The organism is Streptomyces sp. NPDC055254 (assembly GCF_053606025.1).
In genome coordinates, this window is record NZ_JBSGQV010000003.1 from 57,672 (window position 1) to 115,342 (window position 57,671).

A 57,671-nucleotide genomic window follows, 5' to 3' on the forward strand; every position below is an offset into this window, starting at 1 on the left:
TGGCCCGCAGCGCTGCCGGGCTGGCCAGAGCCCGCGCGGCGGCCCGGCTCGCCGGCCGGCCCAGCGCCGCGCGCGAGACCTCGCGCAGCAGGACGGCCGCACGGAAGGCGGCGGTCGCCACGGCGCCGTGCCGGCGGCCGTAGAGCCGGACGCGGTTGAGCGTCAGCAGTGTCCACAACCGCGGTGACACCTGCGAGTCACCTCCGAGGTGGGTGGCCGAGGCCGCCGGCTCCAGCCGGGTGGCGAAGCCCCGGTCCCGGGCCCGCAGGCAGTACTCGGTCTCCTCCGAGTACAGGAAGAACGACTCGTCCCACGGGCCGCACGCCTCCAGGCACTCCCGGGACAGGGCCATCAGCGCGCCGGTCGCCCAGTCCGCGACGGTCCTGCGCCCGTACGCGGCGGGGTCGGTGACCAGCTCGCTCCAGCGCGGGAAGCGCCCGGCCCGGCGGTTGCCCAGCACGGCCTCGCCCAGCGCCCGGGTCACGCGCGATTCGCGGCGCAGCGAGAACAGCGGCGTCTCGCCGTCCTCCTCGTACAGCAGCGGTACGCCGATGCCGACCCGGCCGCCGCCGGGGGTCGGGTCGCCGAGCCCGGCCACCAGCCGCGCGGCGCAGCCCCGCCGCATCCGGACGTCCGGATTGCAGACCAGGACCGCACGGTAGCCGCCCTCCCCGCCGGCCGCGGCCCGCAGGGCGGCGTTCACCCCGGCCGCGTACCCGGCGTTGCGGCCCGTGCGGACGACCGTCGCGTCCGGGGCCAGGGAGCGGAGCAGTTCCACGGTGCCGTCGCGGGAGTCGTTGTCGGCGACGACCAGGCGCCAGTCGAGCCCGGCCATGCTCTCGGGCAGGGAGGCGAGGAAGGCGGGGAGCACTCCGGCACTGTTCCAGGTGACGACGAGGACGGCTACGGGACCGGCTGCACCCGGCCGGGCGGGCGGGGCGGGGCGAGGGGAAGGCATGGGGACTCCACGATGAGGGGCTTCGGCGCCGCGCGCCGGATGAAGCCGAGGTAGCTGCCTCCGGCGGCGATCGTCAGGAAGAACATCCCGGCGAACATCGGGAAGCTGAGGGCGTCGAAGGTGGCGCTGCTGACCAGGGCGACCAGGGCCGAGGCGAAGAAGGCCTGCCCGAGCTCCCGGTCGGATTCGGTGCGGGCGAGCCGCCGGACGGCGCCGCCCTGATGGATACCGGTGAGGAAGAGGAGCAGGAGCACGGCCAGGCCGAGGAGGCCCGTCTCCGCCAGCGTCAGCATGTACTGGTTGTCGGTGAAGAAGTAGAGGTCGGGTGTGAAGGTGCCGAAGCCCCGCCCGAACAGCGGGCGTTCGTCGAGGTAGGGGAGGATCGCGCTGTACTTGACGGTACGGGCCTGGGTACTGCTGTCGGAATTCGACAGGAACGACCCGAACAGGGTGGTGATGGTGCCGATCAGGCCGGGGACGATCACCTTGAAGCAGGCCACCGCACCCACCAGCAGGCCGATCGCGGTCCACCGCCGCTGCGGCTTCCAGCGCGGCAGCAACACCAGGACCACGATCAGCGCCCCGATGATCGAGGTCCGCGACACCGTCAGCGGCAGGGCGCCGCCCATCAGCACCACCGGCCCCCAGCGGCGCCAGCGGCTCAGGTGCCCCCGTACGGGGTCGAAGGCCTGCTGCACGGCGAAGGGCAGCAGCAGGGCGAGCATGCCGCCGAACTCCAGCGGCTGCGCCGTGGTGGAGCGCGGCCGGGTGAAGGAGCCCCGGTCCAGGGTGGTGATCTGGGCGACGGCGGACCGGAGCCCCGGGATGCTGATCCGGTCGGCGATGTTGGTCGCGGTGAAGAAGTCGTAATAGCCGATGGCGGCCACCACCGCCCCCATCACGACGGCCCGGCGCAGCAGTACGTCCAGTCGGGCCCGGTCCTGGATGCCGGCCGAGACCAGCACCACCAGGGAGACCCAGACGAGCAGCCCGATCAGGCCCCGGTCCGCTCCCAGGACCTCCTTGTGCGAGGCGGCGCGGGTCGCGTTCGCCAGGTACGAGGCCAGCACCGCGAGGGCCAGCAGGCACATGACCACCCGGGGCAGCCGGGTGCCCGGAGCCGGCCGGATGCCGCCGGTCAGCCAGGTCGCCAGGTACCAGAACAGGCCGAGGAGCGCGAACACGTTGGCGGGGGTGCCCACCCCGCCGAGCCCGGGCAGCGTCAGGTTCGAGGGGATGAAGAAGGCCAGGGCCAGGTAGCCGCTGAGCAGCGCGGTGGCGTCCGGCGTGCGGCCGCGCGGCCGCCGGCGGGCGCGCGTAAGGCGGGGGAGGCCGTCGCGCGCGGCGGTCGCCTCCCGCCCGCGGCGCCGGGCCACCACCAGGCTCTCCGTCACGAAGGAGAGGAGGAACCCGGCGGCGGTGCCGAGGATGACGACGGCCAGCACCTGCTGGTACCGGCTCTTGAGCTGGGGAACCGGGGTCTGCGGCAGCACGACGGGGGCGGTCTGCACCATGTAGGCGGGCTGGACCTTCGCCGCCGCCTGGAGCGCGTCGAGCTGCTCCCCGGCGAAGTCGGTGAGCGTGGTCGTCTCGCGGAGCACCTTCGCCCGGTCGGTGCCCGTGACGGTGAGGGTGAGCATGGGGCCGGAGGTGTTCGCGGCGAACCCGACCGTGTAGGGGTCGCTCACCCCGAGGCCGTGCAGGTCACGCGCGGCGTCCGTCCCCGACAGCGTCCTGATCAGCACGTCCGCGGTGACGACCAGCGAACCGCCGGCGTTGGAGATCGGATTGCCGAAGGCGGGGGCCAGCTCGGCCACCGCCGTGGAGTCGAGCAGCGCCACCGAGCTCTGCGACTGGTAGGCCACCGGTACCGACCGGTACAGGTGCAGGCCCACGAGCAGCCCGATCAGGGTCAGCGGCGCCATCACGTACCAGCGGCGGCGCAGCACCGCGATGATCTCCGCGAGGGTCACGAACACCCCCGCGAGGTACCGGAGTTGATGGCGATCCGACCCGCGAACCGGGAGAATCGGCGACAACGGAAGGAAGTCCCTTGTCGCCTGGTGAGTTGGTCCGCGCGCTGCGTAGGCGCTGGTACGTCCTGGTGGTGGCCGCGGTGCTCGCGGCCGCGGGGGCGCAGCAGGTGCTGCGTCCCTCGCAGACGTACCTGAGTTCCGCGATCGTGGTGCTCAAGCCACCGGTGACCGGCAGCCAGCCGAACCAGCTGGCCAATCTGCAGCCGCCGCTCGCCGCCGTCTCCTACGCCGCGGTGCAGCAGCTGGACTCGCCCGCCGGAGCGGCCGAGCTCAGGGCCGCCGGAGTGGGTGGCACCTACCGGCTCATCCCGCGCAACAGCGGTACCAGCGTCACCCCCCGCTATCTGATCCCCTCCTTGCAGGTCCAGGCGGAGCAGGCCGATCCGCAGGCGGCCGACGCCGCCGTGCGCAAGGTCATCGAGGTCTACGGCGAGCACGTGACGGACATGCAGACGCAGCAGGGGATCCCGGAGGCGGCGCGGATGAGCGTGACCCTCCTCGTCCCGCCGACCGCCGTCGCGCAGAGCGGCACGAAGAGCCGGGGACTGGCCGGGGTGGCCCTGCTGGCCGCCGTCACCGGGGTGAGCGCGGCGCTGTGGACCGACCGGGCGTCGGCCCGCCGGGCCCTGCGCCGGCGCCGTGACGCCGACCCCGCCGACGAGGGCGCCGGCGCGGACCGACCCGCCGAGGACCGGGTCCCGATGGCCGCGGCGGCCCGCTGAGGAAGCGGGCCGCCGGGCCGGCGCCGGATCGTGCGGCCGGCGCGGGGGGCACCCCCGCGCCGGGACCGCCGGCGCCGATACGTCCTCCATCAGATCCCTCGGCGCTTCCAGGACCGCCACCAGAGCCACTCGCGGCCCCGGTCGGCGACGGCCGAGAGCACCAGCGGTTGGAGGTACGGCATCACGCGCGCGCCCACCCGCCGGCGCCGGCGCAGCGCCCGGTACTCGGCGAGGCCGGTGTAGCCGGGCAGGCACTCCGCGGCGAACGCCTCCAACTCCTCGACCGGCACCGCCTCGGTGCGCCCCCGGTCGTAGGCCCGGTAGGCACGCCGCAGCGCGTACCGGGCCAGCCGGGTGCGGGCCGCGAGCGACAGCCCGGCGGCCCCGGGCAGCAGGTCGGCGCACTTGTCGAGCACCGAATCGAAGGCGGCGAGGCGCTGGCGCAGGTCGTCGAGCTGCCCGCCGAAGTCCGTGGTCGACATGTTGTCGCCGTGGACCCGGTAGAAGGCCTGGTCGGCGCCCCGTACGTAGCCCACGTCGGCGTGGGCCGCGAGCCGCATCCACATCTCGATGTCGCCCGCGTGCGGGAGGAGCGGATCGTAGCCGCCGACCTTGCGCTGGAGACTGGTGCGGACGACCACCTCCGGCGAGGTGATGCAGCCCGTACCCTCCCGGAAGCGGCGCTCCAGCCACCACCGCCCGGGGTAGACCACCGATCCCGTGGACCGGGTACGGGCCGCCGGCAGCGGTCCGCCGTGCCGGAACCGCAGCGGCCGGCCGTAGGCGAAGCCGGCCTCGGGATGCGCGTCGAGCAGCGCGGCGGCGCGCACCAGCGCCCCGGGGACCAGCCGGTCGTCCGCCGAGAGCAGGGCGACGTAGTCCCCGTCCGCCCACTCCAGCAGTCCCTCGTTGTAGGTGGCGATGTGGCCCTGGTTCCGCTCGTGGACCCGCACCTCGATCCGCGGGTCGGCGGCCGCGAGGGCGCGCGCGACCGTCGCGGAGTCGTCCGGCGAGGCGTCGTCGATGACAAGGACCCGGACGTCGACACCCTCCTGTTCGTCCAGCACGCTCTTGACGCAATCGGCCAGGAAATGGCCGTACTTGTAGCAGGGGATCACCACGCTGACGGTGCTCACGGGCCGGACACCTCCGTGGAACCGTCCGTCTGCACGGCGGCCGGCGGGTTGGTGGTGAAGATCGGCCCGACCCAGTAGTTCACCGAGCCGAAGGTGCGCGACGGGAAGGCCGTGGCCGGTCCGTACGTGTAGAGGCCGTTGGCCCCGCCGCTGCCGTCGGCCGGGGCGACCAGCGGATAGGAGCGGTGCGCGGCGGTGAAGTACCCGCCGTCCACGGAGTAGTTGCCGTTCGGCGCGTGGTAGGAGGCCACGTAGGAGGTCCCCGCGGTGACGGGCACCGGGGTCGCGAAGGTCAGCTGCTGCCAACCGGACAGGGTTTCGCTGCCGAAGGTCCCGGTGGCCAGCAGGGTGCCGCTCGCGGTCCACAGGCTGCCGGTGTGGGTGCCGGTGTTGTGCGGACCCTTGTAGAAGGCGACCCCGGTGACATAGCCGTTGACCGCGGACTGGAACCGGGTGCCCAGCTCCACCGAGTTGGTGTCCCCGGCCACGGTGGCGGTAGCCGGTACGGCGCTGCCGTTCCACAACGTGCAGGGGCAGTGGACCGCGGGCGGCGCCGCACTGGTGGTGAAGTTCCAGGTGACGGGTGCGGCCATGGCGTTGCCCCACAGGTCGGCGGCCTGGACGGACGCCGTGTAGGTGGCGTTCAGCGCCAACTCGCCGGCCGGGGTGAAGGTGGCGCTGTTCGCGGCGCTCAGCACCTTGGTGCCCGGGACGGTCGCGCCCCCGGCGTCCTTCACCGTGAACACCAGCGTGTCCACGTCGATGCTGCCGTCGAAGGTGGCGTTGACCGCCGCGGTGATCGGCGTGCCCGTCGCCGAGGACTGCGGCGACGTCGAGGTGACGGCGGGCGGCGTCGTGCTCGCCGCGGCGGTGTCCAGGACCGCGTCGACCCAGTAGTTGCTGCCCGAGGAGGCCGTGGCCGGGAACCCTCCCGTACCGCTGTAGCGGTAGACGCCGTTGCCGCCGTCGGTGCCGGTGCGCAGCGCGGTGAGCGGCGCCAGACCGGCGGCGGAGCCGGCGAAGGTGGTGTCGAAGGAGTAGCCGCCGTTCGGGGCGAAGTAGGAGGCGATGTAGGTGGTGTTCGCCTTGACCGGGACCGGGGAGGGGAAGTTCAGCTGCTGCCAGCCGGACGCCGTTTCGTTGGCGAAGGTGCCGGTGGCCAGGCGCTGGCCGGTGCTGCTCCACAGGCTGCCGGTGTGGGTGCCGGTGTTGGCGGGGGACTTGTAGAACCGGACGCCCGTGATGGAGCCGGGCACCGAGGAGCGGATCTTCACCCCGAGCTCGACGGCGCTGCCGTCACCGGCGTTGACCGTGCCCGGCACGGTCGCGGCGGGCCACACGGTGCAGGGGCACTGCTGGGGCCCCACCGTGAGCGGCACCGCGGTGGTGGCGCCGATGTTGACGCTGTCGTCCACCGCGCGCACCTTGATCTGCGCGGCGCCGGGGACGGTCGGGGTCCACTGGAAGCTCCAGGAGTTCAGTCCGGTGGTGGCCTTCCAGGTGGTCCCGCCGTCGGTGGAGACCTCCACCCGGGCCACCACGCCCCCGCCGGTGTCGCTCGCCGTACCCGTGAGGGTCACGGGCCGCAGCGCCGGCACGGTCGCGCCGGCCGCCGGGCTGGTCACGGTGACGCCGGGCCCCACGGCGTCCGTGGAGGCGCTCGCCCGCACCAGGTCGCCCTGGAGGGACCCCGGCTGGACGCCCATGTCGGCGAAGACGTTCACCGTGGCCTGCTGCATGCGCCGGTCGGCGGTGACCACCGCGTCGTCCGGGTCGTGCACGGGCATGTCGGTCAGACCCCAGGACCACTGCACCGTGCCCGCGCCGAAGACCAGGGCGCCCGAGGTCTGGTCCCGGAAGGCGACCAGGCTGTGGGTCGCGGTCCCGTTGCCGTAGGTGTTGCCGTAGTCCTTCAGGAGCTTGCCGTCCTCGATGTCCACCGTCGTCGACGACATCCGGATCTGGCCGGCCGGACGGCTGCCGTTCTCCACGTCGCTGTCCCACTCGTAGCCGAGCGTGCCGGTGGGGAAGGTGGCGGTCTGGGACGGGGTGAGGTCCGCGACCGATGTGTGGCGCCACAGCCGCTGCTTGGCGAAGGAGCCCGGCACGGTGATCGCGTCGGCGCGGTAGCCGTTCACGCTGAACATCGAGCCGGTCAACTGGTTCTGAGGCTGGAAGGGCCGCCCGTTGGTGCCGCCGGCCGGGTCCATGAAGGTGCCCGTCCAGATCCCGCTCGGGTCCGGGACGCCGTTGGGCTGCGGGAAGGCGAGCTTGGTCTCCTTGTAGCAGACCAGCGTCCGGTCGGCGGTGTTCGTGCCGTCGATGCTCGGGGCCAGGCGGGTCTTCCAGAAGATCTCGTTGCCGGCGAAGTAGGTCTGGTTCACCCCGGCCCGGCGCGCGTTCAGGGCGTTCGTGAACTGCTCCTGGGTCCAGTACTCGTCGTGCCCGGACGACAGGAAGACCTTGTGGTTCAGCAGTTGCGCGCCGCGCCGGGTCGTGTCGAGGCCGGACATGTAGCTCACGTCGTAGCCGTTGCGCTCCAGCCACGCGATCATCTGGAACTCGGAGCCGTAGATCCCGTTCTCCCCGCCGATGTCCATCGGCCGGTTGTAGCTGACCTCGTACGCCCGCCCGTCCGGGGCGGGACCGGCGCCGTCGTACATGTCCTGGCCGCCGTAGTTGTTGTACGCCTGCCAGGTCTGATCACTGGTCTGCACGAGGATGTCGGAGTGGCTGGAGTCGTCGCGGACCACGAACGGGTAGGGCATCACGCCGTTGCCGTCCGCCTGGTCGAAGTTGACGATGTACAGACCAGAGACGGCCCCCGCCGGCACGGTCCACGTCGCGGTGACGGGCCAGTTGCCGCAGTCGACCAACCCCGTGGAGGGTTTCGTGACGCAGGCGGCCGGGCTCCCACCCGCAGCCGTGTTCGCCGGGTACGTCTGGGCCGCCTGCGCCGCCGTCGACAGCAGCCGGGCGCCGTCGCCGTCGTAGTGGCCCAACCGGTACACCGAGACGCGGTACGGCGTCGGTGACTGGATCTTGAACTGCACCGTGTCGCCGGCGCGCACGCTCGTCTGGGCGGGGAACCCCTTGATGTCGCCGTACGCGCTCGGCGCGAACCACTCGGGCATCGGGGTGCCCGGCTTGGAGTTCTCGCACACGATCGCGTTGCCGCCGGGACCGCAGGGGTCCGCGACCGCCCCGGCCACCGCCGCCGGCGGCAGGACCATCGCCAGGAGGGTCGCCACCAGCGTGAAGAGCCCGTACCGCGGGGACCTTCTCCGTCTGTTCATCTGTACCTCTTTCCGCGTCAGCGCAGGGCGTCGCTGAGCGTGTCCACGACCCGCTGCTGTTGGGCGGCGGTGATCTGGGGGAAGAGCGGAAGGGACAGCATCCGGTCCGCGGCCCGCTCGGCGTGCGGGAAGGAGCCCCGGCCGTGGCCGAGGTGGGCGAAGGCACGGGTGAGGTGCACCGGGGACGGATAGTGGACGCCCGCGCCCACCCCCTCCGCGTTGAGCTTGCCGACGACGGCGTCGCGGTCGGCCCCGGCGACCCGTACGACGTACAGGTGCCACACGTGGACGTTGCCCGGAGCCGTGACGGGCAGGGTCACGCGCCCGGCGGCCACCAGGTCGGCCAGCAGCGCGTCGTACCGGGCGGCGGCGGCCCGCCGGGCCGCGTTCCCCTCGGCCAGCCGGGCCAGCTTCGCGCGCAGGACCACGGCCTGCAAGCCGTCGAGCCGGCTGTTGAACCCGGCCACGTCGTGGCGGTACTTGGCGACGCCGCCGTGGTTGGCCAGCGCGCGCACCAGGGCCGCCGTCTCACCGTCGTCAGTCACCACGGCGCCCGCGTCGCCGTACGCCCCGAGGTTCTTGCCGGGGTAGAAGCTGGTCGCGGCGATCCCGCCGCTGCCGGGGGAGCGGCCGTCGCGGGTCGCGCCCTGGCTCTGCGCGGCGTCCTCGACGACCGCCACGTGCTCCGGCAGGTGCGCCGCCAGCTCCGCGGTGTCGGCGCACTGCCCGTACAGATGGACCGGGACCACCGCGCGGGTGGCCTTGCCGACCGCCTCCAGCGCGGCCCGCGGGTCCATCAGGAGCGTGTCGGGCAGGCAGTCGACCAGGACCGGCCGGGCGCCGATCCGGGCGATGGCGCCCGCGGTGGCGATGAAGGTGCCGGCGGGCAGCACCACCTCGTCGCCGACGCCGACCCCGCGCGCCCGCAGGGCCAGTTCGAGGGCGTCGGTGCCGTTGGCGACGCCCACGCAGTGCGCGACCCCGGCGAAGTCGGCGTACTCGCGCTCGAACGCCCGCACCTCCTCACCGCCGATGAAGGCGGTGTCGGCCAGCACCCGGTCGAAGCCGTCCCGTAACTCCTGCGCGACCTCGGCGTGCGCCGCCTTCAGGTCGACGAGCGGTATCCGGTTCATGTGACTGGGCTCTCCCTCCGTGTCTGCGGCCGCCGGCCGGTGCGGCCGGTTCCGGTCCCCTCGCTGCCGTCGCGCCCGCACGGCTCGGCCGCCGGGCCGTGAAGTTCGCCCAGCGCGGGTTCCCCCGCCGCGCGCAGGCGTCGGGCGGGGCTCCCCGCCCACACCTCGCCGTCCGGGACGTCGGCGAGGACCGTGCTCCCCATGCCGGTCAGCGACCAGGCGCCGAGCCGGACGTACTCGCGGACCAGCGCGCCCGCGCCCACGTACGCGCCGCGCCCCACCCGCACCCCGCCGCCGAGGCGCACCCCGGAGGCGAGCGTCGCGAAGTCGCCGACCTCGTCGTCGTGGGTGAGGACGGTGTGCGGCATCACCGCCACGTGCGCGCCGACCCGCACGGCGGCGGTCAGCGCGCAGTGCGCGAGGACCACCGTGCCCGGCCCGAGCACCGAGGACGCCGACACCGCCGCCGTGGGATGGACCACCGTCGCGTACCGGTCCGGGGGCAGCCCCAGACGGCGTACCAGACGGGCCCGGACCGCGTAGTCGCGCGGGCTGCCGACGCAGACCACCACCACCGCGCCCGTGAGTTCGCGCGCCCGCGCCGCGGCGCCCAGCACCGGCACCCCGTCGACCTCCCGGCCGTGCAGGGCCGGGTCGTCGTCGAGGTGCCCGGCCAGCCGCCATCGGGGCGCGCGCCCCGCGGCCGCGTCGGCGGCCACCGCGTCGCGTACCGCCTGGGCCGTCTCGCGGGCGAACCCGCCCGCGCCGACGATCACCAGGTCCCGGCCGCCCGGCAGTGGCTCCCCGCCCCCGCCGGTCCCGCTCATCCGCCGGCCCGGGAGCGGAGCACCGCCACCACCCGGTCCTGCTGGTCCTGCGTCATGGTGTGGAACAGCGGCAGGATCAGCGAGTCGCGGCTGATCCGCTCGGTCACCGGCAGCGGGGCCGCGCCGTGCCCCGCGTAGGCGGGCTCCAGGTGCGAGGCCATGATGCCGCGCCGGGCCGAGATCCCGGCCTCGGACAGCGCGGCCAGCAGCTCGTCGCGGCCGATCGGGAAGTCCTCGGCCAGCAGCACCCAGTACGACTGGAAGTTGCCCCGGCCGTAGTCGGGGTCCCGGACCGGGCGCAGGCCCGGCACCGTGCCCAGCAGCCGCGCGTACCGGGCCGCGAGCTCCCGCCGGCGGGCCACGATCGCGTCCAGCCGGCCCAGCTGCACCAGGCCGACCGCCGCCTGGATGTCGGTCATCCGGTAGTTGAAGCCCACCTCCAGGTAGCTCTCGACGATGGGCACGGCGCTCGCGTGCCGCTGCGCGGCGGACACGTTCATCCCGTGCTCGCGCAGCCGGCGCAGCCGCTCCGCCCACCGGGCGTCGTCCGTGGTCAGCATGCCCCCCTCGCCGGTGGTGATCACCTTGCGCGGGTGGAAGGACCAGGCGGCCAGCAGCGCCCCGCGGCCGACGGACTCGCCGCCCACGGTCGCGCCGATCCCGCAGGCGGCGTCCTCCACGAGGGGCAGGTCCCAGTCGGCGCACGCCGCGCGCAGCGCGTGCACGTCGGCGGGCACGCCGCCCTGGTGGACGGCGAGCACCGCCTTCGTACGGGGCGTGCGCACCGCGTCCACGGTGGCCGGGGTCAGATTGCCGGTCGCCTCCTCGACATCCGCGAACACCGGCTCGGCGCCGACGTAGCGCACCGCGTTGGCCGTGGCGATGAAGGACAGGGAGGGGACGACCACCTCGTCGCCCGGGCCGAGGCCGAGGGCGATCAGCGCCAGGTGCAGCGCGGTGGTGCAGGAGCTGACCGCGATGCCGTGCGCGGCGCCGACCCGTTCCGCGAAGGCCCGCTCGAACTCGGCGACCCGGGGCCCCTGGGCCACCCAGCCGGAGAGCACCGCCTCGGCGGCCGCCCGCGCCTCCTCCTCCCCCAGCCACGGCACCATGACGGGGACGCGCTCGGGCGCGGGCGCCACCGGGGCGCTCCGTGCCCGGGACGCGGCCCCCGTCGCGGGTGCGCTCATCGCCGCGCCCCCTTGTTTCCGACGGCGGCGGCGGCGGCTGCCGCCGTTGCGGCGGCGTCGGCGGCACGCTCGGCCCGCCACCAGTCCACCAGGTCCCGCAGGCCGTCGCGCAGGCCGATCTCCGCGGTGAAGCCGAGGCGGGCCGCGGCCGCGGAGGTGTCCGCGAGGCGCCGGGTCACCCCGTTCACGGCGCGGGCCGGCCCGTGCTCCGGCGCGAGGTCCGCGTCCATCGCCTCCAGCAGGCCGAGCGCCAGGTCCAGCAGGCTCGTCTCGGTCCCGCTCGCGACGTTGAACACCTCGTCGGTCAGGTCCGATTCGGCGGCCAGCACATTGGCCCGCGCGATGTCCCGGACGTGGACGAAGTCCATGGTCTGGGTGCCGTCGCCGAGGATCAGCGGCGGCTCGCCCGCGGCGATCCGCTCCATCCAGCGGATCAGCACCTCGGTGTACAGCCCGTGGATGTCCATCCGGGGCCCGTACACGTTGAAGTAGCGCAGGGCGACGTAGTCCAGCCCGTACATGGCGTGGAAGCTGCGCAGCATCCCCTCGTTGAAGGCCTTCGCCGCGCCGTAGAAGGTGTCGTTGCCGTACGGGTGGTGGCGCTCGGTGGTCGGGAAGGACTCGGCCAGCCCGTAGACCGACGCCGAGGACGAGGCGATCACCTTGCCCACACCCGCGGCGGCCGCCGCCTCCAGCACGTTGAACGTGCCGTCCACCATCACCTCGTTCGCCAGCCGCGGCTCCTCCGCGCACTGGGTGATCCGGATGGCGGCGAGGTGGAACACGAGGTCGGAGCCCTCCGTCGCCTTGCGGACCGCGGCGGCGTCGCGGATGTCGCCCTCGACGACCTCCACCACCCCGCTCGCCAGGGCGCGGGCCAGGTTGGCGGTCCGTCCCCGTACGAAGTTGTCGAGCACCACGATCTCGCGTGCCCCGTTGTCCACCAGCTGGTCCACCAGGTGCGAGCCGATGGTGCCCGCTCCGCCGGTGACCAGAATCCTCTTGCCTCGTACGCTGCTCAACGCCCTGCCCCCACTGGATCGGTCATGGTGTGCGGTGTCGTGCGGCCGGTCAACGGCCGGTGCGCAGTCCGACGACCGCGCCGCGGAACTCCAGGCTTCGGGAGGCCGCTTCGAGGATGTCCAGGACCTTCAGACCGGCCCGGCCGTCGGTCAGCGCGGGCCGTCCCGTCGTGATCGCGGCGGCGAACTCCTCGACCATGCCGCGCAGTGCCTCCTTCTCGCCGAGCGCGGGAGCCACCATGTCGCCGGTCCGGTAGGAGACGAGCATGTCGCGGCGCTCGTCGGCGCCTATCTCCTGCGGGGCGGTCAGGTCCACGCCCCGGTCGAACACCGCCACGCGCTGGGTGGGATTGAGGTCGTCCCAGACGAGGGTGCGCTTGGAGCCGCCGACCATGGTGGTGCGCACCTTCGTCGGAGAGAGCCAGTTGACGTGGACGTGTGCGATGGCGCCGGTGTTGAGCTGGAGCGTCAGATAGGCCACGCAGGACTGCCCGGTCCCGATCGGGTCGGCTCCGTGCGCGGCGACGGCGACCGGGTGGACGTGGTCCGGGAGGATGAAGTCGAGGACGGACAGGTCGTGGGGGGCCAGGTCCCACAGGACGTCCACGTCCTTCTGGACCAGCCCCAGATTGATCCGTACCGAGTCGACGAACTGGATGTCGCCGAGTTCACCGTCGCGCACCAGCTCCCGGATGCGGCCCACGGCCGGGGTGTAGCAGTACGTGTGGTCGCACATCAGCGTGAGTCCGCGCTGCTCGGCCTCGGTCACGAGCCGCAGCCCGTCCTCGTACGTGGCGGCGAGGGGCTTCTCCACCAGGACGTGCTTCCCGGCGCGCAGGGCGGCCAGCGCGACGTCCAGGTGCGTACCGGCCGGGGTGGCCACGGCGACGGCGTCGACGGCCGGGTCGGCGAGGACCGCCGCGTAGTCCGAGGTCGCCTGGACCGTGGAGTACCCGCCCAGCACCTGCCGGGCCCGGTCCACGTCCAGGTCGCAGAGCCAGCGCAGCCGGAAGCTGGGGCTGGACTGGAAGTTGCGGACGAGATTGGGGCCCCAGTAGCCCGCGCCGACGACGGCGATGCCTAAGGGTTCCCCGGACCCGCGGCCAGCGGCGCCGGCGTCCTGCGCAGTGTGCTTCACAGCGTTCCCCTTCTTCCGCGCACGCCGGCCGGCGTGTCGACAACTGAGGGCCGGAACGCGTGCCGGGAAGGGAAACGCCGTCGACGGACACGCCGGACGCCCGCGCGCCCACACGTGTCCCGCTCAACGGCGATGGCCCCCCACGACCGATGTGCTGCGTACTCCGCGTACTTCCGCCCCCCGGCCGCACCGCACGCCCCTCGCGCGGTCCGGCCACGGCCAGGCCGCGTGTTTCCCCCAAGCGGCCGGGCCCATGACGCCCTACCGGTTCCGGTTCGTTCCCGGCATCGCCGAAAGCACGCCGAATCCGGTCGGCGACGCTCAATCTAGACCACCGAGCCTGCGCCGGGGGAGAGTTGGGGGAATCGCCCGGGCCCGGTGTCCGACCCCGCATACTGCCCGGGTGACCAGCATCGTGATACCGGCCCACAACGAGGGCCGGGTCATCGGCCGACTGCTCGACGCGCTCCTGGCCGACGTCCCGCACGCGCCCGACGGGACCGGCACCGAGATCGTCGTCGTGTGCAACGGCTGTACGGACGACACGGCCCGGGTGGCCGCCGACCGGGGGGCCCGTGTCCGGGTGGTCGAGATCCCGACCCCCTCCAAGCACACGGCACTTCGGGTCGGCGACGAGCACGCGCGCGGCTTCCCCCGCCTCTACGTGGACGCCGACGTCGTCCTCGGGGCGGCCGACGTGCGCGCCCTGGCCGGCGCGCTCACCGCCGCCCCGGAGCTGCTCGCCGCCGCCCCGGGCCGCGACATCCCGCTGGCCGGCTCCGCGTGGCCGGTGCGGGCGTACTACGGGGTGTGGCAGCGGCTGCCCGCCGTGCGCGAGGGGTTGTTCGGCCGGGGGGTCATCGCGGTCTCCGAGGCCGGGCACGCGCGGATCGCCGCGCTGCCCCCGCTGATGGCCGACGACCTCGTGGCCTCGCTGGCCTTCGCGCCGGGAGAACGGCGCGTGGTCGAGGAGGCCCGCGTCGTCGTCCGGCCGCCGCGCACCTGGTCCGACCTCGTCCGGCGGCGGATCCGCGCGGCGACCTCCTCCGCCGAGGTCGAGCGCTTCCAGGAGCGGCGGGAGCAGGAACGCCGGGGGTCGGAGCAGGAGCGGCGAGGGCGGCAGCCGCGGGAAGGCGTACCGGAACCGGCCGCGCCCTCCGCCCGCACCAGCACCGCGGACCTGCGCGCCGTGCTGCGAACCCGGCCCGGCCTGCTCCCCGGCGTCGTGGTGTTCGTCGTGACGGCCCTCGCCGCCCGCCGGGGGGCGCGCAAGGCCGTCCGGGCCGGGGACTTCTCCACCTGGCTGCGGGACGAGAGCAGCCGGCGGGACTGAGCGCCGGGCGGCAGCGATTCCCGCCGTACGCACCACCGTTGGCCCGTACGCCGACTATGTTCTCACCCGTACGTTCGAGTGGGACCTCGCAGACCGCCGGCACCGGGAGCGCCTGAGCATGTACCTCGCGGACCGCTCCGCCCCCGGCGGAGCGAAGACCGCCCCGGACCGGGCGCCCGGACGCGCCCGCGCGGTCGCCCCCGCCGTCCTCGCCCTGGGCGCGGTCAGCCTGATCACCGACGTCTCCTCCGAGATGGTCACCGCCGTCCTGCCCCTTTACCTGATCGCCGGGCTGGGCCTGAGCCCGCTCGGCTTCGGGGCCCTCGACGGCCTGTACAACGGGGTCAGCGCCCTGGTGCAGCTGACCGGCGGCCACCTGGCCGACCGGGTCCGCAACCACAAGCTGATCGCCGGCCTCGGCTACGGCCTGTCCGCCCTGTGCAAGCCGCTGCTGCTGTTCGCCCACAGCCTGGGGCCGGTGAGCGTGGTCCTCGCGCTGGAACGCACCGGCAAGGGCCTGCGCACCGCCCCGCGTGACGCGCTGATCTCCCTGTCCGCACCCCCGGAGTCACAGGGCCGCGCCTTCGGCGTGCACCGGGCCATGGACACCACCGGCGCGCTGCTCGGGCCGCTTGCCGCCTTCCTGATCCTGAGCGTGGCGGCCGACGGCTACGACGCCGTCTTCGGTGTGAGCGCGTGCGTGGCGGTGCTCGGTGTCGTGGTGCTCGTGCTGTTCGTGCCGGGCTCCCCGCCGTCCGGCGCTTTCGACCCGTCCGGCCCGTCCGACCCGTCCGACCCGTCCGACCCGTCCGGCCCGTCCGTGCCCGGCCCCGCGCGGCGCCGCCCGGGGGCACGGGGCGGCGGCGGGTGCGCTGGTCGCGGACGGGGGCCCGGCGCGCGCGAGGCCCTGGCCCTGCTGCGGCTGCCCCGGCTGCGCGCGCTGGCGGCCTGCGCCGCCCTGCTGGGCCTCACCACCGTCAGCGACGCCTTCGTCTACCTGCTGCTCCAGGACCGGGCCGGCGTCGGCGAGCGGTGGTTCGCGCTCCTGCCGCTGGGCACCGCCGCCGTGTTCCTGCTGCTGGCCGTCCCCGCCGGGGCCCTGGCCGACCGCATCGGGCGGCGCACGGTGTTCCTCACCGGACACGCCCTCCTGCTGGCCGGGTACGGGCTGCTGCTGTGGTCCCCCGACTGGCCGGCCCTGCCCTACCTCGTCCTCGCCCTGCACGGCATGTTCTACGCCGCCACCGACGGCGTGCTGCCGGCCGCGGTCGCCGCCACCGTCCCCGGCCACCTGCGGGCCACCGGCCTGGCCGTGGTCGGCACCGGCCAGGCACTGGCCCGGTTCGGTTGCTCCCTGGCCTTCGGCGCGGCCTGGACCCTGTGGGGCGCGGGCCCGGCCCTCGCGGCGGCGGCGGGCGGCCTGCTCTGCTGCGCGGTCGTGGCCGGCTTCGCCCTGCGCCCGGCGCCCCCGACCCCAGCCCCCGACCCGCCCGCGGACCGTAGCGCCGCGGACCGACGCCCGTGAGGAACCCGATGACCCCATCGCGCCGCCTGCTCGTATTCGCCGCGGCGGTACTGCTCCTCGCGGCCCTGGGGACCGTCCTCGTACTGCGCGCCGCCTCCCGCGCCGAGCAGCCGCGCGCCGGCGCCCCGGTGATCGTCCCGGGCCCGGTCACCCTGGCCCGGCCGGACACGCTGGCCTTCCTCAACGGCGGCCGCGGCCCCGGGCGGGGCGCCCTCGTGACGGTCCCGGTCCAGGAGCCGCAGGCCGGGCGCGCCGCCTCCGCGCTCGACTGCCGGCGCTTCCACGCGGCGGCCGGAACCGGGGTGTGCCTGCGCTCCGCGCCGGGCGCGCTCGCCCAGGACAACACGGCCGTCGTCGTCGACGCCGACCTGCGCACCCGGCGCAGCTTCCCGCTGGCGGGGACGCCCAGCCGGGCCCGGGTCTCGCCCAGTGGCCGGTTCGCCGCCTGGACCGTCTTCGTCTCCGGAGAGTCCTACGGCGCCGCGTTCTTCTCCACCCGCACCGCGATCGTGGACACCCGTACCTGGGCGCTCGAACCGGACCTGGAGAAGTTCAGCGTCCTGCTGGACGGCCGGTCGTACAGCTCGCCCGACGTGAACTTCTGGGGCGTCACCTTCGCCCGGGACGACGACACCTTCTACGCCACGCTCGCCACCGCCGGCCAGACCCACCTGGTCAAGGGCTCGGTCTCCGGGCGGACCGTCACCACCCTGGCGAAGAACGTCGAGTGTCCGTCGTTGTCCCCGGACGAGACCCGGGTCGCGTACAAGAAGCGGGTCCGGCCCGGCGCGTCGCTGTGGCGCGAGCACGTCCTGGACCTGGCGACGCTGCGCGAGCACCCGCTGGCCGAGAAGCGCAGCGTGGACGACCAGGCCGCCTGGCTCGACGACCGCACCCTCGCCTACGCCCTGCCGGCCGAGGACGCCGCGGACGGCACGGACCTGTGGACCGTCCCCGCCGACGGCACCGGCGCTCCGCGCCTGCTGGTCCGCGACGCGTCCTCCCCGGCCCGGCTCGGCTGACGGCCGGCCCCGCCGTCCGAGGGCCGACGTACTCTTGATCGAACGACCGGCTCGCCGGACTCGTCCCACGGCGTCGAAGGGAACACCCCATGCACGGGGGCAGTTTGTTAGCCATCAGCGACCTGCACATCGGCTACCGGGAGAACCGCGAGTTCACCGAGGCGCTGCGGCCCCGGTCGGACGAGGACTGGCTCATCGTCGCCGGCGACATCACCGAGAACTACGCCGACTTCGAGTGGGCGGTCCAACACCTCGCCGGACGCTTCGCCAAGGTCGTCTGGGCACCGGGCAACCACGAGTTGTGGACGCACCCCTCCGACCCGGTCGACCTGCGCGGCGCGGCCCGGTACGAGCGCCTGGTGCGGCTGTGCCAGGAGCACGGCGTGGCCACCCCGGAGTGCCCTTACCCGGTGTGGCAGGGGCAGGGCGGACCGGTCACGGTCGCCCCGCTGTTCCTGCTGTACGACTACTCCTTCATGGCGCCGGGAGCCACCACGGTCGAGGAGTCGCTGCGCATCGCCTACGACGCCGGCGTGGTGTGCAGCGACGAGATGCTCCTGCACCCCGATCCCTACCCGGACCGGGCGGCCTGGTGCCACGCCCGGGTGGAGCTGACCCGGGCCCGCCTCCGGGCCGTTGCGGCCGACCGGCGGACCGTACTGGTCAACCACTTCCCGCTGCTGCGCGAGCACACCCGCATCCTGCGCTACCCCGAGTTCGCGCAGTGGTGCGGCACCGAGCTGACGGCCGACTGGCACCGGGAGTTCCGGGCCGCCGCGGTGGTCTACGGGCACCTGCACATCCCCCGGGTGACCTGGCACGACGGGGTGCGCTTCGTGGAGGCCTCGGTCGGCTACCCCCGGGAGTGGCGCGGCAGGCCCACCCGGCCGGGCCTGCGGCAGATCCTGCCCGTGCCCGACGCGGAGGAGGGGCCCCGGTGATAGCGGAGCTGGTGCCGGCCGCGGTGGCCACCGCGTGGCGCCCCGACGACTGCGAGCCGGTGTCCCTGTTCCCCGAGGAGGCCGCCGCCGTCGCGAACGCGGTCGACAAGCGGCGCCGGGAGTTCTCCACCGTGCGGCTGTGCGCGCGACTGGCGCTGAGCCGGCTCGGGGCACCGCAGGCGCCCCTGGTCCCGGGGCACCGCGGAGCGCCGAGCTGGCCGGAAGGGGTCGCCGGGAGCATGACCCACTGCGAGGGGTACCGGGCGGCGGCGCTGGCCAGGACGGCCGACGTGTGGTCGCTCGGCATCGACGCCGAGCCGGCGGGACCGCTGCCGGAGGGCGTCCTCGACGCGGTGTCGCTGCCCGGGGAACGCCGCCACCTGGCCGCTCTCGCCGCCCGTGAACCGGGGGTGCCCTGGGACCGGTTGCTGTTCAGTGCCAAGGAGAGCGTCTTCAAGACCTGGTACCCGTTGGCCCGGCGCGAACTGGGCTTCGACGAGGCGGAACTGCACTTCGTACCCGACGGTCCGGGCCGGGCGGGGACGTTCACCGCGCGGCTGCTGGTCCCGGGGCCGGTCGTCGGGGGGAGCCGGCTGGAGCGCCTCGCCGGCAGGTGGGCGGCGCGCGACGGGTTGGTGCTCACCGCGATCGTCCTACTGCGGCACGGGAGTTGAGCGCGGCCCGGGGACGACCCGGACCGTACTTCGGTTGGCCCGAATCAAGCCATATAGCGTTTCGGCCACGTCGAAAACTTGACTGAGGACTTGGCTCATGTGTCACTGGTGAGCGTGGTATTCGCGATCATGGTCGTGTGCCGGCCCGGACGCGGGAGGCATCCGGGGGCACCGGCGTCGGTGGACCACCTTCGGCTTCGGAATGATCGCTTGCAAGGCCTTTAGTGATCTTGTAATGGGGGAAGCGATGCGGTTTCGGATGCTGGGTCCGCTGGAGGTCGTCGACGGCGACCGGTCGGTGGGGCTGGGAGGAACGAGGCAGCGCGCGACCCTCGGATTCCTGCTGCTCCACGCCAACCGCGTGGTGGCCAGCAGCCAGTTGATCGAAGCGCTCTGGCCGGCGGGGAGGGCGCCGCAGTCGGCGCGGAAAATCCTCCAGAACTCGGTGTGGCGCCTGCGCAGGGCCCTGAACCTGAGCGAGAGCGCCACGGGGTCGGTGGCGCTCCTGAGCCAGGCCCCCGGGTACATGCTGCGGGTGGACCCCGACCGGACCGATCTCCACCATTTCAAACGCATGGTGGAACAGGGGCGCGCGAAACTGGCCGCCGGATTCCCGGAGGCGGCCACCCTTCCCCTGCACGACGCGCTCAGTCTGTGGCGCGGTCCGGTATTGGCGGACCTGGTCGAGGCGGGAATCGACTGGCCCGAGCTGATATCCGTCCAGAATGCGCGACTGGACGCCTTGGAGGACTATTTCGAGGCGGAATTGGCGTGCGGACACCACCACCGGGTGCTCGTGGAACTGGAAAGGACCGTGACCACCGAGCCGCTGCGGGAGCGGCTGCTGGGTCAGCTCATGCTCGCGCTCTACCGCTCCGGCCGGCAGACGGACGCGCTGGAGGTCTACTACGGCGCGCGGACGGTGATGGTGGAACGGCTCGGCCTCGAACCGGGTCACCAGCTGCAGGCCCTGCAGCACGCGATCCTGATGCACGATCCCGAGCTCGTCCCGGACGGCATGCGCCGGCAACTGGAGCAGCGCATGACGGGCACCCCCGCCGCGGCGCCGGAGCCCGCTCCGCCGCCCGCCACCGCCGCCCCGGCCCCGGCCCCGGACCCCATATCGGTACCCCCGTCCACACCCGCGCCCGCCGGGTCGCGAGCGGCCGAGGGGAAGCGCCCGGACGGATCGACGGGCGAGGCGCCGCCGACGCCGCCCCGGACCCTGGTCGCGGAGCGCAAGGAGGTCAGCGTCCTCATCGTCCGCGTCCAAGTCGCGCAGGAACCGCACGCGTTCGACGCCGAGGAGATCGACGCGCTGGTCGAGCGGGCGGCGGTGACCGTCCGCGAGGAGGTCGAGTGCCTGGGCGGCACGGTCGTGGCGGCGATCGGCTCGATCCGGCTCGTGCTGTTCGGTGTGCCCCGCGCGGGGCAGGACGACGCGGAGCGGGCCGTCCACGCGGCCCTCACCGTCCGCGACAGGCTGGCAGCGCCGACGGGACCGGGCGACACGGCCCCGGCGTCGAGCGGGGAAGTCAGCGTCCAGGTCGCGGTCGCCACGGGAGAGGCCCTCGTCCGGTACCAGCCCGACGCCGGCGGCATCCCGCCGTCGGTCAACGGAGCGCTGCTCGACGAATGCCACGCCCTGCTGTCCCGCACGCCCGCCGGTGAGGTCCACGTCTGCGACAACACCCGCCGGCTGACCGAGTTCGCGTTCACCCACCACCGCGACGCCCCCTCCGCCGGATGGCGGGTCGGGGGGTTCCGCCAGGAGTACGTGGCGCTGCACGCCGTCCCGGTCATCGACCGCGAGTACGACCTGGACGTGCTGCGGGGCCTGCTGCGGCGCACCCGGTACCTGTCGGCGCCGCACCTGGTCACCGTGCTCGGGGAACCGGGCGTCGGCAAGACCCGCTTCGTCATGGAGTTCGAGCGCCGGGTCGCTGCCGACCCGGAAGCGGTCCGCTTCCTGGTGTCGCGCGTACGGCCCGCCGGCGACCGGCACCCGCTGGAGGCCCTGCACGACCTGCTGCTGTCCTGCTGCGGGGTCCAGCCGGCCGACCGGCCGCAGACGCGCACGGCCAAACTGGCCGCCACCGCGCACCGCCTGTTCGCGTCCGAGGAGGACCGCGGGTGGCTGCTGTCGTGCCTGGGCCCGCTCGCCGATCCGGACTCCGCCCCGGCGGCCACGGGCGATGTGCTGGCGGCGGCACGGCAGTTGCTGGCGGAGACGGCGGCGCGGGGCCCGCTGGTCGTGGTCTTCGAGGACCTGCACTGGGCGGACGAGACGCTGACGGACTTCGTCGAGGACCTCACGAGGTCGGTGGGACCGCTGCCGCTGTTCGTGATCACCACCGCGCGGCCCGAGCTGCTCAAGCGGCGACTGGAGTGGGGCGCCGGCAACCGGCACGCCCTCACCCTCACCCTTGAGCCGATCTCCGACGCCGCCGTCGACCGGCTGCTCGAATTCCTGACGTCCACGACGGACAGCGTGCTGAAGAACTCCGCCGGCGGCCTGCTGCGGGCCATGGTCGACGGCGCCGGTGCGCAGCCGGCGGTCCGGCGCGGCCAGTTGCGCAGGATCCTGGCCTCCGGATCGGCCTCCCTGCGGGACGAGAGGTGCTCCGGCGTCAACGGCGGCTAGCGCTGTGACCGGCAAGCCACGGCACTGGGAACGTCCTCCCGCAGCGCTGCGCCGGACCTCCTCATCTCGGTGTCATCGGGTCACGCGGATCGGCAGCACCCGCGGCGAGACGATCTGCCACGGGTTCTCGTACTCCGTCGTGCCGTCCGGGTCCACCCGGATGTCCCGGTAGCGGTCCATCATGATGTTCAGGGCGATCCTGGCCTCCATCCGGGCCAGCGGCGCGCCGAGGCAGAAGTGGATGCCGTGCCCGAAGACCAACTGGCCCTGGTTGTTGCGGTGGATGTCGAACCGGTCGGGATCGGGGAAGCGGGCCGCGTCGCGGTTGCCGGCTCCGATCCACGGGGTCACGAGCTCCCCGGCCTTCACGGCGTGGCCGCCGATCTCGGTGTCGGTCGTGGTGATCCGCGCCAGGCGGGGGAACGGCGGGCGCAGGCGCAGGATCTCCTCGATGGCGCCGGGCAGCAGGTCGCGGTCGGCGCGCACCGCGGCGCCGATCTCCGGGTGCTCCTCGAAGAGCAGCACGGCGTTGCCGATGAGCGCCAGAGTGGTGGCGTGGCCGGCGAACATCGTCAGGCCGATGACGCCCACGATCTCGCCGTCGGCCAGCGGCTTCCCGTCGATCTCGGCCTGGGCGAGCCGGGTGATCACGTCATCGGCCGGCTCCAGGCGCCGGCGCCGTACGTGCTCCAGGAAGTACGCGTTCATCTCGCGCACGGCCGGGACGACTTCGCTCTCCATGAGGTCCGGCGGAACGGTGGCGGCGTCCACGGTGCCCAGGGCCTCGCCCCACACCTTGAACAGCGGCTCGTCCTCGATGGGCAGCCCGAGCATGTCCGCGATCACCGTGATCGGCAGGGGGTAGGCGAGCGTGTCGATCAGGTCGAAGGCGTCCGCGTCGCCGGCGGAGTCGAGCAGCGTGTTGGTGATCTTCTCGATCCGCGGCGCCAGCCCGGCCACGGCCCGCGCGGTGAACACGGAGCTGATCACGGAGCGCAGCTGCCGGTGGCGGGGCGGGTCCGTCGTGACCAGGTTGCCCATGTCGAAGAAGTCGAGGTCGGGCTGCGGAGGGTTGAAGGCCCCGGCGGTGTCGGAGGAGAAGGTGGTCGTGTCCGCCATGATCCGCGCGATGTCGGCGTAGCCGAAGACCTGCCAGCCCTGTTCTTCGTCCCGGTACACCGGCTGGGTGTCGAGCTTGGTACGGAACCAGGCGAACAGCGACTCCGCCGGATCCTTTGCGAGGGTGTCCGAAGTAATGGTCATCTTCCCGAGCCTATAGTCGGCGGACGTGTGCGTCCGGAGCGTTGGATGGGCAATTCCGAGGCAATTCCGCGGCAATTCAGAAGCGCTTCCGCAGGGATTCCCAGGCCGTTCCGGAGGGGTGCGGCCTTGATACCGGCAGCGGACCGCGGTCCGCTGCCGGTGTTCTCAAAGAGCTTCGGACGACCGCCCGGAGACCGGCGGAAGAGCGCCGGTCAGAGGGACCGGAGCGAGCGGTAGTTCCGGTGGTTCGCCCGGGGGACCGACAGGCCGGCCGCACTCGCCGCGACGGCCGGCGCGGGGGTGTTCAGGGTGGGGGATCCGGCGACGCGCAGACCGGACTCGATGGCCCCGTCCATGTAGCCGCTCCAGCCGTCGGCGATGTCACCGCCGGCGAACTTGACCCGGCCGAACGGGCGGTTGATGTCGCGGTGCAGGCGCGTGAGCTGGAACGGCTGGCGGAATACGCCGACGCCCAACGCGAACTCGTCGGTGTGCCAGTCGGTGGCGGTGTAGTCCACCAGCTCGGCGTCCGGGATGATCTGCTTCACGGCGGCCTCGACCTGCGCCCGGTTGTTGACGTCGAAGGTGTCCTTCACGCTGAAGGCCACGGTGTGCTGGCCCTCGTTGAGCCGGCCCATGATGCAGATCGGGTAGCCCTCGGGGGCCTCCGCGATGAAGCGGTCGGCCGGCCGGCGCAGGTTGAGCCAGAGCTTCTTCTCGTGCGGCACGCCGAAGCCCTGGCCGGTTGCCAGCCGGTGGGACTCGGGCAGCGGCGGGTCGAACTGGATCGTCTTCCACACGTTCACCGGCACGGCCATGATGACCTCGCCGGCCTGGTACTCCGCCCCGCTCCGGGTGGTGACGCGGACCCGGCCGCGGTTCTGGACCACGGACGCGACCGGCGAGTTGAGCTTCAGGGTCGGCGCGGCGTCATTGAGGATGGCCCCGACCAGGGAGATCGTGCCCGTCTGGGGGCGGTAGGTGTTCAGGCCGTGGAACTCCTCGAAGGTCCCGCCCGCGAGGGCCCACCACTGGGCGAGGTGGCTGAACGCCCCGCGCCGGCTGGACCCGCCGAACAGCGAGGTGGTGCTCGTGAGGCGGATCTCGTCCTCGGGCGCGTAGTTCAGCTGGTCGAGCCGGTCGCGCAGGGAGTACTGGTCCATCTGGCGGACCAGGGCCTCCTGGTGGAACGGCTCGTAGGGCCGGTCGAAGGCCTGTGTCGCACCGTCGAAGAACGGGGTGAACAGCTGCCCCTGGCGCTCGTAGGCCTCGGTCGGGTCGTACTCCTGGAACCCGGTCAGGGTCGGCAGGATGGTGCGCTCGACGCCGGTGTCGGCGATGATCGGGATCCGGTAGCGGTTCAGTTCCCGCCAGACGTGGGGCTGGCGGCGGTCGACCCAGGTGCCGCCGCGCTCGATCTGCTGACCCTGGAAGGTGTCCGTCCAGGTGCGTCCGCCGATGCGGTTGCGCGCCTCCAGCAGGAGGACCCGCTTGCCCTGCGCCCGCAGCTCGCGGGCGGCGGTGACACCGGCCAGGCCGGCGCCGACGACGATGACGTCGTACTCGCGGCGTGTCTCGGCGGCCGCGGGGCCCGCGACGGCCAGGCCCGCGGCGGCGGCGAGCGTGGCGGTTCCCGCCGCCTTCAGGAGCGTGCGACGCGGTAGGTGCGTCGCGGTCCCGTTCGTTCCGGAAGCCGCGTTCGCGGTCGCTGATATCGGGCCGCGATCGATCGTACTTCTCACGATTCTCCTTGGTGTGTCGCCGGCGCGAAATGCCGCGCACTTCCTTGGCCCGACGGAATGTCGAGAGACCAATGACTTTCACCGCGTCCGACCGTGGGTCGCGGTGCGGTCCGGAAAGCGCGGCCTCAACGTAGCCGAGCAACGGCGATTTCCAGTCACACCCGGGTAATTCCAGTCCCTGCGGGTCATCGGACCGGTAATCGCGCCGCGTGAGAGGTGGGGAGGGAGCAGTGAGATGTTTGTTCCGGCAGCCGGGGCAGAACGACGCCGCGCCGCTCCGGGGCCGGTACGGAGGCCTCGGAACGGCGCGGCGGACGCACCCGCGGGGTACGGCCGGAAGCCGTACCCCGCGGTGGACGGGCGGTGAGAGCCGGTCAGGTCACGCGTTGGGCTTGCGGAACTGCTCGATCAGAGCGGCGTAGCTGCTGCCGGCGTGGCCGTCGGCCACCGCGCGGTCGGTCAGGGCCTTGAAGAAGCGCGGCAGCTCGGAGTTGATGCCGAGCGTCTCGCTCTCCTCGGCGAGGTGCTCCAGCGCCTCCTGGTGGACCGTGATGGTGGCGTCGTCGGCCGGGTACTCGCCCGCGTCGATCTGGGGGGCGTAGGCGGTGACGTACTCGGTGACCACGTTGATCATCGTGTTGGCCAGCGGGGCGAAGGTCGTGGCCTTCACCTTCGCGGTGCCGAGCAGGGCGGCGCCCTGCAGGAAGCCGTTCAGGATGCCCCACATGATGCCGAGCAGCGACATGTCGTAGAGCGCGGACAGGCCGTGGTCGGCGTCGAGGTACGTGGTGCCCGCGGCGCCGAGGCTGCCCAGGGTGGCCTGGTGGGCCTCGAAGGCCTCCTTCGGGCCGCTGTAGAGCAGAACGGCGGCGTCGGTGGCGATGTCCGGCGGGATGGCCATGATCGCGCCGTCGAGGTAGACGACCTCGTGCTGCGCCGCCCACGCGGCGGTCTCGCGGGCCTGGGTGGAGGTGCCGGTCGTCAGGTTGACCAGGACCTTGCCCTTGAGGGCCCCGGCCAGCGGGTCGAGCAGTCCGCGCACGGCGGTGTAGTCCGAGACGCAGACGACGACCAGCGGGCTCGCCGCGATGGCGTCCTCGACCGAGCCGGCGAGGGTGGCGCCCTGGGCGACGACCGGCTCGGCCTTGGCGGCCGTGCGATTCCACACGGTGGTGGGGTGACCGTCCTTGGTGAAAGCAGAAGCCAGGGCCTGGCCCATCAGTCCGAGACCGATGACCGTCACCGGCGCCTGGGCCGCATTGGTGTTCGTCACTACGTACTCCCGTTCAGTTCACTGTGAAATCTGGCGTCGCGGCGATGGCCGATCTGCTTACCGGCACGATCGCATCGACCGAATGGGCGTCGACAGTGGCAGCAGTGCCCCATGTCGAAAAATTCCTGCCATAGACTCGCGCCATGAGTCCTGGGTCTGTCGCGATAGCGATCATCAACGACACGGATATGCAGGTGTGCGAGGTCTACGAGACGGCCATCGCCTACGCGGTGTTCGGCCATCCCCAGCCGGATCTGGTCGACCCCTGGTACGACCTGTTGCTGTGTTCCGTTTCCGGGTCCCCCGCAGGTGGAGCGCGGGGATTCTCCGTACGCGCCGAGCACGGCCTGGACGAACTCGTCACGGCGGACACCGTGATCGTCCCTTCCGTTCCCGACCCGGTCGTCTCCCGCGGCGAGGCGCTCCCCGCCGCGTTCGTCGACGCCCTGCGCCAGGCGGCCCGCAACGGCGCGCGCATGGTGTCCCTGTGCACAGGGGCCTTCGCGCTCGCCGAAGCCGGCCTCCTCGACGGCCGCCGCGCCACCGCGCACTGGACGAACACGGCGGACCTGGCGAAGCGTTACCCCCGGGTGGAGGTCGACGACTCGGTGCTGTACATCGACGAGGGCGATGTCCTCACCAGCGCCGGCATGTCCGCCGGGATGGATCTGTGCCTGCACCTCGTACGACGTGATCTGGGTGCCCACGTGGCCAACCAACTGGCCCGCAGGATGGTGGTGTCCGGCCACCGGCCCGGCGGCCAGTCCCAGTTCGTCGACCTGTCCGTCCCCGTCACCGATGACGACGGGCTCGGACCCGTGCTGGACTGGGCCGCCCAGCACCTCGACGAGCCGCTGACGGTCGACCGGATGGCGAGGTACGCGGGGCTGAGCACGCGGACCTTCTTCCGCCGGCTGCAGGCCGTCACCGGCATGACCCCGCTGAAGTGGTTGCTCCACCAGCGCCTGGTCCGGGCCCAGTCCCTGCTGGAGACCACCGACCTGCCGATCGAGCGGATCAGCGAGCACAGCGGTCTGGGTACGGCGGCCAACCTGCGCCGCCACTTCACCCTGCACGTGGGCGTCACACCCACCGATTACCGGCAGGCCTTCGGAGCGGCCGCCCCGGCGCGGCGCCGGAGCGGCTGACACGGTCCTCAGCCCTCGGCGCCGTAGGGACCGCTGGCGCCGTAGGGGTTGTCGATGACGTAGCGCCAGTTGCCGTCCTCGCCGCGGTGCAGGACGTCGATGGCGGTGCCCTCCAGGTGCTCGGGCTCGCCGTCCGGGGACGTGGTCTCCATGGACCACTCCACGACCAGCATCGCGGTGTCGCCGTTGACGATCGACTGGAGGACCGTCGCCTCGACCGTCGGACCGTACGACATGAAGTCCTTGACCTTGTCGCGCCGGGCCTGACCGGACAGCGGCACGCCCGGGTCCCACACGCCGACGGCGTCCTCGGTGTACATGGCGTTGACCGCGTCCACGTCGCCGGAGTTGAAGGCCTCGCCGAACAGTTCCTGGTGCTTTTCGATGTCGCCGGCCAGATAGCGGGCGTTGGTTTCGCTGGCCATGGTGAGCGCTCCGTTTCGTCGTCCGTCGTTGGGCATCGGGCCGTATGTCGATACGTCCCACGGTACTGACCGTCCGTCACCGGACGGCAATCCCGGAGTAATAGCAGCCGGTCAGCGTGGTAGATCCGGCGGTTACCGGGCTGAGATCGGTGTCGGACTCCCCTTCGGGAAACCGGTCGGAATTCAGCCGGAGCCCGGCTCCGCTTCTGGCCATTCGGTCTCGGCCACGTCCAGCGTCCGCGCGGACAGGAACACGAAGCGGTCGACGCCCGCGCCGGTGGCGAGCCGGGTGAAGTCCGCCAGCAACTGGGCCGCGTCCGCACCCTGTTCGTCCACCACGTAGACGGCTTCCACGCCCTCGACGGCGGGCGCCCAGGTCTCCCTGTCGTGCCAGTCGAAGTGCTGGGCGCCGGACCGGGAGGCGATCCGCGGCGTCCGGCCGCGCTCGGCGAGCCGGCGCGCCACGCGGCGTCCGGTCTTGCCCGTGCCTCCCAGCACCAGCACGGGTGCTCCGCTCACAGCGACCCGTCCTGCGCGGCCGGAGCCGCTGCCGGGACCGGAGCCGACGCCGCCAGCACGGCCGCCTGGACCTCCGGAGCCGCGAGCGCGGACGGCGGGTCGACCAGGAAGACCACCCGGGCGTAGGCGGTCAGCAGCGAGTGGTCCCGCGTCGCCGCCTGCAGCAGGCTGTCGATGTACGCCTGCTCCTCCAGCAGTTCCTCGGTGCGCTCGCCCTCGACGCCGGGGAAGGCGAGGTCCGCGCCGGTGGTCATGGACCACACGTTGTCCACGGCCCGCTCCGCGAGATCCGTGAAGTACGCCCCGGCGCTCGGCGCACCGGGCCGGGACACGTGGTCGCGCAGCACGGTCGCCCCCAGCGCGGCGACGGTCATGCCCTGCCCGTAGACCGGGTTGAAGCTGCACACCGCGTCGCCGAGGACGAGCAGCCCGGCGGGGAAGGAGGCCATCCGCTCGTAGCGGCGGCGCAGGTTGGCCGGGAAGCGGTACGCGATCGGGTCGGCCAGCGGCTCGTGCTCCCGCACCGTGTCGTAGATGTCCGGCGCGGACAGCGACTTGAGGAAGTCCAGGAACCCCTCGGAGTCGTTGGGCGGGTACGCGCCGAGGATGCCGTACGCCGTCACCACGGCGCGGTCCCCCTCGATCTTGGCGCAGATGGCGCCGCGCGGTGTGGTCGGCGAGGCCACCACGTCGATGGAGATCTCGTCCACCATCTGGTCGGGCGACAGCCGGAAGTACTGCGTGGCGTAGCCCACGCTGATCTTCTGCTGGTCCTCCCCGACCTCGGGGTAGCCGAGCTCCTTGAGCCACGCCGGGGTGCGCGAGCGCCGCCCCGTCGCGTCCACGACCAGGTCCGCCGCGAGCGTGCGCTCGGCGCCGTCGTGCGCCACGGTCACTCCGGTGACCGCGGCGTTGTCGTCCGAGGTCAGCAGGCCGGCTATGTCGTGCCGGTCCAGGAACGTCACGTTCCGGACCGCGCGCACCCGGCGCCGTACGGCCTGCTCCAGGTGCGGTCGGCTCATCGACAGCAGCAGCATGTCCGAATGGGGCTTCGGCATGAGCTGCCCGTCCATCAGCCAGCGGACGTTGCCGGTGACGTCGCCCGCCACGGCTCCGGTGGCGACCAGCTCGTCGGTGATGCCGGGGAGCAGCTCCTCGATGATGTGCCGGCCCCGCGCCAGCAGGGCGTGCACGTGCTGCCCCTGCGGGACGCCCCGCCGCGGGCAGTCGTGCGCGCCCGAGCAGTCGTGGTCCCCGAGGTCGTCGCGGTCCACCACCACCACGTCGGTGTAGGAGTCCGCGAGGACACGGGCCGCCAGCAGCCCGGCCATGCTCGCCCCCAGCACGATCGCGCGGTTTCGATCAGCATTCGCCACGGTAGTCGTCTCTCCTTGTGTCGATCGGGCCGACTGACGCGGCCCTGTGCGGCTCATCCGCCGGTCTTCGGGAAGTAGCCGCCCGTTACGAAGAAATCCACGTAGTTCTCGAACAGCTCGCGGTCGATCTGCGGGCAGGTGATGCCGGTGCCGGCCAGCGCGAGCTCGGTCTCCGTCACGTCCATCGGCGGATAGGTCGCCCGGCCGTCGCCGGCCATGATGGCCTCGAAGGCGTCGAGCAGCGGGGTGAGCGCGTTGTCGCGGTCGGCCCGCACCAGCTCCCGCCACGCGTCCCACGGGAGCTCGGGCAGCTCGTACCCGTACGCCCTCAGGTGGCCGACGAAGTCGGCGAAGGCCTGGGTCTGCTCGTTGTAGAGGTGGAAGGTGCGGTTCGCGGTCTCCTCCCTCGACGAGAGGTTCACGATCGCCCCGCTGACGTAGTCCACCGGGACCATGTGGAACACCCCGGCGAGCCGGTCCGGCACGGCGCCGGCCTGGAGCAGGCCCTTGAGGCTCAGCCAGACGAAGTCCCGCGTCTGGCAGGCGCCCGTCCCGCGGTCGCCGCAGACCACGTCGACGCGGTACATCGAGACGGGGATGCCCCGCTCCCGGGCGAGTTCGATGGTCTGCTCGGCCACCCACTTGCTCTGCAGGTAGCCGTTCCACAGGGAGGCGGCCGGCCCCGTCGGCTCGTTCGCCTTGACCGGTACGGGCTCCCCGTCGCCGGCGGGTTCGGGGAAGACACCGGTCGTCGACACGTAGTGCACCGGAACGGTCCGGTGCCGGGCCGCCAGCCGCAGCACCTCCCGCGTACCGCCCACGTTGGCCTGCCGCAGCTCGGTGTACGGGCGCAGCCAGCTCACCGTCGCACCGGCGTGGTAGACCACGTCGACCCGGCGGGCCAGATCGTCGAACCGCTCCTCGGCCAGCCCCAGCAGCGGCGCGGCGAGGTCGCCGACGACCACCGAGACCCGGTCCAGGTCGACCTCGTCGATGACCCGGTACCAGGCGAGGTTCTCCCGCAGCCGGCGCGCGGCGTCGGCCTCGTCGGCCCCGCGCACCAGGCAGTGCACCCGCGCCGTGGTCGACCGCATCACGTCGCGCAGCAGGAACGCGCCGAGGAATCCGCTGGCGCCGGTCAGCAGCACCTCGCGGGGGTTCGTGGCCACGAGGCTGACGGTGTCGGCCGCCCGCACGTCGTCGGGGAGGTGGACCTCCGCGGGGAAGTCCACCGCGACGGGGCCCGCGGGCCCGTCCCCGGGCGCCGCGGCCAGGAGCAGGGCGCACAGGTGCTCGGCCAGCGCGGCCGGCGTGGGGTGCTCGAAGACCACCGAAGCCGACAGCCGCGCGCCCGTCGAGACGCCCAGCCGGTTGCGCAGTTCGACGGATATCAGCGAGTCGAAACCCAGTTCGGAGAAGAGCCGGTCCGCCTCGATCGCGCTCGCGTCCGCGTGGCCGAGGACCAGCGCGACCTCGGCGCGGACGAAGTCGAGGACCACCTCCCGCTGCCGCTCCCCGGACAGTCCCGCCAGGCGCTGGTCCAGGGAGACGGCCTCGGCGACGGTGTCCTGCGCCGAGTGGCGCCGCGTCGTGCGCGCCAGCGCGCCGAACACGAGCGGCACCTGCCCGCCCCGGGCCCGCAGCGCGGACACGTCGAGGGGGGAGGCCACGACGGCCGCCCGGTCGAGGCGCAGCGCGCTGTCCATCAGCCCCGGACCCGCCTCCTCGGCCACCGGCAACATGCCGGTGCGGGCGATGCGCTTGAGGTCCGCCTCGCCGAGGCCGCCGCCCATGCCGCCGGCGGCGGTCCACAGGCCCCAGGCCAGCGAGGTCGCGGGCAGCCCCCGCGCGACGCGGTGCTCGGCGAGCGCGTCGAGGAAGGTGTTGGCCGCGGCGTAGTTGGCCTGACCGGGGCCGCCCACGACACCCGCGATGGAGGAGAACAGGACGAAGGCCGACAGGTCGTGGTCGCGGGTGAGTTCGTGCAGGTTCCACGCCGCGTCCACCTTGGGACGCAGTACGGCCGCGAGCCGGTCGGGGCCCAGGACCGTGATCAGCCCGTCGTCGAGCACACCGGCGGTGTGCACGACCCCGGTGAGCGGGTGCTCCGCGGGGATGGTGGCCAGCAGTGCGGCGAGGGCGTCGCGGTCGGCGACGTCGCAGGCGGTGACCGTCACCTTGGCGCCGAGTTCGGCGAGCTCGCCCGCGAGCTCCTCCGCGCCGGGAGCCGCCGGTCCGCTGCGGCTGACGAGCAGCAGCTGGGAGACGCCGTGCGTGCGCACGAGATGGCGGGCGAACAGCGCGCCGAGGGCGCCCGTACCGCCAGTGACCAGCACGGTGCCGCCGCGTCGCCAGGGACCGGTCGCCGGCTCCGGTTCCGTCTCCGGGGGCGCGAGCCGGGCCAGTCGGGGGACGAACACCGCCCCGGCGCGGATGGCGGCCTGCGGTTCGCCGGACGCGAGGACGGCGGGCAGCGCCGCCGCCGACGCCGGGTCGTCGTCCAGGTCGACCAGCACGATCCGGCCGGGCATCTCCGACTGCGCCGAGCGCAGCAGCCCCCATACCGGGGCGGCGACGAGATCGGACACACCGGCGTCCCGGTCGGCCCCCCGGCCGGTGGACACGGCGCCCCGCGTCACGACGACCAGCGGGGTGTCGGCGGACCGCTCGTCCGAGGGCCAGGTCCGGGCCAGTTCCAGCGCCCGCCGCGCGGCCTCGTGCGCCCGGGCCGCCACGTCACCGCCCGGTGCGTACGCGAACGGGGCGAGCAGGGCGTCGAAGGCGGCGGGCGACTCCAGGGCCGCCCCGACATCGGCGAACCGCGCACCGGGCAGGAGGCCGTCGCCGTCGGCGTCGCTCTCCAGCACCGCCCACGCGCCGCCCTCGCTCGTCCGCGCCGCCACCGTGATCGGATTCCAGGCGACCTGGAACAGGGAGTCCTGTGGACGCGACCGCGCCGAGGCGATCTCCTCCTGCGCGACCGGCCGGGTGACGGCCGCGGCGATGGACGCGACCGGCCGGCCGGACAGGTCGGCCAGGCGCACCGTCAGCGCGCCGTCGGGCTCCGGGGTGATCCGCACCCGGACCGCGGACGCCCCCACCGCGTGCAGCCGGAACCCGCGCCAGTGCGCGACGACCCCCGACCGACCGGAGGCGAGCACGGTGCCCTGCACGGCGGCGTCCAGCAGCGCCGGATGCAGCCCGAACCCGTCGACCGGAGTGCCCTCCGGCAGCCGTACCTCGGCGAACAGCTCGCCTTCCCGGCGCCAGACCGAGGACAGGCCCTCGAACGCGGGACCGGCGGAGAAACCGGCCGCCGCACGGCGCGCGTAGACCGGTTCCAGCGCCTCCGCGCCCGCGGGCGGCCACGCCCCGAACTCGAACGCAGCCTCGCGCCCGCCCGGGCTCAGCGCGCCGGACGCGCTCACGGTCCACGCGGGGTGCTCCTCATCGGCCCCCGTGTGCACGGTGAACCCGCGCCGACCCGTCTCGTCCGGGGCGCCGACCACGATCTGGACCTGCAGCCGTCCCCGCTCGGGCAGCACCACCGGCCGGCGCACCACCAGCTCGTCCACGACGGCGCACCCGAGCTCGTCGCCCGCCCGGACCAGCATGTCCAGCAGCGCCGACCCCGGCAGTACCGGCGCACCGAAGAGGGCGTGCCCGGCGAGCCACGGCTGGGACCGCGGCGACAGCCGGCCCGTGAAGACCATCTCGTCCCGCCCGGCCACCTCGACCGCCGACTCCAGCAGCGGATGGTCGGCCGCCGAGGCGCCGCGGCCCGGCGTCCCGGCCGGGGCCGCGGCGGACTCCACCCAGTACCGCTCCCGCTGGAACGCGTACGTCGGCAGGCTCACCGGCCGGGGCCGCGCCGGGGCGAAGAACGACCGCCAGTCGACGGGGACCCCGGCGCTCCACAGCCGGCCCAGGGCGGTGACCGCGGCCAGGGGTTCGGGCATCCCCGTCCGGACGGCGGCAACCGCCAGAACGGGCCCCCGGTCGGCGACGCAGTCCTCGACCATCGCCGACAGCACCCCGGCGGGGCCGAGCTCCAGCGTGGTGGTCACGTGCTGCGCGGCGAGGGTACGGACCGCGTCGAGGAAGCGGACCGGCCGGCGCACCTGGTCGATCCAGTACTCCGGGGAGCGCAACTGCTCCTCGGTGGCGACCGATCCGGTGACCGTGGACACGATCGGGACGGTCGGCGCGCTCAGCGTGACACCGCGCACGACCCGGCCGAACTCCTCCAGCATCGGCTCCATCAGGGGCGAGTGGAACGCGTGGCTGACCGACAGCCGCTTGGTCGCACGCCCCCACCCGCGCACGGTGGCGGTGATGTCGGCGACCGCCTCCTCGTCCCCGGACACCACGGTCGAGGAGGGGCCGTTGACCGCGGCGATGCCGACGGCACCCGTACGGGCGTCGACCAGCGGCTGGACCTCCTCTGCCGTGGCGTGCAGCGCCACCATCGCCCCGCCCGCCGGCAGGGCCTGCATCAGCCTGCCCCGGGCGGTGACCACGGCAGCCGCGTCGGCGAGCGTCAGGACGCCCGCCACGTGCGCGGCGGCCAGCTCGCCGATCGAGTGGCCGGCGAGGAAGTCGGGCCGCACGCCCCACGACTCGGCCAGCCGGAACAGCGCCACCTCGACCGCGAACAGCGCGGGCTGCGCGTATCCCGTCTCGTGCAGCCGGTCCCCGGCCGCGACGACCTCGCGCAGGGGACGGTCCAGGTGCGGGTCGACCTCGGCGCACACCGCGTCGAAGGCCTCGGCGAACACCGGGAACGCCGCGTGCAGTTCCAGGCCCATCGCCACCCGCTGGCTGCCCTGTCCGGTGAACAGGAAGCCCAGCTTGCCCGTCCTCACCGTCCCCGTGGCGCCGGCGGCACCGCCCCCGTCCAGGGCGAAGGAGCGCAGCCCGTCCAGCAGCGAGCCCGCGTCCGTGCCCGTCACCGAGGCGCGGTGCTCCAGCCCGGCCCGGGTCGTCGCCAGCGCGTACGCGATGTCCCGCGCCGCGAGGTCCGGGTTCCGCTCGACGTGGGCGAGCAGGTTGCGGGCCTGGGCGCGCAGGGCGCCCGCGCTCCTGGCCGACAGGATCCACGGCACGGCCGGCAGCTCCGCCGCCCCGGCGGGCGTCTCGGCCGCCTCCGGCTCGGGTGCCTGCTCCAGGATCACGTGCGCGTTCGTACCGCTCACCCCGAACGCCGACACCGCCGCCCGGCGCGGACGGTCCGTACGCGGCCACTCCCGCTGCTCGGTGAGCAGCTCGACCGCACCCGCCGACCAGTCGACCAGCGGCGTCGGCTCGTCCACGTGCAGGGTCTTGGGCAGCACGCCGTGCCGGATCGCCTGGACCATCTTGATCACACCGCCGACACCGGCCGCGGCGACCGAGTGCCCGATGTTGGACTTCAGCGAACCCAGCCACAGCGGACGCTCCGGCGGGTGCGCGGCGCCGTACGTGGCCAGCAGCGCCTGGGCCTCGATGGGGTCGCCGAGCCGGGTGCCGGTGCCATGGGCCTCGACCGCGTCCACGTCGGACGCGTCGAGCCGGGCCTCGGCGAGCGCCTGGCGGATCACCCGCTCCTGGGACGGCCCGTTGGGTGCGGTGAGGCCGTTGGACGCGCCGTCCTGGTTGACGGCCGACGCCCGCAGCACGGCGAGGACGCGGTGCCCGTTCTTCACGGCGTCGGAGAGCCGCTCGATCAGCAGCAGGCCCACCCCCTCCGACCAGCTGGTGCCGTCGGCCGCGCCGGCGAAGGACTTGCACCGGCCGTCCGCGGCCAGACCGCGCTGCCGGGAGAAGTCGACGAACCCGCCGGGCGTCCCGCTGATCGTCACGCCGCCGGCCAGGGCCAGGCGCGACTCGCCGCTGCGCACGGACTGCGCCGCGAGGTGGAGGGCGACCAGCGACGACGAGCACGCCGTGTCCACCGTGATCGCGGGGCCCTCGAAGCCGAACGAGTACGAGACCCGGCCGGACACCACGCTGCTGAGCTTGCCCGTCATCAGGTAGCCCTCCAGCTCCGTGGGCCCCTGCAGTCCGAGGTACGTCTGGTCCACGGCGCCGACGAAGACGCCGACGTTGGCGGCCTGCAGCGACGTCGGGTCGATGCCCGCCTGCTCGAAGGTCTCCCACGCGGATTCGAGCACCACGCGCTGCTGCGGGTCCATGGAGACGGCTTCGCGCGGGGAGATCCCGAAGAAGCCGGCGTCGAAGTCCGCCGCCCCGTCCAGGAAGCCGCCCTCGCGGGTGTACGAGGTACCGGGCGTGTCCGGGTCGGCGTCGTACAGGCCGTCCAGGTCCCAGCCCCGGTCGGTGGGGAACTCGGAGATGCCGTCGCGGCCGTCGGTGACCAACCGCCACAGGTCGTCGGGCGAGGACACCCCGCCGGGGTAGCGGCACGCCATCCCGACGATGGCGATCGGCTCCTCCCGCCCCGACTCCAGCTCCGCGATGCGGTGGCGGGCCTTCTGGAGGTCGGCCGTGACCCATTTCAGATAGTCGGCCAACTTCTTTTCATCTGCCATGTGGCGACTCATATCCTTCTCGTGGCGGCAGTTCGGGACATCAGTTGCTGGCCCGGCCGAGTTCGTTGTCGATGAAGTCGAGGAGCTCCGCGGTCGAGGCCGACTCCAGGGAACCCACCGGCTCCGTCTCGCCGGGCGTCCCCCAGGCCTCCATCCACCGCGAGAGGATGGTCTGGAGCCGGACGGTGATGTGGGCGCGGTCGCCGTCGTCGTCCGTCGCCGCCGCCGACAGGACGTCCTCCAGCTTGTCCAGTTCGGCGAGGACCGGGGACTGCGGCGCGGGCTCCTCGCCGGGCGCCGCCGTGGCGAGCAGGAAAGCGGCGAGCGCCGCCGGCGTCGGATGGTCGAACACCACGGTCGCCGGCAACCGGGCGCCGCTCACGGCCCCCAGCCGGTTGCGCAGCTGCACGGCGGTGAGCGAGTCGAAGCCGAGCTCCTGGAACGGCCGCTGCGCGTCGACGGCCGCCGCGTCGCGGAAGCCGAGCACGACGGCCACCTCGCCGCGCACCAGGTCGAGTACGAACTCCTGCCGCTCGGCGCCGGCCATCCCGGCGAGCCGCACGGCGAGCGGGACGCCGCCGGTGGCGCCGGTCCGGGCCGTCCGGCGGGCCCCCGCCCCGGCCAGGCCCCGCAGCAGCGCCGGTATCCGGTCGCCCGCGCGGACGGCCGCCAGGTCGAACGGCGTGGCGGTCAGCGCGGCGGCGTCCACGGTGAGCGCGGCCTCGAACAGGGCCAGCCCCTCCTGCGCCGAGACCGGCACGAAGCCGTCGCGGGCGAACCGCGACCGGTCGGCCTCGGTCAGCCCCGCGTTGATCCCGCCCGCCACGTCCCACAGGCCCCATGCCAGCGAGGTGGCGGGCAGTCCCTGCGCCCTGCGCCCGAGGGCCAGCGCGTCCAGGAACGCCCCGGCGGCGGCGTGGTTGGCCTGGCCGGGGCCGCCGAACACCCCGACGAGCGAGGAGAACAGCACGAAGGCCGACAGGTCGCTCCCGCGGGTCAGCTCGTGCAGGTGCCACGCGGAGTCCGCCTTGGCCCGCAGCACCGACCGCACCTGCTCGTCGGTCATCGAGGGGATCAGGTCGTTGTCCAGGACGCCCGCCGCGTGCACGACAGCGGTCAGCGGGTGCTCGGCGGGAACCTCGGACAGCAGCGCCTCGACGGCGTCGCGGTCGGCGACGTCGACGGCCGCGATCCGCACCGTCGCGCCGAGGCCGGCGAGTTCCTCGCGCAGCAGCTCGGCGCCGGGGGCCCGCTCGCCGCGGCGGCTCGCCAGCAGCAGGTGGGTGGCCCCGTGGTCGGTGACGAGGTGGCGGGCGACCGCCGCGCCCAGGGCGCCCGTACCGCCGGTGATCAGTACCGTGCCCGCCGGCCCCCAGACCGGGGCCCGTTCGGGCCGCACGGCGTCGGGGGCGACCCGGCTCAGCCGGGGGACCAGGATCCGGCCCTCCCGTACGGCGGCCTGCGGTTCGTCCGAGGCGAGCAGGGAGGACAGCGTCCGCGCGGCCACCCGCTCCGTGTCGGCGTCCACGAGCACGATCCGGTCCGGGTTCTCCGACTGCGCGGACCGGACCAGGCCCCAGAGCGCCGCCGCGTCGAGGCGGAGCTCGTCCCTCTCCGCCGCGGCCACCGCGCCCCGGGTGACGAGCACCAGCCGGGAGTCGGCCAGGCGCTCGTCGGCCAGCCACTCGCGCAGCAGGGCCAGCACGGTCCGGGTGCTCCGGTGCACGCTGTCGACGACGCCCGCGGCGCCGCCGTCGTCCCCGGTCGCCGGCTCCTGGTGGACGAGGAGGACCGGCGCGGGCGCACCGGACTCGACCGCCCGGCCGGCGGCCGCGAGGTCCTCGTAGTGCGGGACGCCGGACTCCCCGTCCGGTATCCCGCCCAGGGTCGCCCAGGACACGGGCGCGTCGGGCTGCCGGGAGGAGAGCGCGGTCCAGGCGAGCCGGTGGAGCGCGCGCAGGGGCCCGGAGGCGCCGACCAGGTCCGCGGGTGCGGCTTCGCGCCGGACCACCGACTCGGCGGTGGCCACCGGCACGCCGTCCGCGTCGGTGAGCAGCACGGACACGGCGCCGTCGGCCAGCGGGGTGAGCAGGGCGCGCACCGAGGTGGCGCCGGGGGTGTGCAGCCGTACGCCGCGCCACCGCACCGCGAGGCGCGGCGCGGCGGGGGCCCGGTCCGCCGGGGTCGCTCCGGTGTCGGTGGACAGGGCGGCCTGCAGGAGCAGCGGATGGATGCCGTAGTTCCCCGGATCCGCGGCGAACTCCTCCGGGAGCCGGACCTCGACGGCGCGGGCCAGGGCCTCGGGCGCCGTCGGGAAGGCCGTCACGCCGTCCTCCTCGCGGAGCGTTCCGGTGGCGACCCTGGTCCACTCGGCGGTGTTCGCGTCGGGCCGGGCGTGCACGGTGACCGGCCGCCGGCCCGTGTCGTCCGGCGCGCCTACCCGCACCTGGAGCGGCACCTCGCCGGAGTCCGGCACCGCGAGGTGGGCCGTCACCGTCAGTTCGTCCAGGACCGGACTGCCGACCTCCCCGCCGGCCCTGATCACCGCGTCGACCAGCGCCGACGCCGGCAGCACCGGGGTGTCGGACAGCGTGTGCTCGACCAGCCAGGGCTGCGCCTGCACCGAGACCGGGCTGCTGAACAGCACCTCGTCGGCGCCGGCCACGGCGACCGCCGTACCGAGCAGGGGGTGGTCCGCCGGGCCGGGCCCGGAGCGGTGCGCGGCCGCCGACGGCTCCAGCCAGTACCGCTCGCGCTGGAAGGGGTAGGTCGGCAGGTCGATCGCCCGCGCGCCGGTGCCGGCGAAGAAGGCGGGCCAGTCGACGGCCACCCCGCGTACGTGCAGCTGCCCGACGGCGTTGATCAGGCCGCGCGACTCGGAGTGCTTGCTGCGCATCGCGGGGATCGCGACGGCCCCCCGCTCGACGCCGGTGGCGGCCAGCGCCGACAGGACGCCGTCCGGGCCGAGTTCCAGGAACGTGGCCACGCCCTCGGACTCCAGGGTCCGTACCGCGTCGAGGAAGCGCACCGATCGGCGGACCTGGTCCACCCAGTAGTCCGGCGTGATCCACCGGTCGCCGTTCTCGACCTGGCCGGTCACGGTGGACACGATCCGGATCTTCGGGCGGTGGAAGGTCAGCCCGCGCGCGATCGTACGGAACTCCTCCAGCATCGGGTCCATGCGCGGCGAGTGCGAGGCGTGGCTGATCGGCAGCCGCTTGATGGAGCGGCCCCGCTCCTTCCAGACGGCCGCCACGGCGAGCGCGGCGTCCTCGTCGCCCGAGACGACCACGGAGTCCGGGCCGTTGATCGTGCCGATCACCGCCCGGCCGCTGTCGCCCAGCGTCGCGAGGACCTCCTCCTCCGTCGCCTGGATGGCGATCATGGCGCCGCCCTCGGGCAGCGCCCGCATCAGCCGTCCGCGCGCGGTCACCAGCGTGGCGGCGTCGGCCAGCGAGAGGACGCCCGCGACGTGCGCGGCCATCAGCTCACCGGTGGAGTGGCCCATGACGAAGTCCGGGTGCACGCCCCACGCCTCGAACTGGCGGAACAGCGCGACCCCGACGGCGAACAGCGCCGCGAGGGTGTAGTCGATCTTGTCCAGCTCGTCGCCCGAGTCGATGACGGTACGCAGCGGACGCGGCAGGTGCTCGTCCAGCGCGTCGCACACCTCGTCGAACGCGGCGGCGAACACCGGGAAGGCGGCGTGCAGTTCCTGCGCCATCCCGATCCGCTGGGCGCCCCCGCCGGTGAACATGAAGGCGGTCAGACCGTCCTCCTGCACCCCGCGCACGGCGGCCGGATCGTCAGCGGCCAGGTCGGCGAGGCCCTGTACGAGCTCCTCGCGGTCGGCGGCGACGACCACGGCCCGGTGCGGCAGCGCCGATCGGGTGGTGGCCAGCGACAGCGCGGCGTCCAGGTGACCGACGTCCGGGCGCCGGGCGAGCAGCGAACCCAGTTCGCGGGCCTGGTCGCGCAGCGCCTCCGCGGACTTCGCCGACAGCACCCACGGCGCGAGCGGCAGGCTCACCCCGGCCGCCGGGGCGGGGTCGGGCGCCTGCTCCTCGGCGTCGGCGGCCTCGGCCGGGGCCGGGGCCTCTTCGAGGATGACGTGCGCGTTGGTGCCGCTGAACCCGAAGGAGGACACGGCGGCGCGGCGCGGGCGGCCCGTCCGCGGCCATTCCCGGGCCTCGGTGAGCAGGGAGAGCGCGCTGGTGTCCCAATCGATGTGGGGCGTGGGCTCCTCGGCGTGCAGGGTCCGCGGGAGCACGCCGTGCCGGATGGCCTGCACCATCTTGATCACGCCACCGACGCCGGCGGCGGCCTGGGAGTGCCCGATGTTGGACTTCAGCGAGCCCAGCCACAGGGGCTGGTCCGCCGGGCGGTCCTCACCGTAGGTCGCCTCCAGGGCACTGGCCTCGATCGGGTCGCCGAGGGTGGTGCCGGTGCCGTGCGCCTCGACCACGTCGACGTCCGAGGGGGACAGCCGGGCGTTGGCCAGGGCCTGCCGGATCACCCGCTCCTGGGCGGGGCCGTTGGGCGCGGTGAGGCCGTTGCTGGCGCCGTCCTGGTTGACGGCCGAACCCCTGAGCACGGCCAGGACCGGGAGGTTGTCGCGCCGCGCGTCGGACAGCCGGGCCACCAGCAGCATGCCGACGCCCTCGGCCCAGCCGGTGCCGTCGGCGGAGGCGGCGAAGGAGCGGCACCGGCCGTCGGGGGACAGTCCGCGCAGCCGGGAGAACTCGACGAACGGCATGGGCGTGGCCAGCACCGTCACGCCGCCCGCCAGGGCGAGGTCGCACTCCCCGCGGCGCAGCGCGGCCGCCGCCAGGTGCAGGGCGACCAGGGACGAGGAGCAGGCGGTGTCGACGGTGACGGCCGGGCCCTCCAGGCCGAAGGTGTACGCCAGCCGACCGGAGGCCACGCTGCCGGCGCTGCCGCTGTACAGGTAGCCCTCGAACTCCTTGGGCGGCAGGTACGGGCGCGATCCGTAGTCGTTGTACATCGCCCCGACGAACACGCCCGTACGGCTTCCGCGCACCGCGTCCGGGACGATCCGGGCCCGCTCGAACGCCTCCCACGCCGTCTCCAGCAGCAGCCGCTGCTGGGGGTCGGTGGCCAGGGCCTCGCGGGGCGACATCCCGAAGAACTCGGGGTCGAAGCGGTCGGCGTCGTGCAGGAACCCGCCGTGCCTGGTGTAGGACTTGCCCACCGACTCGGGATCGGCGTCGTAGAGGTCCTCGGACCACCCGCGGTGTTCGGGGAAGGGCGACACGGCGTCGACGCCGTCGGCGACCACCTGCCACAACTGCTCCGGAGAACTCACGTCGTGGGGGTAGCGGCAGGCCATGCCGACGATCGCGATCGGCTCCTGCTCCCGCTCCTCCACCTCGCGCAGGCGCTTGCGGGAGGCGCGAGCGTCGGCGACCGCACGCTTGAGGTACTCGCGGAGTTGGTTGTCGTCAGTCACGTGGTCTCAGCTCCATACTCGTGTGCGCCGGGGCGCAGGGGGTTCAGTCGAGTTCGTCGATGAGGGGTCGAAGTTCTCTTCGGCGGTCGCGGACAAGCGATGCTGTCGCTTTGCAGGAAAACCCGCCAGGTGACGATCCTGTCCTCGCGGCGAGCGTATCCGTATTCGAGTAATGCGCCGCAGAACAATAGTCACGGCCCGGTAATCGGATGCTCGCCGTCCGTGCTGAACCGCTGATTACGGCGGCCTTGCCGGATCCCCCGTATGCCGGAGAGCGAGCTGTTACCGCGTAATTACGGTGAATCGGACAGGGCGTGGAGTGCCAATGCTAGAGTCTGCCCGGCAGTCAGGCGGAGGAGGTTCCGGGATATCCGGGATATCGGAAAACCAGGGAAGTCCGCGGCGCTACGGCTCGTGGCCGCGGTTCGTATCGCACCGCCCCCACCGTTCCGCCGGCACGGTCCGCGCCGGTCCTCCTCCCGCGATCACGGCGCGGAACGCACGCGCGCCGGCCCCCTCCGGACCGCCACCCGATCCAAGGAACACCAACAGAGTCGCGCGACACGAGCGAATAGGGGACGAGATGAACCCGGTGGTCGAAGAACTCGAAGAACTCGAACTGGCGGAACCGTACATCGGTGCCTGGCTGGCCTCCCTGGGGCTCGGCGTCGAGTATGTGCGCTCCCAGGGGAACACCCTCTTCTACCGGAACGACAAGGGTGCGGAAGTCGCCGTTCTCGACCTGGTCGGCGGCTACGGATCGGCAATACTCGGGCACAACAACCCCGAAATAGTGGCCTATGCGAAATCGCTCCTGGACAACGGTACGCCGATTCACGCCCAGTTCTCGCGGCACCCGTACGCCAATGACCTGGCACGGAAGATCAATGCCATCATCCGGCGCGAATTCAATACCTCCGAGCCCTATTCGGCGGTCTTCGCCAACAGTGGCGCGGAGGCTGTCGAGGTCGCGATCAAGCACGCCGAACTCGACCGCGTGATGAAGGTCGCGGAGCTCACGGAGTCCATCGATGCGCACATCGAGCAGGCGCGCGCCTCGGTGCGCGACGGAGCCCGGGTGGAGCCGGGCGAGGCGTTCGCGGGCGCCGGTATCGAGGGATCCGGAGAAGCCGCGCTCGACCGCGTGATCGCCGCCATCAGGAGCGTCAACGGCGAACGGGCCGCGGCCGGGCCGGTGTTCCTGGCCCCGGAGGGCTCCTTCCACGGCAAGCTGATGGGCAGCGTCCAGTTCACCCACAACGTCGGGTACCGGACGCCGTTCAAGACCCTTGCCGCGCAGTGCCGGTTCGTGCCGGTGGACCAGCCGGACGTACTGGCGAAGGTCATCGAGGAGGAGAAGAAGACCCTGCTCGACGTCGAGGTCGCCGACGGGGTCGTGCGCGTGGTCGAACGCGCCCTGCCGGTCTTCGGCGCCTTCGTGCTGGAGCCCATCCAGGGCGAGGCCGGCATCAAGGTCCTCGACCGCGAGGACGTCCGGCGCATCCAGGAGACGCTGGCCGCGGTCGACTGCCCGATCGTCGTGGACGAGGTGCAGAGCGGCATGGGCCGCTCCGGCGCCTTCTTCGCCAGCTCCCACATCGGCCTCCAGGGCGACTACTACGCCCTGGCCAAGAGCCTGGGCGGCGGCATCGCCAAGGCCGCGGTCACCCTCGTGCGCGGGTCCCGGTACCGCAAGGAGTTCGAACTCGTCCACAGCTCGACCTACGCCAAGGACAGCTTCTCGACGCTCGTCGCGGGCAAGACGGTGGACCTGCTGGAGGCCGACGGCGGCAATGCCTACCGGCTGGCCGAGGAGCGGGGGACCCGGCTGCTGGCGATGCTGGGGACGCTGCGCGACGAGTTCCCCGCCGTCGTCAAGGAGGTCCGGGGCAGGGGCCTGATGCTCGGCCTCGAATTCCACGACCTGTCCGACTCCCCGTCGCAGGTCCTCGCGGAGCAGGCGCAGGGCGGGCTGCTCGGATACCTGCTCTCCGGTTACCTGCTGCGGGCGCACGACATCCGGATCTTCCCGACCGCGAGCGCCACGAACACGCTCCGCTTCGAGCCGTCCGTCTACCTCACCGACGCCGAGATCGACCGGACCGGGGCCGCGCTGCGCAGCCTCATCGGCCACCTCGCGGCGCACGACGGCGAGACCCTGCTGAACGCGTGACACGGCGCCGGGCGTCGGGCGCCACCAGCGGCCCGGCGCCCGACGACGGCGCACGCGACAGGTCGGGCGGGTCGATCAGGGGTCGGACGGGTCGACCAGGGTCGGGCGGGCTCAGTTGAGCTTGGCCCCGTACACCCGGTCCACGGAGATCGTCAGCAGCACCCGGCGCTCGCGCACCATCACCGCGCGGTACTCGTCCCAGTCCGGGTGCTCCCCGGCGGCGACGCGGTAGTAGTGCACCATGGCCTCGACCTCGGGGCCGTGGGGGTCGGTCCCCGGCCCGGTGAGCGTCGCCACACCCTCGACGGTGGCCCAGGCCCAGCCGTCCGGGCTGGACACCTCCAGCGTGGCGCGGGGGTCCCGGCGCAGGTTCGCGGTCTTGGCGAAGCCCTCGCCCGTCGACACGTAGATGACGTTCGCCTCCTCGTCGTAGGAAGGCATCACGGGGGAGAGCTGGGGCCGGCCGTCCGCCTTGATCGTCGCGAGGACCCCGAGCCGGGCATCCGCGAGGAGCGAGCGCGGGTTGAAAGGTGTGGTGGTCATGGCACGATCATCAACGTTCACATCGATATGAAGGTCAAGATGGAGTGGGCATGCTGATCGGGGAGTTGAGCCGGCGCACCGGGGTACCCGCACACCTGCTGCGGTACTACGAATCCCAGGGCCTGCTCCGGCCCGGCCGGGGGACCAGCGGCTACCGCGAGTACACCGAGGAGGCGGTCCTGACGGTGACGCAGATCAGGAAACTGCTGGAAGCGGGACTGTCGACCCAGGAGATCGCGTTCACCCTGCCCTGTGCGACGGGCACGGCACCCGACCTCGAACCCTGCCCCGAACTCTTCGCCCTCCTGCGCGCCCGCCTGCACGGCCTGGACGACCGCATCGCCACCCTGCTGCGCTCCCGCCAGGCCCTCCACACCTACATCGCCGCCACCGAACGCCGCGGCTCCCTCGCCCCGCACGCCTGCGACACCCCCGCCCTGCAACCCGCGCAACCCTGACCCTGCTCCCGCGCACGGCGACGGACGCGTTCCCCGGTCCGCGAGGGAGGTTAGTTTGCCGGCATGGCTTCCAGAACACGCACACCGCATCCCGTACTCGACACCCGCGCACTGAACCGTGCCACCCTTGCCCGGCAGTTGCTGCTCGGCCGGGCCGACATGTCCGCCCGGGACGCCGTCGCGCATCTCGTCGGGCTCCAGGCGCAGAACGTGAAGCCCCCGTACTTCCAGCTCCACGCCCGGCTCGCCGGATTCCGCCCCGCCGAGCTCGCCGGGCTGATGGAGTCCCGCGAGGCAGTCCGGATGGTCACCATGCGCTCCACCATCCACACCCACACGGCCCACGACGCCCTCACCCTGCGCCCCCTCGTCCAGCCCGCCCGCGACCGCGAGGTCTCGTACTTCCGCAAGGGGCTCACGGGCGTGGACCTGGACCGGCTCGCGGAGCGGGCGCGCGCCTTCGTCGAGGAAGCGCCGCGCACCATGGGGGAGTTGCGCGAAGAGCTGCTCGCGCAATGGCCCGACGCCGACCCGCAGTCCCTCGCCGTCGCCGCGCGCTGCCGGCTGCCGCTGGTGCAGGTCACTCCGCGCGGAGTCTGGGGGCGCAGCGGGCAGGTCCGGCTCACCACCGTCGAGCAGTGGCTCGGGAAGGGCGCCGGCCCCCGTCCGCCCGACGGAGCGACCGGGGCCGGGACCGCAGCGCCGCCGGTCGACGACGCCGTGCTGCGCTACCTGGCCGCCTTCGGACCCGCCTCCGTCAAGGACATGCAGACCTGGGCCGGACTGACCCGCCTCCGCGAGGCCTTCGAGCGGCTGCGTCCCGGCCTGGCCGTCTTCCAGGACGAGAACGGCGTGGAACTCTTCGACCTGCCCGACGCCCCCCGGCCGGACCCGGACACCCCCGCCCCGCCCCGCTTCCTTCCGGAGTTCGACAACCTCCTCCTCTCGCACGCCGACCGGTCCCGCGTCGTCGCCCCCGAGATCAAGGGGCGTACCTGGACCGGCAACCAGGCTCACTGCACCCTCCTCGTCGACGGCTTCGTCGCCGGACTGTGGAAGCTGGACGGAGCCACCGTCCGAGTCCAGCTCTTCGGCGACGACGGCCTCTCGAAAGCGGAGAAGGAACGGATCACCGCAGAGGGGGAGGCGATGATCGCCGCCATGGGCGCCGCCGACGAGGACGCGGGCGCCGCCCGGGCCTCCGTGCGCTTCGGGTCAATCCACGGCTGACGCCGCCCTGGTGGTCCGTCCACCCGAGGCGGCACGATGCCGGGCATGACGACCGACAGCGCGCAGAACGGCGCGCAGAACAGCGCCACCGCACAGTTCCTCGCCGCGCGGGACTTCCTGCTGGAACGCCGCGGGGACTACGAGGCCGCCCGCGCCGGGTTCACCTGGCCCCGCCCCCACCGGTTCAACTGGGCCCTGGACTGGTTCGACCGCATCGCCGCCGGGAACGACACCGAGGCCCTGCGGATCGTAGAGGAGGACGGCACCACCTCGGCCGTCTCCTTCGCGGAGCTCGCCGTACGCTCCGACGCGGCCGCCCGCTGGATGCGCGAGCAGGGCGTCGCACCCGGCGACCGGGTGCTCGTCATGCTCGGCAACCAGCACGAACTGTGGGAGGTCGCCCTCGGCGCCATGAAGCTGCGCGCCGTCGTCATCCCGGCCACCCCGCTGCTCGGCCCCGCCGATCTGCGCGACCGGGTCGAGCGCGGACGCGTACGCCACGTCATCACCCGCGCCGAGGACACGGCCACGTTCGACCAGGTGCCCGGCGCCTACACGCGGATCGCCGCCGGCCGCGACGTGCCCCCCGGCTGGCGGCGCCTCCAGGACATGCGCGAGGAGGGCGCGGCAGGAGCCGCCGACCCCTTCGTCCCCGAGGGCGAGACCCTCGCGGGCGACCCGCTGATGCTGTACTTCACCTCCGGCACCACCGCCCGCCCCAAGCTCGTGGAGCACACCCACGCCTCGTACCCCATCGGGCACCTCTCGACCATGTACTGGCTCGGGCTGCGCCCCGGCGACGTCCACCTCAACATCGCCTCGCCCGGCTGGGCCAAGCACGCGTGGTCCAACCTCTTCGCCCCCTGGAACGCCGGCGCAACCGTCTTCGTCCACAACTACACCCGCTTCGACGCCGAGCGGCTGATGGCCGAGATGGACCGGCACGGGGTGACCACCTTCTGCGCCCCGCCCACCGTGTGGCGGATGCTGATCCAGTCCGACCTCACGAAGCTGCGGACGCCTCCGCGCGAGGCCGTCGCCGCCGGCGAGCCGCTCAACCCGGAGGTCATCGACAAGGTGCGCGAGGCCTGGGGCGTCACCGTCCGGGACGGATTCGGCCAGACGGAGACCACCCTCCAGGTCGGCAACTTCCCCGGGGCGCCCGTGAAGCCCGGTTCCATGGGGCGCCCGGCCCCCGGGTACGAGATCGTCCTGCTCGACCCCGTCACCGGCGAGGAATCCCCGGACGAGGGCGAGCTGTGCGTGGACCTGCGGACCCGGCCGGCCGGAGTGACGACCGGCTACCGGGACGATCCCGAGCGCACGGCCGAGGCGATGGCGGACGGGCTCTACCGGACCGGTGACATCGCCGCGCGCGACGCCGACGGCTTCCTCACCTACATCGGCCGTTCCGACGACGTGTTCAAGGCCTCGGACTACAAGATCAGCCCGTTCGAGCTGGAGAGCGCCCTGCTGGAGCACGAGGCGGTCGCCGAGGCCGCCGTCGTCCCGGCCCCGGACGCGCTGCGGCTCGCCGTGCCGAAGGCGTACGTCACGCTCGCCGCGGGCTGGGAGCCGGGGCCGGAGACGGCCCGGGCGCTCTTCGCGCACTCCCGGGCGGTGCTGTCCCCGTACAAGCGCATCCGGCGCATCGAATTCGGCGAGCTCCCGAAGACGGTGTCCGGCAAGATCCGGCGGGTGGAGCTGCGGGAGCTCACCGAGGCCGGCTCGGCGGGGGAGTACACCGAGTCCGACCTCGGCTGAGACCGGCCGTACGCGAGAAGGCCCCTACGGGCCCCCGAGGTCGCTACGCGGGCAGGTGTGCCTCGATCGCCGCGACGACCTCGGGGGACTCCGGCTCGGTGCGCGGGCGGAAGCGCGCCACGACCTCGCCGGCGGGGGAGATCAGGAACTTCTCGAAGTTCCACTGGATGTCCCCCGCCTCGCCCGAGGCGTCCGGGGTCTTCACGAGCTCCTGGTACAGCGGGTGCCGGTTCTCGCCGTTGACCTCGGACTTCTCCAGGATCGGGAAGGTGACGCCGAAACCGGCGGCGCAGAACGTCTGGATGTCCTCGGCGTTCCCGGGCTCCTGCTCGCCGAACTGGTTGCAGGGCACGCCGATGACCGTGAAGCCCTTCGCCTCGTACGCGAACTGCAGGCGGGCCAGCCCCGAGTACTGGGGGGTGAGGCCGCACTGCGAGGCGGTGTTCACCAGCAGGATGGCCTTGCCCTTGTGGGAGGCGAGGCTGGTGGGCTCGTCGGACAGGGTGGTCAGCGGGATGTCGTACAGGCTCATCGAGCGCTCCTCTGCGGGCAGGGTGGGGCAAGGTCAAGGTGCATGGTGGAAGGACAACGGCATTGAGCGTAGGCCCCATGCCCAGGCCCTGTCCGGACGCCCCTACGCCCCGAACCCGATCAGTTGGTCCGCCGGGTCGTTGACCGGCTGCGGCATGCCCGTGAGGTCCATCACGAACAGCGGTATGCCCAGGTCGTCCGCGCGGGTGCGGGCGTCCTGCGTGTACCCGGCGAGCGCGAAGTAAACGCTGGTCGCGGACGCGGTGAGGCCGTTCAACCAGACGCACTCCACCGCCCGCAGGCCGGCCGGCGCGGTCGTCGGGTCCACCTGCGCGACGAGTCCGGGCGCCCGCAGGTCGACGGCGGCCGAGGGGATGGGGCGGCCGTCGGGCTGGCGCACGTCCTGGAAGCCGAGCCACCGCAGGTACAGCGCCGCCGTGGCCACCGCGTCCCGGGCCGTTCGGATGGTCACCGGGCGGAACGCGGGCCGGGGCACCGGTGCGGTCGGCGGCAGCGGTATGTGAGCGGGTCCCCGGCGGGTCCCCCGCCCGCCGGACGCGGCCGACGAGCCGGCCCGGCCACCGGGGCCCGCCGACCCGGACGGGCGCCCGGCACCCGGCGTACCGGAACCGGCGCCCGGCCCGGAAGCCAGGGCTCCCGGCGTACCGGCTCCCGGCGTACCCGCTCCCTGTGTACCGGCAGCCGACGGCCGGGCTCCCGGCGCGCCCGCCGCGGGCCCGGCAGCGCCGCGGCTCCCGGGCGCTTCCGTGCCGCTTGCTCCCGGCGGGGGCTCCGCGAGGCGCTCCAGCGGGTGTACCGGAAGCCGCACCACCGTCCCGCACGAGCCGCACCCCACCTCCGGCTGCGGCCACTCGCTCTCCCGTCCGCAGGACCCGCACCGCACCGCCACCCAGGTGTCCGACCAGGTGCGGTGCGTCAGCGGATCCGGCGGGGCGGACAGGTCCAGCGGCGGGACGACCGGGCTCCCGCAGGCGCAGGGGAAGACCGGGGCCGTGTAGCTGTTCTCGCGCAGGCACGCCGGGCAGCGCACCGGTACCGCTTCCGCCATGAGACCTGGACCCCCTCGTCGCTGTGCGTAGGTACATGCTCCACCACCGGCGACCGCCGGGGCGAGGGCGCCGCCCCTTTCCAGCGGAATCCGGCCGCGGAGCCGGACCTTTGTGCAACTCGCCGAACGAGACGCGGCTTTTGGTGGTTTCCGGGGTCCGCCACCGCCTTGACGCCGGAGAGAGTCGCCACTTAGCTTGTTCCGTATAGCAGAACAAAACTTCCGTATGACGGAAAAGCCTGACCGCCAGACCCGCAGGAGAACTCGATGCCCCGTATGACAGCCGCCGCCGCTGCAGTGGAGATCCTCAAGCTTGAGGGCGTTTCGCAAGCGTTCGGCGTGCCCGGCGCTGCGATCAACCCGTTCTACCGCGAGCTCAAGAACGTGGGCGGCATCAACCACACGCTGGCCCGCCACGTCGAGGGCGCCTCGCACATGGCCGAGGGCTACACGCGTGCCAAGGCGGGCAACATCGGTGTCTGCATCGGTACGTCCGGCCCCGCCGGCACCGACATGATCACCGGCTTGTACTCGGCGATCGCCGACTCGATCCCGATCCTGTGCATCACCGGTCAGGCTCCGGTCTCGAAGCTCCACAAGGAGGACTTCCAGGCCGTCGACATCGCCTCGATCGCCAAGCCCGTCACCAAGGCGGCGACCACCGTCCTGGAGGCCGCGCAGGTCCCCGGCGTGTTCCAGCAGGCCTTCCACCTGATGCGCTCCGGCCGTCCCGGCCCGGTCCTGATCGACCTCCCGATCGACGTCCAGCTGACCGAGATCGAGTTCGACCCCGAGACCTACCAGCCGCTGCCGGTCTACCAGCCGCGGGCGTCCCGCGCCCAGGCCGTCAAGGCCGTCGGGTTCCTGCTGGAGTCCGAGCGCCCGCTGATCGTCGCCGGCGGAGGCATCATCAACGCCGATGCCTCCGACCTGCTGGTCGAGTTCGCCGAGCTGACCGGCGTCCCGGTCATCTCCACCCTGATGGGCTGGGGCGTCATCCCCGACGACCACGAGCTGAGCGCCGGCATGGTCGGGGTGCAGACCTCGCACCGCTACGGCAACGCGACGTTCCTGGAATCGGACTTCGTCCTCGGCATCGGCAACCGCTGGGCCAACCGTCACACCGGCTACAACCTCGACGCGTACCTCGGCGACCGCAAGTTCGTCCACGTCGACATCGAGCCCACCCAGATCGGCAAGATCTTCGCCCCGGACTTCGGCATCGCCTCCGACGCCAAGGCCGCGCTGGAGCTCTTCATCGAGGTCGCCAAGGAGCTCAAGGCCGAGGGCAAGCTTCCGGACTTCTCCGCCTGGGCCGCCTCGGGCCAGGAGCGCAAGGCCACCCTCCAGCGCCGCACGCACTTCGACAACATCCCGATGAAGCCGCAGCGCGTGTACGAGGAGATGAACAAGGCCTTCGGCCCGGAGACCCGCTACGTCACCACCATCGGTCTGTCCCAGATCGCCGGTGCGCAGATGCTGCACGTCTTCAAGCCGCGCCACTGGATCAACTGCGGCCAGGCCGGCCCGCTCGGCTGGACCATCCCGGCCGCCATCGGCGCCGCCACCGCGGACCCGGAGACCCCGATCGTCGCGCTCTCGGGCGACTACGACTTCCAGTTCATGATCGAGGAGCTGGCGGTCGCCGCCCAGCACAAGGTCCCCTACGTCCACGTCCTCGTGAACAACGCCTACCTGGGCCTGATCCGTCAGGCGCAGGGCGGCCTCGGCATCAACTTCGAGGTCAACCTCGAATTCGAGAACATCAACACCCCCGAGCTGGGTGTCTACGGTGTCGACCACGTCAAGGTCGCCGAGGGCCTGGGCGTCAAGGCGATCCGCGTCACCGACCCGAACGAGCTGGGCGCCGCCTTCGAGCAGGCCAAGAAGCTGGCGCAGGAGTTCCGGGTTCCGGTCGTCGTCGAGGCCATCCTGGAGCGCGTCACCAACATCTCGATGAGCAAGACCGTCGACATGAGCGACGTCACCGAGTTCGAGGAGCTCGCGACCGAGCCGGGTCACGCCCCGACCGCGATCCGCCCGCTGGCGGTCTGATCGGCCCGGCGGCAGCGGTCCGGCGGTACCGGCCCGGCAGTACCCGACGGCCCCCGCCCCTCCGTGAGGAGGCGGTTTCCAGGGATCGTTGCAACACGTGGTTGTGTCGATCAGGCCGCGAGCAGTTTATGCAGGCGCTCGGCTGGGGTTTCCCAGCCGAGCGTTTTGCGTGGGCGGCCGTTGAGCTGGGCGGCGACGGCGTCGAGGTGCTCGTGGCTGTGGACAGTCAGGTCTGTGCCCTTGGGGAAGTACTGGCGGAGCAGGCCGTTCGTGTTCTCGTTCGATCCGCGTTGCCAGGGGCCGGCGGGGTCGCAGAAGTAGACCGGAACATCGGTGGCGACGGTGAAGGAGCCGTGGGCCGCCATTTCGCTGCCTTGGCCCCAGGTCAGCGAGCGCACCAGGTGTGCGGGCAGCGTCCGGACCGTCTCGACGAGGGCGTCGCGGACGTGTTCCGCGCTGCGGCCGTCGGGCAGGTGCGGGAGCATCACGTAGCGGGTGGCGCGTTCGACGCGGGTGCCGATGGCGGACCCGTTGTCCTTGCCGATGATCAGGGCGCCCTCCCAGTGGCCGGGCACGGCCCGGTCCTCTGCCTCGGCGGGGCGGTCGCTGATCATGACCATGGGGGTGGCGAAGCGGGGCTGTCGCTGCTGGGCCCGGCGGCGCGGTGTGCGGCGGGCGCGTCCCGAGCGCAGGGCGCGGGCCAGTTCGCGGCGGAGTTCGCCACGGCCCTGGACGTAGAGGGCCTGGACGTAGAGGGCCTGGTAGATCGTTTCGTGGACCACGTGCATCTCCGGCCGGTCGGGGAACGTCCGGCGCAGACTCTCGCAGATCTGTTCCGGGCTCCACTTCAGGTTCAGAGCGTCCTGGATGAAGTCCCTCGGTGCGGTGTTCTGGCCGATCTTCCCCGGCTTGGGGCGGGGCCGGCGGGCATCGGCGCGGGCCTGGGCCGCGTGTGGCCGGTACTGGCCGTTGTCCGGGTGGCGGTTGCGGCGTATCTCCCGGCTGACCGTGGACGGGCTGCGGCCCAGCTCAGCTGCGATCGTGCGGATGGTGGCCTTCTCGCGCAGCCGGTCGGCGATGTGGATCCTGCTCACGCCTTGCTGCATGAGCTGAAAGTAGGCACGCCGTTCCTCGGTCAGCGAACGGCGTCCCCGGTTCACCGAGCGGTCCCGGATCTCGAAGTCCATCGCATCCCCCTGGGCGGGGTGTTGCAACGATCCCTAGAACTTAAGGGAGGGCGGGGGCCGTTCCGCGTTGTACGCCGGGGCGCGGGTCCTCCTGCTCGGGGTGGGGGCCGAGTTCCACGTCGACCGCGCAGGCCACCCCTCGGTGTGTCCTGGAGTTCGACGAGCAGGACAGGGGCAGGGGCAGGGGCAGGAGCAGGACGGCGCGGGCGTCCTCGGTGTCCTTCAGGGCCTCGTCGACAGCTCCCGCCCGACATCCTGACTCGCCCGCCGCCGGACCCGGGAACGACAGAGCGCCGGGTCACGGGACCGTCCGTGACCCGGCGCTCCGGGTGGTTACCGCCCGACGGGGCGAGGCTGGCGCGACAGGACGTTCGCACCGCCGGGCGGCGTAGAAGGGGGAGGCTCCCGCGTCCCGGGCAGGGGGCGCTGTGCGCAGACCGTGTCCGGGGGAGGAGTTGCCGGGACCGTGGCGGTCGGCGACGAGAACTCCGGCGCCGTCTCCCTCAGGTCAAGAGACGGGCCTCGGAACCCATGACCACCGCACTGGTTCGCACGTCCGCCACGGTCCTCAGGCGACGCCAGTCGCACGGACTGGCGCAGTCGGCCCTCACCGCGTACCACCCCTCATCCGGGTCCGCGGTGCGGGCTCAGCACCCGGGGCCCGACCTCCCGTCAGGCCCCCGGTACACCTGGGCGGCTCAGGCGTCGCGCAGGGCGCGGACGGCCTCCTCGACGCGCTTGCCGTAGTCGGCGTCGGCGGCGTGGAAGTGAGCCAGGTTCTTCTCGATGACGTCTTCCAGGGTGACCTGCGACAAACCGCCGGCGATGTTCGCCACCAGGCGCTGCTTCTCGGCCTCCGACATCAGGCGATAGAGCTCACCGGCCTGGAAGAAGTCGTCGTCCTTGGTGTGGGCCGGGGCCTCGTGGGTGCCCGTGTAGCCGGAGACGGCCTTGGGGGCGCCCAGCGCCAGACCCGTCTCGACCGGACCCCGGTACGAGTTGGGCTCGTAGTTCTTGTCGTGGCGCGAGCCGTTGCGCAGCGCCATGACACCGTCGCGGCCGTAGTTCTCGGCCTTCGTCGCCTTCGGAGCGTTGACCGGCAGCAGGGTGTGGTTCACGCCGAGGCGGTAGCGCTGGGCGTCGGCGTACGCGAAGAGACGGCCCTGGAGCATCTTGTCCGGCGAGGCGGTGATGCCGGGGACGAAGTTGTTCGGGGAGAAGGCGGACTGCTCGACCTCGGCGAAGACGTTGTCCGGGTTGCGGTCGAGGACCAGGCGGCCCACGCGGCGCAGCGGGTAGTCGCTGTGCGGCCACACCTTGGTGAGGTCGAACGGGTTGAAGCGGTAGTCCGCGGCCTCGGCGGCGGGCATGATCTGGACGTGGAGGGTCCAGCTCGGGTTCACGCCGCGCTCGATCGCCTGCAGCAGGTCGGTCTGGTGCGAGTTGGCGTCCTGGCCGACCAGCTCGGCGGCCTGGTCGCTCGACAGGCAGCGGATGCCCTGGTTCGTCTTGAAGTGGTACTTGACGAAGAAGGCCTCGCCCTGCTCGTTGGTCCACTGGTACGTGTGGGAGCCGTAGCCGTTCATGTGGCGGTACGACGCCGGGATGCCGCGGTCACCCATGAGCCAGGTGATCTGGTGGGTCGCCTCGGGGGCGTGCGCCCAGAAGTCCCAGACGTTGTCCGGCTCCTGCTTGCCCGTGAAGGGGTCGCGCTTCTGGGAGTGGATGAAGTCGGGGAACTTGATCGGGTCCTTGATGAAGAACACCGGCGTGTTGTTGCCGACGAGGTCGTAGTTGCCCTCTTCGGTGTAGAACTTCAGCGCGAAGCCGCGTGGGTCGCGGACCGCGTCCGCACCGCCGAGCGAGTCCGCCACGGTGGAGAACCGCAGGAAGGTCTCGGTCTTCTTGCCGACCGTGTTCAGGAACGCGGCGCTGGTGTACGCGGTGACGTCGTCCGTCACCTCGAAGTAGCCGTACGCGGCCGAGCCGCGGGCGTGCACCACGCGCTCCGGGATGCGCTCGCGGTTGAAGCGGGCGAGCTTCTCAAGGAGCTGCTGGTCCTGGACCAGGAGCGGGCCACCGACGCCGGCGGTGGCGGAGTTCTGGTTGTCGGCGACCGGGGCGCCGGACTCGGTCGTCAGCGTGCGCTTCGACATGGTGACCTTCCGTACGGGAAACTGCTGGCGGAAAGTGTCTTCCGTCATGCGGAACAGCCTAAATTCGGCGCGAACCAAACGTCAACAGTTTGTTGAACAAAGATGAGGGAGGTGATCCGGACGGCGCCGGCGCTTGGGCGCGACAGGACAGGTGTCAGCACCGGCACCATCCGGAGACTCGGGTCCCCGCGAGGGGAGTGCGGACCGGCGGGCGGGCCCGCCGGTCCGGGGCATCAGACCTGGGCGCCGGAGAGGCGCTCGACGGCGCGCAGCAGGGCCGAGTGGTCCAGACCGCCGTCGCCCTGGGCGCGCAGCGAGGCGACCAGCTGGGCGACGACCGCGCCGACCGGCAGGGCGGCACCCACGTTGCGGGCGGCGTCGGTGACGATGCCCATGTCCTTGTGGTGCAGGTCGATCCGGAAGCCGGGCTTGAAGTCGCGGTTCAGGAAGTTGTCCTTCTTGCGGGTCAGGACCGTGGAGCCGGCCAGACCGCCGCCCAGGACGTCGAGCGCGGCCTTGAGGTTCACGCCCGACTTCTCCAGGAAGACGACGGCCTCGGCGCACGCCTGGATGTTCACCGCGACGATGAGCTGGTTGGCGGCCTTCACGGTCTGGCCGGAGCCGTGCGGGCCGCAGAGCACGATGGTCTTGCCGAGGGCCTGGAGGACCGGCAGGGCCTCGTCGAAGTCGGCCTGCTCGCCACCCACCATGATCGACAGGACGGCCTCGATGGCGCCGGCCTCGCCGCCGGACACCGGGGCGTCGATGACGCGGATGCCCTTCTCGGCGGCGTTCTTCGCGAGGTCGATCGAGGTCTGCGGGGTGATCGACGACATGTCGATGATCAGCGCACCGGACTTCGCGTTCTCCAGGATGCCGTTCTCACCGTAGGAGATGGCCTCGACCTGCGGGGAGGCGGGCACCATCGTGATGATGACGTCGGCGTCCTGGACGGCCTCGGCGATGGATCCGGCGGCGCTGCCGCCGGCGGCGGCCAGGCGGTCCAGCTTGTCCTGCTCCAGGGTGAAGCCGGTGACCGGGTAGCCGGCCTTCAGGAGGTTCTCGGCCATGGGGGAGCCCATGATGCCGAGGCCGATCCAGGCGACGTTGGGGAGGTTGCTCATGATGAGGGTCCTTCTCTTAATGCTTTGTACGAAGAGTTCGTGACGTGCCTGGCTGATCGCCCGGACTTTGTCCGCCTACCGCGCGGCGCGGGCCCCGGCCGGCAGCCAGGCGAAGGACGCGGCAGCGTCGGCGGCCTTGTACTCCAGGCCTACGTAGCCCTCGTATCCGGCCTTCCTCAGCTGGTCGAGCAGCTCTTCGAGGGGCAGCTCGCCGGTGCCGGGGGCACCTCGCCCGGGCTTGTCCGCGATCTGGACGTGCCCGGTCTTGGCGGCGTATTTTTCGATGACCTCGGAGAGGTCCTCATCGTTCATCGCCAGGTGGTACAGGTCGAGCAGGAACTTGGCGTTGCCGAGGCCGGTGGCCTCGTTCACCTTGTCCACCACCTCGATGCCGGCCGGGGCGCTCACCAGCGGGTAGAGCGGCGACTCGGGCTTGTTGAGGGTCTCGATCAGGAGGATCGCCCCGACGCGGTCGGCGGCCCGGGCGGCCGCGACCAGGTTCTCCAGGGCGAGCTCGTCCTGTACGGCCGGGTCCACTCCTTCGACGCGGTTGCCGTAGAGGGCGTTCAGCGCCTTGCAGCCGACCGAGGCCGCGAAGTCCGCGGCCACGTTGATGTTGGCGTTGAAGCGCTCCGACTCCTCGCCGGGCACCGAGACCGCACCGCGGTCCGGGCCCGGCAGCCGGCCGGCGTAGAAGTTCAGGCCCACCAGCTGGGTGCCGGCGTCCTCAAGGGCGTTCTTGAGGGCGTCGAGCTCCTCCTGTGCCGGGGTGGGGGTCTCGATCCAGGGCCACCACAGCTCGACCGCCGTGAAGCCCGCCGCGGCGGCAGCCGCGGGGCGCTCCAGGAGCGGGAGTTCCGTGAAGAGGATCGACAGGTTCACATCGAAGCGCTGGTCCGTGTATCCCATGAGGGGTATGCGCTCCTTCCGTATTGCGGAAGTTATTTTCTGCTTGACGGAAGACTGCATCGAGGTTCGCGTGGCTGTCAAGTACGGACTGCCGAAAAGTCCGGAGTCCCGGGTAGCTTGACCGGGTGCGATTGAGAGTGGAGTTCACGACCGAGCCCTTCGATCTCGAAGAGGCCCCCGCCCATGCCGTGGCCGCTCGCGAGGTCATCCAGAAGGCCCAGCTGGACGCGGTGGACGTCGGCCCGTTCGGCAATACGGCCGAGGGCGAGACCGACGCGGTCCTCGTCGCGGTGACCGCGCTGCTGCGCGATTCCCTGGAGGCCGGAGCGACCCGGGTCTCGCTCCAGGTCAACGTGATCGGGGAGGAGGCGCCGTGACCGAACCCCGTGACCACCCGTTCGTCACCGCGGTGAAGCCGCTCGTGGACGCGATGGGGGGCGAGCTGATGGATCCGGCCCTGGCTCAGCCCGACGACGTCGTGCTCACCTGGGAGGGGCAGGAGCTGCTGGCCGTCCGCCTGCCCCAGCTGTCCGACTCGCTGGACCACATCCTGGCGGCCTTGGAGCGCCGGCACGGCGTACCGTTGTCGCAGCTCGACCGGAAGTCCAAGCAGGACGTGGTGCGGATACTGGAGGCGCGGGGCGCCTTCTCCGTGCGGCACGGTGTGGAGACGGTCGCGGGCGCCCTGGGCGTAAGCCGTTTCACGGTCTACAACTACCTGAACAGGGAAAACCCCAACAAGAACAGCCAAGAGTGAACGCCCACTGACCCGCAGCGACGAGCCGCCGCCCGATTCACCCGGGCGGCGGCTTTTGTGTACGGGAATTTCAACAAAGTGTTGACGCCGTGTTGTCGAGGGCGTTAGCTATGCGCAGCCCGTCAAAGCAACAACAGGCCACGGAGGCCTACCGTGACTTCGAGTCCGACCCCGGGTCTCACCCGGTTCAACGCCTTGGACGACAGCGCGGCCGCGGCCGAGCTGCACGAGGTGTGCGCCAGTTCGGCATGGGGCAGCAAGCTTCTCGCCCAGCGCCCCTTCACCAGCGCGGAGTCCCTGTTCTCGGCCAACGAGTCCGCCATGGCGGAGCTCACCGCCGCGGACCTGGGCGAGGCGATGGGCGGCCACGCG

At 72.8% G+C, this 57,671-nt stretch carries 39 protein-coding genes and 1 pseudogene (2 of these 40 cut by a window edge); 16 read left to right on the forward strand and 24 right to left on the reverse strand.

The genetic code is table 11. The features are described from left to right. Positions 1-958 carry the 5' portion of a glycosyltransferase gene (locus ACWFQ8_RS04375; RefSeq protein WP_453784666.1) on the reverse strand. The gene continues 14 nt to the left of window position 1, outside the view, so 958 of the gene's 972 nt are visible here — the first part of the coding sequence; it begins with the start codon at positions 956-958; its stop codon lies beyond the left edge, outside the window. Next, positions 904-2,937, reverse strand: coding sequence for an O-antigen ligase family protein (locus ACWFQ8_RS04380; protein ID WP_453784667.1), 2,034 nt, complete (start codon positions 2,935-2,937; stop codon positions 904-906). Before ACWFQ8_RS04380 ends, ACWFQ8_RS04375 begins: the two co-directional genes overlap by 55 nt. Before the next feature lie 74 nt (positions 2,938-3,011). On the opposite strand from ACWFQ8_RS04380, the gene ACWFQ8_RS04385 reads away from it, so the two are divergent. After that, entirely contained in the window at positions 3,012-3,716 is a 705-nt protein-coding gene (locus ACWFQ8_RS04385) for a hypothetical protein (RefSeq protein ID WP_453784668.1), read from the forward strand. An 89-nt stretch (positions 3,717-3,805) separates the two neighbouring features. On the opposite strand, the gene ACWFQ8_RS04390 is transcribed toward ACWFQ8_RS04385, so the two are convergent. From ACWFQ8_RS04390 to ACWFQ8_RS04420, 7 genes are read right to left on the reverse strand one after another with little or no spacing between them, the layout of a single operon-like run. After that, entirely contained in the window at positions 3,806-4,852 is a 1,047-nt protein-coding gene (locus ACWFQ8_RS04390) for a glycosyltransferase family 2 protein (RefSeq protein WP_453784669.1), read from the reverse strand. Further along, positions 4,849-8,148 carry a DUF4082 domain-containing protein gene (locus ACWFQ8_RS04395; protein ID WP_453784670.1) on the reverse strand — a complete coding sequence of 1,100 codons (3,300 nt, stop codon included), beginning with the start codon at positions 8,146-8,148 and terminating at the stop codon, positions 4,849-4,851. The genes ACWFQ8_RS04390 and ACWFQ8_RS04395 overlap by 4 nt, the downstream gene beginning before the upstream one ends. 17 nt (positions 8,149-8,165) lie before the next feature. Beyond that, complete coding sequence (locus ACWFQ8_RS04400) at positions 8,166-9,281, reverse strand: DegT/DnrJ/EryC1/StrS family aminotransferase (RefSeq protein WP_453784671.1); 1,116 nt, start codon at positions 9,279-9,281, stop codon at positions 8,166-8,168. Next, positions 9,278-10,108 (reverse strand): NeuD/PglB/VioB family sugar acetyltransferase, encoded by an 831-nt coding sequence (locus ACWFQ8_RS04405; protein ID WP_453784672.1) that lies wholly within the window; start codon positions 10,106-10,108, stop codon positions 9,278-9,280. The genes ACWFQ8_RS04400 and ACWFQ8_RS04405 overlap by 4 nt, the downstream gene beginning before the upstream one ends. Beyond that, positions 10,105-11,298, reverse strand: coding sequence for a DegT/DnrJ/EryC1/StrS family aminotransferase (locus ACWFQ8_RS04410; RefSeq protein WP_453784673.1), 1,194 nt, complete (start codon positions 11,296-11,298; stop codon positions 10,105-10,107). The genes ACWFQ8_RS04405 and ACWFQ8_RS04410 overlap by 4 nt, the downstream gene beginning before the upstream one ends. Beyond that, a complete protein-coding gene (locus ACWFQ8_RS04415; protein WP_453784674.1) occupies positions 11,295-12,320 on the reverse strand; it encodes an NAD-dependent epimerase/dehydratase family protein in 1,026 nt (341 codons plus the stop codon). Before ACWFQ8_RS04415 ends, ACWFQ8_RS04410 begins: the two co-directional genes overlap by 4 nt. Positions 12,321-12,369: 49 nt before the next feature. Beyond that, a complete protein-coding gene (locus tag ACWFQ8_RS04420) occupies positions 12,370-13,458 on the reverse strand; it encodes a Gfo/Idh/MocA family protein (RefSeq protein WP_453784675.1) in 1,089 nt (362 codons plus the stop codon). Between the two features lie 403 nt (positions 13,459-13,861). Between ACWFQ8_RS04420 and ACWFQ8_RS04425 the strand changes: the two genes are divergently transcribed. From ACWFQ8_RS04425 to ACWFQ8_RS04450, 6 genes are all read left to right on the forward strand, one after another. Further along, positions 13,862-14,791 (forward strand): glycosyltransferase, encoded by a 930-nt coding sequence (locus ACWFQ8_RS04425; RefSeq protein ID WP_453784676.1) that lies wholly within the window; start codon positions 13,862-13,864, stop codon positions 14,789-14,791. A 118-nt stretch (positions 14,792-14,909) separates the two neighbouring features. Continuing rightward, complete coding sequence (locus ACWFQ8_RS04430; RefSeq protein WP_453784677.1) at positions 14,910-16,316, forward strand: MFS transporter; 1,407 nt, start codon at positions 14,910-14,912, stop codon at positions 16,314-16,316. 8 nt (positions 16,317-16,324) lie between these two features. Beyond that, positions 16,325-17,338 (forward strand): TolB-like translocation protein, encoded by a 1,014-nt coding sequence (locus ACWFQ8_RS04435; RefSeq protein ID WP_453784678.1) that lies wholly within the window; start codon positions 16,325-16,327, stop codon positions 17,336-17,338. 89 nt (positions 17,339-17,427) lie between these two features. Continuing rightward, positions 17,428-18,279 (forward strand): metallophosphoesterase family protein, encoded by an 852-nt coding sequence (locus ACWFQ8_RS04440; protein ID WP_453784679.1) that lies wholly within the window; start codon positions 17,428-17,430, stop codon positions 18,277-18,279. Next, positions 18,276-18,953: a 4'-phosphopantetheinyl transferase family protein gene (locus ACWFQ8_RS04445; protein WP_453784680.1), complete on the forward strand. Its 678-nt coding sequence runs from the start codon at positions 18,276-18,278 to the stop codon at positions 18,951-18,953. The genes ACWFQ8_RS04440 and ACWFQ8_RS04445 overlap by 4 nt, the downstream gene beginning before the upstream one ends. A 247-nt stretch (positions 18,954-19,200) precedes the next feature. Continuing rightward, positions 19,201-21,597: a BTAD domain-containing putative transcriptional regulator gene (locus ACWFQ8_RS04450; protein ID WP_453784681.1), complete on the forward strand. Its 2,397-nt coding sequence runs from the start codon at positions 19,201-19,203 to the stop codon at positions 21,595-21,597. A gap of 72 nt (positions 21,598-21,669) precedes the next feature. On the opposite strand, the gene ACWFQ8_RS04455 is transcribed toward ACWFQ8_RS04450, so the two are convergent. The 3 genes from ACWFQ8_RS04455 to ACWFQ8_RS04465 all read right to left on the reverse strand — a co-directional run bounded on the left by ACWFQ8_RS04455 (position 21,670) and on the right by ACWFQ8_RS04465 (position 25,875). Further along, positions 21,670-22,860 carry a cytochrome P450 gene (locus ACWFQ8_RS04455; protein ID WP_453784682.1) on the reverse strand — a complete coding sequence of 397 codons (1,191 nt, stop codon included), beginning with the start codon at positions 22,858-22,860 and terminating at the stop codon, positions 21,670-21,672. Between the two features lie 212 nt (positions 22,861-23,072). Continuing rightward, positions 23,073-24,602, reverse strand: a complete 1,530-nt coding sequence (locus ACWFQ8_RS04460; RefSeq protein WP_453784683.1) for a flavin monoamine oxidase family protein — start codon at positions 24,600-24,602, stop codon at positions 23,073-23,075. 379 nt (positions 24,603-24,981) lie between these two features. Further along, positions 24,982-25,875, reverse strand: a complete 894-nt coding sequence (locus ACWFQ8_RS04465) for an NAD(P)-dependent oxidoreductase (RefSeq protein WP_453784684.1) — start codon at positions 25,873-25,875, stop codon at positions 24,982-24,984. 143 nt (positions 25,876-26,018) lie between these two features. Here ACWFQ8_RS04465 and ACWFQ8_RS04470 point away from each other — a divergent pair, with 143 nt between their 5' ends. Next, positions 26,019-27,023, forward strand: a complete 1,005-nt coding sequence (locus tag ACWFQ8_RS04470) for a GlxA family transcriptional regulator (RefSeq protein ID WP_453784685.1) — start codon at positions 26,019-26,021, stop codon at positions 27,021-27,023. Positions 27,024-27,031: 8 nt separating this feature from the next. Here the strand turns inward: ACWFQ8_RS04470 and ACWFQ8_RS04475 are convergent, their stop codons facing one another. From ACWFQ8_RS04475 to ACWFQ8_RS04495, 5 genes and pseudogenes are all read right to left on the reverse strand, one after another. Beyond that, entirely contained in the window at positions 27,032-27,448 is a 417-nt protein-coding gene (locus tag ACWFQ8_RS04475; protein WP_453784686.1) for a YybH family protein, read from the reverse strand. Positions 27,449-27,631: 183 nt separating this feature from the next. Continuing rightward, positions 27,632-27,967: an SDR family oxidoreductase gene (locus ACWFQ8_RS04480; RefSeq protein ID WP_453784687.1), complete on the reverse strand. Its 336-nt coding sequence runs from the start codon at positions 27,965-27,967 to the stop codon at positions 27,632-27,634. After that, positions 27,964-29,343 carry an FAD-dependent oxidoreductase gene (locus tag ACWFQ8_RS04485; protein ID WP_453784688.1) on the reverse strand — a complete coding sequence of 460 codons (1,380 nt, stop codon included), beginning with the start codon at positions 29,341-29,343 and terminating at the stop codon, positions 27,964-27,966. Before ACWFQ8_RS04485 ends, ACWFQ8_RS04480 begins: the two co-directional genes overlap by 4 nt. A gap of 53 nt (positions 29,344-29,396) precedes the next feature. Next, the gene (locus tag ACWFQ8_RS04490) at positions 29,397-35,885 is read right to left on the reverse strand and encodes a thioester reductase domain-containing protein (RefSeq protein WP_453784689.1); all 6,489 of its coding nucleotides are present in this window, start codon (positions 35,883-35,885) and stop codon (positions 29,397-29,399) included. 28 nt (positions 35,886-35,913) lie between these two features. Next, positions 35,914-41,340: pseudogene (locus tag ACWFQ8_RS04495) on the reverse strand (SDR family NAD(P)-dependent oxidoreductase); the annotation flags it as partial. Positions 41,341-41,926: 586 nt separating this feature from the next. Here ACWFQ8_RS04495 and ACWFQ8_RS04500 point away from each other — a divergent pair. Next, a complete protein-coding gene (locus tag ACWFQ8_RS04500) occupies positions 41,927-43,516 on the forward strand; it encodes an aspartate aminotransferase family protein (RefSeq protein ID WP_453784690.1) in 1,590 nt (529 codons plus the stop codon). A 111-nt stretch (positions 43,517-43,627) separates the two neighbouring features. Here ACWFQ8_RS04500 and ACWFQ8_RS04505 read toward each other — a convergent pair whose 3' ends face one another. Further along, positions 43,628-44,059 carry a PPOX class F420-dependent oxidoreductase gene (locus ACWFQ8_RS04505; RefSeq protein WP_453784691.1) on the reverse strand — a complete coding sequence of 144 codons (432 nt, stop codon included), beginning with the start codon at positions 44,057-44,059 and terminating at the stop codon, positions 43,628-43,630. Between the two features lie 50 nt (positions 44,060-44,109). Between ACWFQ8_RS04505 and ACWFQ8_RS04510 the strand changes: the two genes are divergently transcribed. The 3 genes from ACWFQ8_RS04510 to ACWFQ8_RS04520 all read left to right on the forward strand — a co-directional run bounded on the left by ACWFQ8_RS04510 (position 44,110) and on the right by ACWFQ8_RS04520 (position 47,511). Next, entirely contained in the window at positions 44,110-44,517 is a 408-nt protein-coding gene (locus ACWFQ8_RS04510) for a MerR family transcriptional regulator (protein WP_453784692.1), read from the forward strand. A 63-nt stretch (positions 44,518-44,580) separates the two neighbouring features. Then, positions 44,581-45,747 (forward strand): winged helix DNA-binding domain-containing protein, encoded by a 1,167-nt coding sequence (locus ACWFQ8_RS04515; protein ID WP_453784693.1) that lies wholly within the window; start codon positions 44,581-44,583, stop codon positions 45,745-45,747. A 45-nt stretch (positions 45,748-45,792) separates the two neighbouring features. Further along, positions 45,793-47,511 (forward strand): AMP-binding protein, encoded by a 1,719-nt coding sequence (locus tag ACWFQ8_RS04520; protein ID WP_453784694.1) that lies wholly within the window; start codon positions 45,793-45,795, stop codon positions 47,509-47,511. Positions 47,512-47,554: 43 nt separating this feature from the next. On the opposite strand, the gene ACWFQ8_RS04525 is transcribed toward ACWFQ8_RS04520, so the two are convergent. Both ACWFQ8_RS04525 and ACWFQ8_RS04530 read right to left on the reverse strand, forming a co-directional pair. Beyond that, a complete protein-coding gene (locus ACWFQ8_RS04525) occupies positions 47,555-48,043 on the reverse strand; it encodes a glutathione peroxidase (RefSeq protein ID WP_453784695.1) in 489 nt (162 codons plus the stop codon). Positions 48,044-48,145: 102 nt separating this feature from the next. After that, on the reverse strand, positions 48,146-48,952 hold the full coding sequence (locus tag ACWFQ8_RS04530) for a hypothetical protein (RefSeq protein ID WP_453784871.1): 807 nt from the start codon (positions 48,950-48,952) through the stop codon (positions 48,146-48,148). Between the two features lie 426 nt (positions 48,953-49,378). Here ACWFQ8_RS04530 and gcl point away from each other — a divergent pair, with 426 nt between their 5' ends. Beyond that, on the forward strand, positions 49,379-51,166 hold the full coding sequence (gene gcl / locus ACWFQ8_RS04535; RefSeq protein WP_453784696.1) for a glyoxylate carboligase: 1,788 nt from the start codon (positions 49,379-49,381) through the stop codon (positions 51,164-51,166). 110 nt (positions 51,167-51,276) lie between these two features. Here the strand turns inward: gcl and ACWFQ8_RS04540 are convergent, their stop codons facing one another. The 4 genes from ACWFQ8_RS04540 to ACWFQ8_RS04555 form a co-directional block, all read right to left on the reverse strand. Next, positions 51,277-52,353: an IS30 family transposase gene (locus ACWFQ8_RS04540; protein ID WP_453784697.1), complete on the reverse strand. Its 1,077-nt coding sequence runs from the start codon at positions 52,351-52,353 to the stop codon at positions 51,277-51,279. 698 nt (positions 52,354-53,051) lie between these two features. Then, on the reverse strand, positions 53,052-54,509 hold the full coding sequence (locus ACWFQ8_RS04545; protein WP_453784872.1) for a catalase: 1,458 nt from the start codon (positions 54,507-54,509) through the stop codon (positions 53,052-53,054). A gap of 233 nt (positions 54,510-54,742) precedes the next feature. Beyond that, a complete protein-coding gene (locus ACWFQ8_RS04550; RefSeq protein ID WP_453784698.1) occupies positions 54,743-55,633 on the reverse strand; it encodes a 2-hydroxy-3-oxopropionate reductase in 891 nt (296 codons plus the stop codon). 75 nt (positions 55,634-55,708) lie between these two features. Then, positions 55,709-56,542: a TIM barrel protein gene (locus ACWFQ8_RS04555; protein WP_453784699.1), complete on the reverse strand. Its 834-nt coding sequence runs from the start codon at positions 56,540-56,542 to the stop codon at positions 55,709-55,711. A 125-nt stretch (positions 56,543-56,667) separates the two neighbouring features. Here ACWFQ8_RS04555 and ACWFQ8_RS04560 point away from each other — a divergent pair, with 125 nt between their 5' ends. The 3 genes from ACWFQ8_RS04560 to uraD all read left to right on the forward strand — a co-directional run. Further along, on the forward strand, positions 56,668-56,919 hold the full coding sequence (locus ACWFQ8_RS04560; protein ID WP_453784700.1) for a thiamine-binding protein: 252 nt from the start codon (positions 56,668-56,670) through the stop codon (positions 56,917-56,919). Further along, on the forward strand, positions 56,916-57,299 hold the full coding sequence (locus tag ACWFQ8_RS04565) for a helix-turn-helix domain-containing protein (RefSeq protein ID WP_453784701.1): 384 nt from the start codon (positions 56,916-56,918) through the stop codon (positions 57,297-57,299). Before ACWFQ8_RS04560 ends, ACWFQ8_RS04565 begins: the two co-directional genes overlap by 4 nt. A 153-nt stretch (positions 57,300-57,452) precedes the next feature. Further along, positions 57,453-57,671 carry the beginning of a 2-oxo-4-hydroxy-4-carboxy-5-ureidoimidazoline decarboxylase gene (gene uraD / locus ACWFQ8_RS04570; protein WP_453784702.1) on the forward strand. Its footprint extends 288 nt past the window's final position, so the window shows 219 of its 507 coding nt (coding positions 1-219); the start codon lies at positions 57,453-57,455; its stop codon lies beyond the right edge, outside the window.

Coding starts and splice junctions, on each gene's coding strand:
- ACWFQ8_RS04395 (WP_453784670.1), bottom strand. CDS start 8,148: ATGAACAGACGGAGAAGGTCCCCGCGGTACGGGCTCTTCACGCTGGTG.
- ACWFQ8_RS04400 (WP_453784671.1), bottom strand. CDS start 9,281: ATGAACCGGATACCGCTCGTCGACCTGAAGGCGGCGCACGCCGAGGTC.
- ACWFQ8_RS04405 (WP_453784672.1), bottom strand. CDS start 10,108: ATGAGCGGGACCGGCGGGGGCGGGGAGCCACTGCCGGGCGGCCGGGAC.
- ACWFQ8_RS04410 (WP_453784673.1), bottom strand. CDS start 11,298: ATGAGCGCACCCGCGACGGGGGCCGCGTCCCGGGCACGGAGCGCCCCG.
- ACWFQ8_RS04430 (WP_453784677.1), top strand. CDS start 14,910: ATGTACCTCGCGGACCGCTCCGCCCCCGGCGGAGCGAAGACCGCCCCG.
- ACWFQ8_RS04435 (WP_453784678.1), top strand. CDS start 16,325: ATGACCCCATCGCGCCGCCTGCTCGTATTCGCCGCGGCGGTACTGCTC.
- ACWFQ8_RS04440 (WP_453784679.1), top strand. CDS start 17,428: ATGCACGGGGGCAGTTTGTTAGCCATCAGCGACCTGCACATCGGCTAC.
- ACWFQ8_RS04450 (WP_453784681.1), top strand. CDS start 19,201: ATGCGGTTTCGGATGCTGGGTCCGCTGGAGGTCGTCGACGGCGACCGG.
- ACWFQ8_RS04455 (WP_453784682.1), bottom strand. CDS start 22,860: ATGACCATTACTTCGGACACCCTCGCAAAGGATCCGGCGGAGTCGCTG.
- ACWFQ8_RS04470 (WP_453784685.1), top strand. CDS start 26,019: ATGAGTCCTGGGTCTGTCGCGATAGCGATCATCAACGACACGGATATG.
- ACWFQ8_RS04475 (WP_453784686.1), bottom strand. CDS start 27,448: ATGGCCAGCGAAACCAACGCCCGCTATCTGGCCGGCGACATCGAAAAG.
- ACWFQ8_RS04490 (WP_453784689.1), bottom strand. CDS start 35,885: ATGAGTCGCCACATGGCAGATGAAAAGAAGTTGGCCGACTATCTGAAA.
- ACWFQ8_RS04500 (WP_453784690.1), top strand. CDS start 41,927: ATGAACCCGGTGGTCGAAGAACTCGAAGAACTCGAACTGGCGGAACCG.
- ACWFQ8_RS04505 (WP_453784691.1), bottom strand. CDS start 44,059: ATGACCACCACACCTTTCAACCCGCGCTCGCTCCTCGCGGATGCCCGG.
- ACWFQ8_RS04510 (WP_453784692.1), top strand. CDS start 44,110: ATGCTGATCGGGGAGTTGAGCCGGCGCACCGGGGTACCCGCACACCTG.
- ACWFQ8_RS04515 (WP_453784693.1), top strand. CDS start 44,581: ATGGCTTCCAGAACACGCACACCGCATCCCGTACTCGACACCCGCGCA.
- ACWFQ8_RS04520 (WP_453784694.1), top strand. CDS start 45,793: ATGACGACCGACAGCGCGCAGAACGGCGCGCAGAACAGCGCCACCGCA.
- ACWFQ8_RS04525 (WP_453784695.1), bottom strand. CDS start 48,043: ATGAGCCTGTACGACATCCCGCTGACCACCCTGTCCGACGAGCCCACC.
- gcl (WP_453784696.1), top strand. CDS start 49,379: ATGCCCCGTATGACAGCCGCCGCCGCTGCAGTGGAGATCCTCAAGCTT.
- ACWFQ8_RS04540 (WP_453784697.1), bottom strand. CDS start 52,353: ATGGACTTCGAGATCCGGGACCGCTCGGTGAACCGGGGACGCCGTTCG.
- ACWFQ8_RS04545 (WP_453784872.1), bottom strand. CDS start 54,509: ATGTCGAAGCGCACGCTGACGACCGAGTCCGGCGCCCCGGTCGCCGAC.
- ACWFQ8_RS04550 (WP_453784698.1), bottom strand. CDS start 55,633: ATGAGCAACCTCCCCAACGTCGCCTGGATCGGCCTCGGCATCATGGGC.
- ACWFQ8_RS04555 (WP_453784699.1), bottom strand. CDS start 56,542: ATGGGATACACGGACCAGCGCTTCGATGTGAACCTGTCGATCCTCTTC.